General features: G+C 67.4%; 53 protein-coding genes (1 of these 53 only partly in view). 25 read left to right on the forward strand and 28 right to left on the reverse strand.

Translation table 11 applies throughout. The features are described 5' to 3' along the window. Positions 1-333: integrase core domain-containing protein (locus tag BR47_RS0126005; RefSeq protein WP_020100013.1), on the forward strand; the 333-nt coding region annotated here is incomplete at its 5' end. Here the strand turns inward: BR47_RS0126005 and BR47_RS0126010 are convergent. Both BR47_RS0126010 and BR47_RS31525 read right to left on the reverse strand, forming a co-directional pair. Next, positions 330-560, reverse strand: a complete 231-nt coding sequence (locus BR47_RS0126010; protein ID WP_020101592.1) for a DUF4190 domain-containing protein — start codon at positions 558-560, stop codon at positions 330-332. The two genes, BR47_RS0126005 and BR47_RS0126010, sit on opposite strands and share 4 nt — an antisense overlap. Continuing rightward, positions 557-1240: a DUF4190 domain-containing protein gene (locus BR47_RS31525; protein WP_036427806.1), complete on the reverse strand. Its 684-nt coding sequence runs from the start codon at positions 1238-1240 to the stop codon at positions 557-559. The genes BR47_RS0126010 and BR47_RS31525 overlap by 4 nt, the downstream gene beginning before the upstream one ends. 80 nt (positions 1241-1320) lie before the next feature. On the opposite strand from BR47_RS31525, the gene BR47_RS0126020 reads away from it, so the two are divergent. The 6 genes from BR47_RS0126020 (at position 1321) to BR47_RS0126045 (ending at position 6850) form a co-directional block, all read left to right on the forward strand. Continuing rightward, a complete protein-coding gene (locus BR47_RS0126020) occupies positions 1321-1821 on the forward strand; it encodes a YflT domain-containing protein (RefSeq protein ID WP_029121280.1) in 501 nt (166 codons plus the stop codon). Positions 1822-1937: 116 nt separating this feature from the next. Further along, positions 1938-3344, forward strand: coding sequence for an ABC transporter substrate-binding protein (locus BR47_RS0126025; protein ID WP_029121281.1), 1407 nt, complete (start codon positions 1938-1940; stop codon positions 3342-3344). After that, positions 3341-4240, forward strand: coding sequence for a carbohydrate ABC transporter permease (locus BR47_RS0126030; RefSeq protein WP_020101587.1), 900 nt, complete (start codon positions 3341-3343; stop codon positions 4238-4240). Before BR47_RS0126025 ends, BR47_RS0126030 begins: the two co-directional genes overlap by 4 nt. A 1-nt stretch (position 4241) precedes the next feature. Next, positions 4242-5078: a carbohydrate ABC transporter permease gene (locus BR47_RS0126035; protein WP_029105253.1), complete on the forward strand. Its 837-nt coding sequence runs from the start codon at positions 4242-4244 to the stop codon at positions 5076-5078. A gap of 3 nt (positions 5079-5081) precedes the next feature. Continuing rightward, entirely contained in the window at positions 5082-6257 is a 1176-nt protein-coding gene (locus tag BR47_RS0126040; protein WP_020101585.1) for an ABC transporter ATP-binding protein, read from the forward strand. Beyond that, positions 6254-6850, forward strand: coding sequence for a suppressor of fused domain protein (locus BR47_RS0126045; protein WP_020101584.1), 597 nt, complete (start codon positions 6254-6256; stop codon positions 6848-6850). The genes BR47_RS0126040 and BR47_RS0126045 overlap by 4 nt, the downstream gene beginning before the upstream one ends. On the opposite strand, the gene BR47_RS0126050 is transcribed toward BR47_RS0126045, so the two are convergent. Then, positions 6847-7125 carry a hypothetical protein gene (locus tag BR47_RS0126050; protein ID WP_036420522.1) on the reverse strand — a complete coding sequence of 93 codons (279 nt, stop codon included), beginning with the start codon at positions 7123-7125 and terminating at the stop codon, positions 6847-6849. The two genes, BR47_RS0126045 and BR47_RS0126050, sit on opposite strands and share 4 nt — an antisense overlap. 24 nt (positions 7126-7149) lie before the next feature. Beyond that, entirely contained in the window at positions 7150-8553 is a 1404-nt protein-coding gene (locus BR47_RS0126055) for a flavin monoamine oxidase family protein (protein ID WP_020101582.1), read from the reverse strand. Positions 8554-8727: 174 nt separating this feature from the next. On the opposite strand from BR47_RS0126055, the gene BR47_RS0126060 reads away from it, so the two are divergent. The 3 genes from BR47_RS0126060 to BR47_RS0126070 are packed head-to-tail and all read left to right on the forward strand — an operon-like array spanning position 8728 to position 11327. After that, a complete protein-coding gene (locus BR47_RS0126060; RefSeq protein WP_020101581.1) occupies positions 8728-9981 on the forward strand; it encodes a saccharopine dehydrogenase family protein in 1254 nt (417 codons plus the stop codon). Between the two features lie 14 nt (positions 9982-9995). Further along, a complete protein-coding gene (locus BR47_RS0126065; protein ID WP_020101580.1) occupies positions 9996-10679 on the forward strand; it encodes a hypothetical protein in 684 nt (227 codons plus the stop codon). Positions 10680-10688: 9 nt separating this feature from the next. After that, the gene (locus BR47_RS0126070) at positions 10689-11327 is read left to right on the forward strand and encodes a TetR/AcrR family transcriptional regulator (protein ID WP_020101579.1); all 639 of its coding nucleotides are present in this window, start codon (positions 10689-10691) and stop codon (positions 11325-11327) included. A 1-nt stretch (position 11328) separates the two neighbouring features. On the opposite strand, the gene corA is transcribed toward BR47_RS0126070, so the two are convergent. Continuing rightward, positions 11329-12435 carry a magnesium/cobalt transporter CorA gene (gene corA, locus BR47_RS0126075; protein ID WP_029121282.1) on the reverse strand — a complete coding sequence of 369 codons (1107 nt, stop codon included), beginning with the start codon at positions 12433-12435 and terminating at the stop codon, positions 11329-11331. Positions 12436-12571: 136 nt separating this feature from the next. On the opposite strand from corA, the gene BR47_RS0126080 reads away from it, so the two are divergent. Together BR47_RS0126080 and BR47_RS0126085 are read left to right on the forward strand one after the other, a co-directional pair. After that, positions 12572-13714, forward strand: a complete 1143-nt coding sequence (locus BR47_RS0126080; RefSeq protein WP_029105252.1) for an NAD(P)-dependent malic enzyme — start codon at positions 12572-12574, stop codon at positions 13712-13714. Between the two features lie 5 nt (positions 13715-13719). Beyond that, positions 13720-14580, forward strand: coding sequence for a glycine betaine ABC transporter substrate-binding protein (locus BR47_RS0126085; RefSeq protein WP_029121283.1), 861 nt, complete (start codon positions 13720-13722; stop codon positions 14578-14580). On the opposite strand, the gene BR47_RS0126090 is transcribed toward BR47_RS0126085, so the two are convergent. Both BR47_RS0126090 and BR47_RS0126095 read right to left on the reverse strand, forming a co-directional pair. Further along, entirely contained in the window at positions 14577-15407 is an 831-nt protein-coding gene (locus tag BR47_RS0126090; protein WP_029121284.1) for an SDR family NAD(P)-dependent oxidoreductase, read from the reverse strand. The two genes, BR47_RS0126085 and BR47_RS0126090, sit on opposite strands and share 4 nt — an antisense overlap. Positions 15408-15436: 29 nt before the next feature. Then, complete coding sequence (locus BR47_RS0126095) at positions 15437-16273, reverse strand: SDR family NAD(P)-dependent oxidoreductase (protein WP_029105251.1); 837 nt, start codon at positions 16271-16273, stop codon at positions 15437-15439. Between the two features lie 240 nt (positions 16274-16513). Here BR47_RS0126095 and BR47_RS0126100 point away from each other — a divergent pair, with 240 nt between their 5' ends. Further along, positions 16514-17401 (forward strand): TIGR04222 domain-containing membrane protein, encoded by an 888-nt coding sequence (locus tag BR47_RS0126100; RefSeq protein WP_029121285.1) that lies wholly within the window; start codon positions 16514-16516, stop codon positions 17399-17401. Then, positions 17398-18513 carry an MbnB/TglH/ChrH family RiPP precursor modification enzyme gene (locus tag BR47_RS0126105; protein WP_231506785.1) on the forward strand — a complete coding sequence of 372 codons (1116 nt, stop codon included), beginning with the start codon at positions 17398-17400 and terminating at the stop codon, positions 18511-18513. Before BR47_RS0126100 ends, BR47_RS0126105 begins: the two co-directional genes overlap by 4 nt. On the opposite strand, the gene BR47_RS0126110 is transcribed toward BR47_RS0126105, so the two are convergent. After that, positions 18488-22156, reverse strand: a complete 3669-nt coding sequence (locus BR47_RS0126110; protein ID WP_020101571.1) for a multifunctional oxoglutarate decarboxylase/oxoglutarate dehydrogenase thiamine pyrophosphate-binding subunit/dihydrolipoyllysine-residue succinyltransferase subunit — start codon at positions 22154-22156, stop codon at positions 18488-18490. The two genes, BR47_RS0126105 and BR47_RS0126110, sit on opposite strands and share 26 nt — an antisense overlap. Before the next feature lie 226 nt (positions 22157-22382). Next, positions 22383-23135 carry a hypothetical protein gene (locus BR47_RS0126115; RefSeq protein ID WP_029105249.1) on the reverse strand — a complete coding sequence of 251 codons (753 nt, stop codon included), beginning with the start codon at positions 23133-23135 and terminating at the stop codon, positions 22383-22385. A 159-nt stretch (positions 23136-23294) separates the two neighbouring features. Here BR47_RS0126115 and BR47_RS31530 point away from each other — a divergent pair, with 159 nt between their 5' ends. Both BR47_RS31530 and BR47_RS31535 read left to right on the forward strand, forming a co-directional pair. Continuing rightward, positions 23295-24581 (forward strand): Bcr/CflA family efflux MFS transporter, encoded by a 1287-nt coding sequence (locus BR47_RS31530; protein WP_051128485.1) that lies wholly within the window; start codon positions 23295-23297, stop codon positions 24579-24581. 185 nt (positions 24582-24766) lie between these two features. Continuing rightward, the gene (locus BR47_RS31535; RefSeq protein WP_051635012.1) at positions 24767-26518 is read left to right on the forward strand and encodes an MFS transporter; all 1752 of its coding nucleotides are present in this window, start codon (positions 24767-24769) and stop codon (positions 26516-26518) included. Positions 26519-26612: 94 nt separating this feature from the next. Here the strand turns inward: BR47_RS31535 and BR47_RS0126130 are convergent, their stop codons facing one another. Genes BR47_RS0126130 through BR47_RS0126145 form a run of 4 tightly spaced genes read right to left on the reverse strand, consistent with a single transcriptional unit; the run spans position 26613 to position 32535 of the window. Continuing rightward, positions 26613-27221, reverse strand: a complete 609-nt coding sequence (locus tag BR47_RS0126130; RefSeq protein WP_141772320.1) for a hypothetical protein — start codon at positions 27219-27221, stop codon at positions 26613-26615. Positions 27222-27254: 33 nt separating this feature from the next. Continuing rightward, positions 27255-28607, reverse strand: a complete 1353-nt coding sequence (locus BR47_RS0126135) for an FAD-binding oxidoreductase (protein WP_029121288.1) — start codon at positions 28605-28607, stop codon at positions 27255-27257. After that, positions 28604-29119, reverse strand: a complete 516-nt coding sequence (locus tag BR47_RS0126140) for a hypothetical protein (RefSeq protein ID WP_020101565.1) — start codon at positions 29117-29119, stop codon at positions 28604-28606. The genes BR47_RS0126135 and BR47_RS0126140 overlap by 4 nt, the downstream gene beginning before the upstream one ends. Then, entirely contained in the window at positions 29116-32535 is a 3420-nt protein-coding gene (locus BR47_RS0126145) for a TM0106 family RecB-like putative nuclease (protein ID WP_029121289.1), read from the reverse strand. Before BR47_RS0126145 ends, BR47_RS0126140 begins: the two co-directional genes overlap by 4 nt. Before the next feature lie 11 nt (positions 32536-32546). Here BR47_RS0126145 and BR47_RS0126150 point away from each other — a divergent pair, with 11 nt between their 5' ends. Then, positions 32547-32927 (forward strand): DUF2200 domain-containing protein, encoded by a 381-nt coding sequence (locus tag BR47_RS0126150; protein ID WP_197035070.1) that lies wholly within the window; start codon positions 32547-32549, stop codon positions 32925-32927. On the opposite strand, the gene BR47_RS0126155 is transcribed toward BR47_RS0126150, so the two are convergent. Next, positions 32924-33463 (reverse strand): LppP/LprE family lipoprotein, encoded by a 540-nt coding sequence (locus tag BR47_RS0126155; RefSeq protein ID WP_036427814.1) that lies wholly within the window; start codon positions 33461-33463, stop codon positions 32924-32926. The two genes, BR47_RS0126150 and BR47_RS0126155, sit on opposite strands and share 4 nt — an antisense overlap. A 111-nt stretch (positions 33464-33574) precedes the next feature. Between BR47_RS0126155 and BR47_RS0126160 the strand changes: the two genes are divergently transcribed. Then, positions 33575-35476 carry a DEAD/DEAH box helicase gene (locus BR47_RS0126160; protein WP_020101561.1) on the forward strand — a complete coding sequence of 634 codons (1902 nt, stop codon included), beginning with the start codon at positions 33575-33577 and terminating at the stop codon, positions 35474-35476. Further along, entirely contained in the window at positions 35473-36573 is a 1101-nt protein-coding gene (locus tag BR47_RS0126165; RefSeq protein WP_029121292.1) for an acyltransferase family protein, read from the forward strand. The genes BR47_RS0126160 and BR47_RS0126165 overlap by 4 nt, the downstream gene beginning before the upstream one ends. On the opposite strand, the gene BR47_RS0126170 is transcribed toward BR47_RS0126165, so the two are convergent. Next, complete coding sequence (locus BR47_RS0126170) at positions 36570-37673, reverse strand: DUF5685 family protein (protein ID WP_029121293.1); 1104 nt, start codon at positions 37671-37673, stop codon at positions 36570-36572. The genes BR47_RS0126165 and BR47_RS0126170 overlap by 4 nt on opposite strands. Before the next feature lie 97 nt (positions 37674-37770). On the opposite strand from BR47_RS0126170, the gene BR47_RS0126175 reads away from it, so the two are divergent. Beyond that, positions 37771-38496 (forward strand): siderophore-interacting protein, encoded by a 726-nt coding sequence (locus tag BR47_RS0126175; protein WP_020101558.1) that lies wholly within the window; start codon positions 37771-37773, stop codon positions 38494-38496. Here BR47_RS0126175 and BR47_RS0126180 read toward each other — a convergent pair. From BR47_RS0126180 to BR47_RS0126220, 9 genes are all read right to left on the reverse strand, one after another. Then, entirely contained in the window at positions 38481-39065 is a 585-nt protein-coding gene (locus BR47_RS0126180; protein ID WP_020101557.1) for a TetR/AcrR family transcriptional regulator, read from the reverse strand. The two genes, BR47_RS0126175 and BR47_RS0126180, sit on opposite strands and share 16 nt — an antisense overlap. After that, positions 39065-40312: a cytochrome P450 gene (locus BR47_RS0126185; protein ID WP_029121294.1), complete on the reverse strand. Its 1248-nt coding sequence runs from the start codon at positions 40310-40312 to the stop codon at positions 39065-39067. Before BR47_RS0126185 ends, BR47_RS0126180 begins: the two co-directional genes overlap by 1 nt. Before the next feature lie 91 nt (positions 40313-40403). Continuing rightward, a complete protein-coding gene (locus BR47_RS0126190; RefSeq protein WP_231506787.1) occupies positions 40404-42635 on the reverse strand; it encodes a thiamine pyrophosphate-binding protein in 2232 nt (743 codons plus the stop codon). A gap of 101 nt (positions 42636-42736) precedes the next feature. Continuing rightward, positions 42737-44557 carry an FAD-dependent monooxygenase gene (locus tag BR47_RS0126195; protein WP_029121296.1) on the reverse strand — a complete coding sequence of 607 codons (1821 nt, stop codon included), beginning with the start codon at positions 44555-44557 and terminating at the stop codon, positions 42737-42739. 3 nt (positions 44558-44560) lie between these two features. Next, on the reverse strand, positions 44561-45244 hold the full coding sequence (locus BR47_RS0126200) for a VOC family protein (RefSeq protein WP_020101553.1): 684 nt from the start codon (positions 45242-45244) through the stop codon (positions 44561-44563). Between the two features lie 16 nt (positions 45245-45260). Next, the gene (locus BR47_RS0126205) at positions 45261-46220 is read right to left on the reverse strand and encodes a fumarylacetoacetate hydrolase family protein (protein ID WP_029121297.1); all 960 of its coding nucleotides are present in this window, start codon (positions 46218-46220) and stop codon (positions 45261-45263) included. A gap of 111 nt (positions 46221-46331) precedes the next feature. Beyond that, positions 46332-47630 carry a PucR family transcriptional regulator gene (locus tag BR47_RS0126210; RefSeq protein ID WP_029121298.1) on the reverse strand — a complete coding sequence of 433 codons (1299 nt, stop codon included), beginning with the start codon at positions 47628-47630 and terminating at the stop codon, positions 46332-46334. A gap of 187 nt (positions 47631-47817) precedes the next feature. Next, complete coding sequence (locus tag BR47_RS0126215) at positions 47818-48798, reverse strand: NmrA family NAD(P)-binding protein (protein WP_029121299.1); 981 nt, start codon at positions 48796-48798, stop codon at positions 47818-47820. Between the two features lie 58 nt (positions 48799-48856). Further along, a complete protein-coding gene (locus BR47_RS0126220) occupies positions 48857-49666 on the reverse strand; it encodes an SDR family NAD(P)-dependent oxidoreductase (RefSeq protein ID WP_029121300.1) in 810 nt (269 codons plus the stop codon). Between the two features lie 30 nt (positions 49667-49696). On the opposite strand from BR47_RS0126220, the gene BR47_RS0126225 reads away from it, so the two are divergent. Next, complete coding sequence (locus BR47_RS0126225) at positions 49697-50503, forward strand: TetR family transcriptional regulator (RefSeq protein ID WP_090563024.1); 807 nt, start codon at positions 49697-49699, stop codon at positions 50501-50503. 123 nt (positions 50504-50626) lie between these two features. Here the strand turns inward: BR47_RS0126225 and BR47_RS0126230 are convergent, their stop codons facing one another. Continuing rightward, complete coding sequence (locus BR47_RS0126230) at positions 50627-52039, reverse strand: FAD-binding oxidoreductase (protein ID WP_051635013.1); 1413 nt, start codon at positions 52037-52039, stop codon at positions 50627-50629. A 54-nt stretch (positions 52040-52093) separates the two neighbouring features. Here BR47_RS0126230 and BR47_RS0126235 point away from each other — a divergent pair, with 54 nt between their 5' ends. Next, positions 52094-52441, forward strand: coding sequence for a hypothetical protein (locus BR47_RS0126235; RefSeq protein ID WP_051635014.1), 348 nt, complete (start codon positions 52094-52096; stop codon positions 52439-52441). Here the strand turns inward: BR47_RS0126235 and BR47_RS0126240 are convergent. Beyond that, positions 52428-53039, reverse strand: a complete 612-nt coding sequence (locus BR47_RS0126240; protein ID WP_051635015.1) for a TetR/AcrR family transcriptional regulator — start codon at positions 53037-53039, stop codon at positions 52428-52430. The genes BR47_RS0126235 and BR47_RS0126240 overlap by 14 nt on opposite strands. Positions 53040-53146: 107 nt before the next feature. Here BR47_RS0126240 and BR47_RS0126245 point away from each other — a divergent pair, with 107 nt between their 5' ends. The 3 genes from BR47_RS0126245 to BR47_RS0126255 are packed head-to-tail and all read left to right on the forward strand — an operon-like array spanning position 53147 to position 56009. Continuing rightward, positions 53147-54094, forward strand: coding sequence for an oxygenase MpaB family protein (locus BR47_RS0126245; RefSeq protein WP_029121305.1), 948 nt, complete (start codon positions 53147-53149; stop codon positions 54092-54094). A 31-nt stretch (positions 54095-54125) separates the two neighbouring features. Then, the gene (locus tag BR47_RS0126250) at positions 54126-54953 is read left to right on the forward strand and encodes a uracil-DNA glycosylase (protein ID WP_502685833.1); all 828 of its coding nucleotides are present in this window, start codon (positions 54126-54128) and stop codon (positions 54951-54953) included. Positions 54954-54956: 3 nt separating this feature from the next. Then, complete coding sequence (locus tag BR47_RS0126255) at positions 54957-56009, forward strand: LLM class flavin-dependent oxidoreductase (RefSeq protein ID WP_020101542.1); 1053 nt, start codon at positions 54957-54959, stop codon at positions 56007-56009. Here BR47_RS0126255 and BR47_RS0126260 read toward each other — a convergent pair. After that, on the reverse strand, positions 56006-56452 hold the full coding sequence (locus BR47_RS0126260; RefSeq protein ID WP_020101541.1) for a nitroreductase family deazaflavin-dependent oxidoreductase: 447 nt from the start codon (positions 56450-56452) through the stop codon (positions 56006-56008). The genes BR47_RS0126255 and BR47_RS0126260 overlap by 4 nt on opposite strands. Then, positions 56449-56493 carry the 3' end of an HIT family protein gene (locus BR47_RS0126265; protein WP_020101540.1) on the reverse strand. The gene runs 402 nt beyond the window's last position, so the window shows 45 of its 447 coding nt (coding positions 403-447); its start codon lies off the right edge, out of view; its stop codon occupies positions 56449-56451. The genes BR47_RS0126260 and BR47_RS0126265 overlap by 4 nt, the downstream gene beginning before the upstream one ends.

A 56493-nucleotide genomic window follows, 5' to 3' on the forward strand; every position in this document is an offset into this window, starting at 1 on the left:
AACGCCTGGTTCAACGAGTGTGGTTTCACGGTACAAAATGTGTTGACCGACAACGGATCCTGCTACCGGTCACACAAATTTCGTGATGCTCTGGGTGACATCAAGCACCGACGAACCCGCCCCTACCGTCCACAGACAAACGGCAAGGTCGAGCGTTTCCACCGCACGCTTGCCGACGAATGGGCCTACGCCCGGCTCTACCGCAGCGACGCCGAACGCTGCGCCGAGTTCCCGCGGTGGCTACACACCTACAATCACCATCGCGGCCACACAGCACTCAAAGGTCAACCACCCGCCAGCCGCGTACCTAACCTCTCAGGTCAGTACAGCTAGCCGCCGAGGACCAGGACGACCAGAAACAGGTTGAGCAGGAACGCCAGCGCGCCGAACACGATGCCGGACAAGGCCAGCAGGCTGCCGCGGGTGCCGCTGCCGGGGATGCGCTCGTAGGCGACGACGCCGAGCCCGACGCCGATGAGTGCCAAGGGCCCGAACACCACACCGGCCAGCGCGCACGCGACCGAGCCGACCGCCAGCCGGTTCACCCGCGCGCCGATCACAAGGTCGGTTCTTGGCGTGAGGCCCAGTCGAACAGCAGCAGGAAGCCGACCAGGCCGACGACGAGCGTGACAGCACCGATGACGATGCCCGCGATGGCCATGGTTCTGCCGTTGGTGCGCGGTCGGCCTTTCGCCTGCGCCAGGGCCACGGTGCCGAGCACGATGCCCAGCACCGAGCCGGCCGGGCCGAACACGAAGCAGATGAAGTAGAGCGGCAAGGCGACCAGCGACGACACCAGCGACCCGATGGCCATGCCGTCGTTCGACCTCGGCGCCGGATACGACGAGTACAGCGGGGGCGGCAGGTAGCCGGACGGCGGCAGGTAGCCGGACGGCGGCAGGTATCCCGGCGGTGCCATCCCCGGCGGCGGGCCGTACGGCCCGGCAGGCGGCGCACCGTAGAAGCCGGGTGGCGGCGGGCCGGGAGGCATGGGTGGCGGCGGCCCGGAAGGCATGGGGAACGGACCCGTCGGGGGCTGCGGTGGGACCTGCGGCGCGGGCGCGGGCGGGCCCTGCTGCCATGGTGCGGAGGTGGGTCCAGGCTCTTCGAGCGCCGGGTACTCGTACACCGGGTAATCGCTGGTCGCTTCGGCATCGGTGCCGGTCGGCGGCGGCACGGACCCGGCCGGCATCGAGGGATCCCAGGAGGGTTGGCCCGACTGCCCGCCCGGACTTGTCATGCCGACCAACCTAGCGCACGAGTTCATGGCATCGTGGTAGCCGAAGCGCGTTCCGAGGCGAGTGACAGGAGACCAGGGGCATGACGAATCCGCTGCAGCCCGACCGGACCCCGGGCCCGGGTGGACAGCCCGGATTGCCGACTCCGCCCAAGGGCTGGCCCATCGGTTCGTACCCGACCTATGCCGAGGCGCAGCGCGCCGTCGATTACCTGTCAGACCAAGAGTTTCCGGTGCAGCACGTGACCATCGTGGGCGTCGACCTGATGCAGGTGGAGCGGGTCACCGGGCGGCTCACCTGGCCGCGCGTGCTGACCGGCGGGATCCTGACCGGGGCGTGGCTGGGCTTGTTCATCGGGCTGGTGCTCGGGCTTTTCGGTACCAACGCGTGGGGCTCGCTGTTCACCGGCCTGATCGCCGGCATCTTCTTCGGCCTGATCACCTCGGGCGTGCAGTACGCGATGTCCCGCGGCACAAGGGATTTCAGCTCCACCATGCAGCTCGTCGCGGGCCGCTACGACGTGTTGTGCGATCCGGTGTGTGCCGAACAGGGCCGCGATCTGCTGGGGCGGCTGTCGCTCTAGGGCCTTCCGGCCTCGGTCGCCATATCCGCCACCAGGTGGCGATATGTTGCATGGCACACCTGCCGCGCTCTACGGTTTGCGCGCGGGAGGTTCCCGTGAGACAGGAGGCGTCCGTGGTGCGCGCGGGAAAGCTGCGGGCTGCGCTGGTAGCGGGTGCGGCGGCGTGCACGGCCGCCACGTTGGTCTCCGCCTGCGGTTCCGGTGCGGGCGGCACCGTCGTCAGCGTGTACACGTCGGCCAATGAGAAGGCGACGTTCTCGGCCCTCGCCAGGCGGTGCAACGCCGAACTGGGCGGCCGTTTCAGCATCAAGCAGGTCAGTCTGCCCAAGGGCGCGGACGATCAGCGGCTGCAACTGGCGCGCCGGCTGACCGGCAACGACAAGAACCTCGACATCATGGGCCTGGACGTCGTGTGGACCGCCGAGTTCGCCGAGGCCGGCTGGGCCGTGCCGCTGTCCGACGACCCGGCCGGTAAAGCGGAAGCCGACGCCGCCGACGACACCTTGCCCGGACCGCTGAAGACCGCGCAGTGGCAGGGCCGGCTGTTCGCCGCGCCGATCACGACCAACACCCAAATGCTCTGGTACCGGGCCGATCTGATGTCCGAAGCGCCGGCCACCTGGGACGACATGGTCGCGCAGGCGACACGGCTGCATGCCGCCGGCGGACCGAGCTGGATCGCCGTGCAGGCCAAGCAGTACGAGGGCCTGGTGGTCTGGTTCAACACCTTGCTGACCAGTGCCGGCGGCAGCGTGCTGTCCGACGACGGCAAGACCGTCACCCTGACCGACACCCCTGAGCACCGCGCCGCGACCGTCAAGGCGCTGCAGGTCATCAAGTCGGTGGCCACCGCACCCGGCGCCGACCCGTCGATCACCCAGACCGACGAGGGGACGGCGCGGCTCGCGCTCGAGCAGGGCAAGGCCGCGCTCGAGGTGAACTGGCCGTTCGTGCTGCCGTCGCTGCTGGAGAACGCGGTCAAGGGTGGGGTGCCGTTCCTGCCGCTCGATCAGCACGCGGAGCTCAAGAGCGCCATCAACGACGTCGGCACCTTTGCGCCCGACGATGCGCAGTTCACCACCGCCTACGACGAGAGCAAGAAGGTGTTCGGCTTCGCGGATTACCCAGCGGTGCAGCCCGGGGTGCCGGCCAAGGTCACCATCGGCGGGCTGAATCTTGCTGTGAGCAAGACCAGTACGCACAAGGCCGAGGCCTTCGAGGCCATCCGGTGCATGCGCAGCGCGACCAACCAGCAGTTCACGTCGGTCGAGGGCGGGCTGCCCGCGGTCCGCGCGTCGCTGTATGACGATGCCAAGTTCCAGGCCAAGTATCCGCAGTACGCGGTGATCCGCCGCCAGCTCGCCGACGCCGCGGTCCGGCCGGCCACGCCGCAGTATCAGGCGGTGTCGACGCGGATTTCGGCGACGCTGGCCCCGATCACCAAGATCGACCCGGAGCGCACCGCCGACAAGCTGGCGTCCGAGGTACAGCAGGCGATTGACGGCAAGGGGCTGATTCCGTGAGCGACACCGGAGTTGCGAACACGGCAGCCAACCCCGAGCGCCGGCTCGCCTACCTCCTGATCGCCCCCGCCGTCCTGGTGATGCTGGCGGTGGCCGCGTATCCCGTCGCCTACGCGGTGTGGCTGAGCCTGCACAGGGACAACCTCGCGGCGCCGGCGGAAACCCGCTTCGTGGGCCTGGACAACTACACGACGATCCTCACCGACCACTACTGGTGGACGGCGTTCGTGGTCACGCTCGGCATCACGGTGGTGTCGGTGGCCATCGAGTTCGTGCTCGGTATGGCGCTGGCGGTGGTGATGCACCGGACCATGTTCGGCAGTGCCGTCGTGCGTACGGCCATCCTCATCCCGTACGGCATCGTGACCGTAGCCGCTTCCTACAGTTGGTATTACGCGTGGACGCCGGGCACCGGATACCTCGCGAACCTGCTGCCGACGGGCACCGCGCCGCTGACCGAACAATTGCCGTCGCTGGCCATCGTGGTGCTCGCCGAGGTGTGGAAGACGACGCCGTTCATGTCGCTGCTGCTGTTGGCCGGGCTGGTGCTGGTACCCCGGGAACTGCTCGACGCGGCGCAGATGGACGGCGCGGGCCGCTGGCAGCGATTCGCCAAAGTGACTCTGCCGCTGATGAAACCGGCCATCCTGGTGGCCCTGTTGTTCCGCACGCTGGACGCGTTCCGCATCTTCGACAACATCTATGTGCTCACGGGCGGCACCAACAACACCGGTTCGGTGTCGATCCTGGGTTACGACAACCTGTTCAAGGCGTTCAACATCGGCCTGGGCTCGGCGATCAGCGTGCTGATCTTCCTGACCGTCGCGATCATCGCCTTCATCTACATCAAGATCTTCGGTGCCGCGGCGCCCGGTGCGGAAGCCGAGGTGCGGTGACGTGAGCGGGCAGAGAAGTGGCGGCCGGTTGGCCGGCTGGGGCGTGGTCAACATCCTGGTGGTGATCTACGCGCTGCTGCCGGTGCTCTGGATCTTCTCGCTGTCCCTCAAGCCGACGTCAACGGTCAAGGACGGCAACCTGATTCCGCGTCAGATCACCTTCGACAACTACAAGGGCATCTTCACCGGCGGCGCCTTCGGCTCGGCACTGTTCAACTCGATCGGCATCGGGCTCATCACCACCGCCATCGCGGTGACGATCGGTGGCATGGCCGCCTACGCCGTGGCGCGGCTGGACTTTCCGGGTAAGCGGCTGCTGGTCGGCCTGGCATTGCTGATCTCGATGTTCCCCCAGATCTCGCTCGTGACACCGCTGTTCAACATCGAGCGCACCGTCGGGCTGTTCGACACCTGGCCGGGCCTGATCCTGCCGTACATCACCTTCGCGCTGCCGTTGGCGATCTACACCCTGTCGGCGTTCTTCCGGGAGATCCCTTGGGATTTGGAGAAGGCCGCCAAGATGGACGGCGCCTCGCCGGGGCAGGCCTTCCGGAAGGTCATCGCGCCGCTGGCCGCGCCCGGCATCGTCACGGCGGCCATCCTGGTGTTCATCTTCGCCTGGAACGACCTGCTGCTGGCGTTGTCGCTGACCGCCACCCAGCGGGCCATCACCGCACCGGTGGCGATCGCGAACTTCACGGGCAGTTCGCAATTCGAGGAGCCGACCGGGTCCATCGCCGCCGGCGCGATGGTCATCACGGTGCCCATCATCATCTTTGTTCTCATCTTCCAACGACGGATCGTCGCGGGCCTGACGTCCGGTGCGGTGAAGGGGTAGGTCATGGCCGAAATCGTTTTGGACCACGTCACCAAGAGTTACACCGGCGGGGCGACCGCAGTGCAGGACCTGTCGCTGACCATCGCCGACGGTGAGTTCCTGATCCTCGTGGGGCCGTCGGGGTGCGGAAAGTCGACGACGCTCAACATGATCGCCGGGCTCGAGGACATCAGCTCCGGCGAACTGCGCATCGGCGGGGAGCGGGTCAACGAGAAGGAGCCCCGCGACCGGGACATCGCGATGGTGTTCCAGTCCTACGCGCTCTACCCGCACATGACGGTGCGGCAGAACATCGCGTTCCCGCTCACGCTCGCGAAGATGCCGAAAGCCGAGATCGCGGCCAAGGTCGAGGAGACCGCGAAAATCCTTGACCTGACCGCACTTCTGGACCGCAAGCCGGCCCAGCTGTCCGGCGGCCAGCGGCAGCGCGTGGCGATGGGACGCGCCATCGTGCGCAGCCCCAAGGCCTTCCTGATGGACGAGCCGCTGTCCAACCTGGACGCCAAGCTGCGGGTGCAGATGCGCACCGAGATCGCCCGGCTGCAGGCCCGTCTCGGCACCACCACCGTCTACGTCACGCATGACCAGACCGAGGCGATGACGCTGGGGGACCGCGTCGTCGTGATGAGCGGCGGTGTGGCACAACAGGTCGGCACCCCAGACGAGCTGTACAACGCGCCGGCCAACCTGTTCGTCGCCGGCTTCATCGGTTCCCCGTCGATGAACTTCTTCCCGGCCACGCGGACGGACGTCGGGGTGCAGCTGCCCTTCGGCGAGGTCACCTTGAGCGACGACGCCCGCGCGGCGCTCGACCTGCAGCGGCCGTCGGCCGACCTGATCGCGGGTGTGCGTCCCGAGCAGTTCGACGACGCCTCGGTGATCGATGCGTACGCGCGCATCCAGTCGCTGACGTTCGAGGTCGACGCCGAGCTGGTGGAATCACTCGGCGCGGACAAGTACGTGCACTTCCGCCTCGAAGGTGCCGGCGCCCAGGCCGCGCAGCTGGAGCAGCTGGCCGACGACACCGCGGACGCCGGGTCGAGCGAAAACACCTATGTGGCACGGGTTTCGGCCAAGTCGTCCGCGACGGCGGGCAGTCGGGTCGAGCTGGCCCTGGACACTTCCAAACTGACCCTGTTCGACCCGGCCACGGGTCGCAACCTGTCACTACCGCAGTGACCGACGTCCTCGGCGCGGTTCGGGCCCGTCTGACAACGCATTTCGCCGACCGCGGCAGTACCGCCGAGCCGGTGGGTGCCAGCGTCACCTTCCTCGGCGCCGACCCCATCGAGGTGCTGCGCTACGGGCCGACCGACGGCGACGTGTATCACTATGCGTCCCTGGGCTGTTCGCGCTACCCGATGACGGACCCGATGGACATGGTGGCCGACGGGATCCGCGGCCCGCGGGCGGAGGCCGTACTGTCCCTGCGCGGCCCCACCCCGACGGCGCTGGCCCGCTCGATCGCGGTACTGGCGTCGGCGCCCGCCGTCGAAGGCCTGATCCTGGAGCCGGATGCGCTGATCGATCTGCAGCAGCCGGTCTGGCAGGGGGCGGCATTCACCGCATTCCTGTTGGGCGCCAGCGACATCGGCGAAGTCGAGCTGCCCGAGCCGTACCAGCCGGTGCGGATCCTGAGCGCCACCCCCATCACCGCCACCGAGGCCGCCTGGGTGCGGCTCAAAGGCGCCGGCGCCATGCGGGATGCGTGGCAGCAGGACGGCGTCGACGTCCTCGATCAGCGACGCCGGGCCGCCGAACCTCGGGCCTAGGACGTGTTGTTGGGACAGGCGACATCGGCCCACACGACATCACCCTCGGCGGGTTCGTCGGAGGACGGGTTGTTGACCCGGACCACGGTGCAACGGGGCAGGAGCACCGGCTTGTTGCCGTTGAGCCAGTTGATCCTGACGGTGTAGCCCTCGGCTTCGAGGTCTCTGATCACGGCGTCCGCGCCATTGGCGTGGGCGGCCGGCGCTGTGATGCCCGTGAGCACCCCACTGGCAACGACCAACGCGACTACGGTGGACTTGCTACCAATTTTCATTGGAAGATCATGCCCGAACAGTTGTCACCGGTGGCCCGTTTTGCTATGCACCGCGACGCTCAGCGCCGTACGGACCTCAGCAACCGCGCGTTCGGCGGCACGGACGGCACCTTCCAGGTAGCTCTCGAATTCCGGGGCGGTCTCCGTGCCGGCCCAATGCAGCCGACCCACCGGCGCGGTCGCGGCGTCGCTGTAGCCGGTGAGTATCCCCGGGGCACGGGTACCCACGCAACCGTTGATCCACGGCTCGTCGGCCCATGACTTCTCCACGACCTCAACCGGATTCGCCGCTTCGGGGCCGAACAACGTGACCAGGTCGCGCACGAACGCAGCATGGCGGGCGGACGGGTCATTCAGCACCTCGTCGGTCCAGGTGAAGCCCGGACCGGAACCGGCGGTGCCGACGAAAGCGAGAAGGACACCCACACTGGCGTCCAGGGGCGAGTTGTCGACGACGAAATGTGCGATCGGCAAATCGGTGATCGCCGATCCGTTGAACCCCTGCTCGCGCCAGAACGGCTTGTCGTAAACCGCGAACACCTTGCTCTCGGTGCCGTTGTGCCAGGCCTTTTGCAATGCGGCGCGACGGACCGGCAACGCGGGGGTGACACTGATCCGGCCCGTGTCCGCGGGAGTCATGGCCACGATGACCCGCTGGCAGTGGACGTCGATCCGCGCCGAGCGGACGGTGACGCCGTCGGCGTCCTGATGAATATCCCGGACGGGGGAATCGATGATCACGCGGTTGCCCAGCTTCTCCGCGAGTGTCGCGGACACCAGGTGCATGCCGCCGACCACCCGGGAGTCCTGCGCGCCGTCGCGGGTATTCACCATGAAGTTGATGCCGCCCGACGTCGTGATCTGGTGCAGCACCTTGAGCAGCGAAACCCGATGTGGGTCTTCGGCATACACCGTTGTGAAGCACAGCGTGAACACATGCCTGGCCTCGTCGGTGAGGCAGTTGGCATCCAGCCAGTGTCCCAGCGTGGTGCTGTCCCAGGCGGTGGCCTTCTTGGCGGTCCAGGGGGCCGTCGCAGGCACCTGCTTGGCCATGCGCTCGAGCCGGAACTGTGCTTGGGCGAAGTCGAGCATCGCCGCAGGGCTCAGCGGGGGAATCGTGCCCCGGTAGGTACGGCGCTTCCCGTGCTTCAGGTAGATGGATTTGCCTTCGGTATAGGTCTGGAACGTCGACAGACCCAGTTCGTCGATCAGTGCATACATCCGGGTGTGCAACGGGCCGATCCACTGGCCTCCGCCATCGGTGACCGCGCCGGCGCCGACGTCGACGTTGACGGTGCGCCCACCCACTCTGTCGCCGGCTTCGAGCACCAGTACCGAAACCCCTTGCTGGGCGAGCCGGTATGCGGCGGTGAGGCCCGACAATCCGGCTCCGACGACGACAACATCGACAGTCTTCGACTCGGTCATGTTCGCTGCTCCTGATATTCGACGGCAGAGCTCCGGTCGGGATAAACCAAAACTCGATTCGATATTGAGATTAAGGGCGGCTGATGCTAGCGTCAACATCGATATCGATTTCAGATCGAGTTTTGCATCACATCCGAATCAGACCGAAGTCCTCGACAGATATGGGGTATCGCCATGGGTGCCAAGCGAATTGTCTTCATCGGCGCGGCCGGCGAGATGTGTCGGCTCGCCATCCAGCGTTTCGCCGTCGCCGGCGGAGACTGGGAACTGGCGCTCTACGACATCCGACCCGAGCTTCTCGATCCACTGCTGCAACGGCTGCCGGCCGGCTTGGCCACCACGGCGCGCCTCGACCTCTATGACACCGAGGGGTTGCGGGCCGCGGTCGACGGCGCCGCGTTGGTGGTGCTCGGCGCCGGGCCTTACAACCGCACCGCCGGTCCGGTGATGGCGGCCTGCCTGGGGGCCAGAGTGCCCTATCTCGACTTCGACGACGACATCGAAAGCACTTTGCACGCCCTGTCATTGCACGACGAAGCCCGCGCGGCCGGGGTACCGATGTACATCGGTTGCGGCGCGTCGCCCGGCATCACCAACGTCTTCGCCGCCGATGCGGCCGCCGAACTCGACACCGTCGAGAACATCGACGTGTACTGGGTGGTCGGTGACGAGCGTGGGGCCGTCGGTCGTGCCGTGCTCGACCACATGCTGCGGGTCGCCGCCGGCCCGTGCATGACGTGGCAGAACGGCGGACCGGTCATGCATCAGTCGTGGCTCGAGACCCGCTGGACCGAATTGGGCGGCGGGCTGGGCCTGACGATGGTGCACGAAACCGCGCACCCGGAACCGGTGACGTTGCCGCGAAAATATCCGGACGCCAAGAACATTCGCTGCTTCGGCGGTCTGGACCCCGCGGGCTACAACGGCTTCGTTCGAGGTCTGGGCCTGGCGGTGCAAAAAGGCCAGATGCCGATGGAGCGGGCCATCGATTTCGCCGTGGCCGCGATGACCAACAAGTTCGGCAGCGTCGCTGGTTGGCGTTATGCGTTGTCCGGCATCGGCAAGCTCGTCTCTGACGGTGAGGCGACGCGCGCCGAACTGATCAAGTTCCTCGCCATGGCGGCGGTCGGCCACACGTTCCCGCATCGATCGGGCCTCAAGGTGGAGGCCACCGGGCTGCGAAACGGATTGCCGACGGCGGTGACCCGCCGTACCCCGGTGAGCGGAGCCGGTACCTATCTGTTCACGAACATGGCGGCGGCGACGGGCACGGCCTGTGCGGCCTTCATGGTGGCGGCGCTCGACGAGGAACCCGGAACGCGCGCAGGGGTTTTCGCCCCCGAAGAGTGGGTCGAGCCACAGCGGTTCTACAAGGCGCTGGAACAGGTCGGCACCCCGCGTGCCGAGATCCTCGACGACGCGCACTAGGGACGGGCCGCGCCATGGATCTCAAGACCGGGCTGTTCGCAGTCGCCGATCTCTTCATGATGTTCGCCGGATTCACCTACGGCCTCAAGTTCATTCGCAATTACCGGAACTACCTGCTCGGACTCGAATGGATCGTCGTCGCGACGTCGGGCACCAACTTCCTCATCTGGGGCCTGGTAGGCGCCGACGAATCCAGTCCGATGTACCACCTGGCGTACTTCTTCGATGCGTTCTCCCGCTCGATCGGCATCACCGTGATCCTCGTCCTGGGCCTGATGAAGGTCACGCACGGATACACGCCGTCAGTGGCCGTCGATGTCGGCGTTTTTGCGCTCGCCATCGTCGGCGGACTGGTGATGTCGAATTTCGCGGCCGAACTCGGCGTGGCCGGTGCGATCTTCTACGTGGTGATGAACGTGCTCACCAGCTTGTTCCTGCTGTATTTCGCCTGGCGGGTATGGCAGGTCGGCGCCCGCGGCATCGCGCTGGCCACTGTGGCCGCCACGGCGGCGGGCGCAGTGGTCGCCGCGATCTACGACTTCTATCGCATCCCCGGCGACGACGCCCACCGAACCATCTTCTACATCATCGCGCTCGCCACGTGGGGCATGCAGATGACGGTGTGCTACTTCGCATATCGCGCACTGCACGGCAGCAATGAACGCGCCGCGGCTGCGCAGGCCCCTGCGTTGATATGATGTCGAATCGTGTTCGATAACCAGGCGTCGGCATTGCCGACCGTGGTGCAGCGCCGCGGGATCGAACGAGTACAGGCCATCCTCGACGCGGCCTCCGCGTTGCTCGCGGAGCAGGGTTATGACGCCGCGACGCTCAAAGCGGTCGGCGAACGCGCCGGCATTCCGACGGCGTCGATGTATCACTACTTTCCCGATCGCCATCAGGTGGACGCGGCACTCGCGCAGCGTCATCTCCGCGACCTCGACGCGCAGATTTCGGCGTCGGTGCGCGCGTCGAAACTGCGGTCACTGGCTGACGCGGTGGACGCCGTCGTCGACCCGTACCTCACCTACTTCCGTGAGCACGCCGACTTCGTGCAGCTGTGGTTCGCGAGCCGGACTCCGACACTCAGTGAACTGGCCACCGAGTTCGACGAGTTCCAGGCGAGGCAGTACTGGCAGGTACTCATCGAGAAGGGGCTGATCCGTTCCGGCACCCCGGAATTGGTGGTGCAGCTGGCATTCGAGGCCGGCAACCGGTTGTTCGACTTCGCGTTCCGGCGGTCGCCCAGCGGTGACGACCTCGCCATCGACGAGGCGCGCCGCCTGCTGACCGCGTACCTCGGGACCTACGCGCCGAAGGTGACCAAGGCGCGCCGGGCGAAGTAGGTCACAGCCAATGGTTGTGGCGGAAGGTCCGGTACAACCCCGTGCAGACCAGCACCATCACCGTCAGCACGGCGAAATAGCCGTAATGCCAATGCAGTTCGGGCATGTTGTCGAAGTTCATGCCGTAGATGCCGGCGATCATCGTGGGCATCGCGGCGATCGCGACCCACGCCGAGATCTTGCGCATGTCCGCGTTCTGTTCCATCCCGACCTTGCCGAGCGCGGCCTGCACCAGCGAGCTCAGCAGGTCGTCGAACCCGGTGATCTGGTCGGCGGCCTGGCTGTTGTGGTCATGTACGTCGCGGATGTAGCGGCGGACTTCTTTGGAGATCAGGTCGTTGTGGTCGGACAGCAGTCGCTGCAGCGCCATCGTCAGCGGATTCACCGAATGCCGCAGCTCGACGACCTCCCGCTTGAGCAGGTAGATGCTCTCGATGTCGGTCTGCGTGTGCGACGAGAAGACGGTCTGCTCGATGGTGTCGATATCGGTCTCGACGAGCGAGGTGACTTCGAGGTAGCTGTCCACGACATGGTCGGCGATGGCGTGCATCACCGCGTACGGGCCCAGTGTGAGGATGGTCGGCGACTCGTCGAGTCGGTGCCGCACGCCGGCCAGTCCGCTGTGCTCGCCGTGCCGGACAGTGACGACGAAGTCGGGCCCGACGAACACCATGATCTCGCCGGTCTCGACGATCTCCCGGGCATTGGCCACGGACTCGTGCGCGACGTAGCTGACGGTCTTGAGCACCAGGAACAGCGTCTGGTCGTAGCGCTCCAGCTTGGGCCGCTGATGAGCGCAGACGGCGTCCTCGACGGCCAGTTCGTGCAACCCGAAGACGTCGGCGACAGCCTGCATCTGGTGCTGGTCGGGCTCGTGCAGCCCGATCCACACGAAGGCCTCCGCGCCGGCCGCGCGCAGTTCGCGCACCTTGGCCACCGCGGCACCGTGGGTGTACTTGCCGGGTAGCCGCGCGCCCATGGAGTAGACGCCGCAGTCGACGGTGGCGCGGGCGACCGGAACGTGGATCGAGCTGGCATCGGGGCCGGCTTGCGTCTTCTTCGGGACGGCACGGAAGTTCGATGGTTGGAGCGCGCGGAACGAGGGCATGCGGCTGACCTCCCGTGGGGCGGACTTCTCGGATCAATAGACCAGTCGCAAATGCTACGCGGAACCCGCGAGTAACAATTGAGTGAAGTAGCCTGACGCGGTGTCAGATAAGTCAGGTGCTGTGCGCACACCCCAGGTGGTCATCGATGATGCGGAAATTTTCGCCGCCCACGAAGGGGGCAAGCTCTCCGTAGCCCTCAATGAGCCGCTGGATACCCAGCGCGCGTTGTCGATCGCCTACACCCCGGGCGTCGCCCAGGTGAGCCGCGCCATCGCGGCCGATGCGACCCTGGCCAAGAAGTACACCTGGGCCAACCGCCTGGTCGCCGTCGTCAGTGACGGCAGCGCCGTGCTTGGCCTCGGCGACATCGGCCCCGCGGCGTCCCTGCCCGTCATGGAGGGCAAGAGCGCCCTGTTCAAGACCTTCGGCGGCCTCGACTCCATCCCGATCGTGCTGGACACCAAGGATCCCGACGAGATCGTCGAGACCCTGATCCGGCTGCGTCCGACGTTCGGCGCCGTCAACCTGGAGGACATCTCCGCGCCGCGATGTTTCGAGATCGAGCGCCGCGTCATCGAGGCGCTGGACTGCCCCGTCATGCATGACGACCAGCACGGCACCGCCATCGTGGTGCTGGCCGCGCTGCTGGGCGCCACCAAGGCCCTCGACCGCGACATCCACGACCTGAAGGTCGTCGTGTCGGGCGCCGGCGCCGCCGGCGTCGCCTGCACCAACATCATGCTGGCCAGCGGCATCCGCGACATCGTCGTGCTCGACAGCAAGGGCGTCGTGCACTCGGGCCGCACCGACCTCAACAGCTTCAAGGCCGAACTGGCGAACCGCACCAACCCGCGTGGGATCACCGGCGGTGCCGCCGAGGCACTGGCCGGCGCCGACATGTTCCTCGGCCTGTCGGCCGGTGTCATGCCGGAGGAGATCGTCGCCACGATGGCCCCCAACGGCATCGTGTTCGCGCTGTCCAACCCGGACCCGGAGATTCACCCGGACGCCGCCCGCAAGTACGCCGCCGTGGTGGCGACCGGCCGCAGCGACTTCCCGAACCAGATCAACAACGTGCTGGCCTTCCCCGGCGTCTTCCGGGGCGCCCTGGACGCCGGTGCCCGTCGCATCACCGAGGAGATGAAAGTGGCTGCCGCACATGCCATCTTCTCGGTCGTCGGTGACGATCTGACGGTCGACTACATCGTGCCCAGCGCGCTCGACCCGCGCGTGGGTCCGGCCGTGGCGGCTGCGGTGGCCGCCGCGTCGCAAGCCTGAACGCCATGAGCCGCCGGGTCGCGGCGAGCGGTGTGGCGCTGGCCGCACTGCTCACCGCGACGACGGCGGGCTGCAGCACCGGACAGTCGGTGCCGGGACCTCCGGCACTGACAGTCGGCGCGGCGCCGACCAGCGAGTCGAAACTGCTCGCTCACCTGTACTCGGCGGCGCTGGGCTATTTCGGTATCCCGACCCGTGTGCACCTGGTCCCGGATCCTGTTGCGGCCCTTGACTCCGCCGATGTGACGGTGGCGCCGGGGCTCACCGGCGAACTGCTCGCCAGGTTCGTCCCGCACGCCACGGCACGGGCCGACGAGCAGGTGTACCGGTCGATGATCTCGGCGTTACCCGAAGGCGTCGCCGCCGCCGACTACACGGCGTCGGCACAGGACAAGCCGGCTGTCGCGGTCACCGCCGCGACGGCGGACCGCTGGGGCAAGCGGGATGTCGCGGCGCTACCGGGGCATTGCGGCGGTTTGTCCGTCGGAGTGGTGGCGGGGGACGCGCACCCGGCTCGCGTGGGGGATTGCGTCCTACCGACCGCTCGTGAATTCAAGGACGCCGCAGGCCTTTTCGACGCGTTGAAGGCGGGCGCGGTGACGGTGGCCTGGACCTCGACCGCGGCGCCGGCCGTACCGGCGGGTGTGACGGTGCTGACCGACCGCACCGCGCTGATCCGCGCCGAGAACGTGGTGCCCTTGTACCGGCGCAACGTCCTCGCCGAACAACAGGTGTTGGCGCTCAACGGAATTGCCGGCGAGCTGGACACCGCGACGCTGACCGACATGATCGGTCAGGTCGACAAAGGCGCCGATCCGGCGGCGGTGGCGGGTGCGTGGCTGGCCCAGCACCCGCTGGACCACTAGCCGAGCCGCGGCAGCACCCGTCCGGCGATGGCGGCGAACAGGCCCTGGTAGGCACCTGACCCGGTGATCCGGACGATCACGTCGACGATCTTGGCGTCGGGCCCGACCAGCACCCGGGCGTGGCCCTTGCGGACGGCCTCGAGGATGATCTGCGCGGCCCGTTCCGGCGTGGTCAGGGCCGCCCGGTCGAACAGCTTGTTCAGGCCCGCGGAGTCGATGTCGGAGGCCGCGGTCGAGTTGCGCACGATGTTGGTCTTGATGCCGCCGGGGTGCACCGTGGTGACCTTCACCGGATGCCCGGCGAGCTTCATCTCCTGGCGCAGCGCCTCGGTGAAGCCGCGGACGGCGAATTTGGCTGCGTTGTAAGCGGATTGGCTGGGTACCGCGAACAAGCCGAAGATGCTCGAGACGTTGACGACGTGCCCGTCGCCCGAGGCGATCAGGTGCGGCAGGAAGACCTTGGTGCCGTTGACGACGCCCCAGAAGTCGACGTCCATGACGCGCTCGATGTCCTTGAACTGGCTGACCTCGAGATCGCCGGTGAAGGCGATACCGGCGTTGTTGTAGACCTGGTTGACCTTGCCGAAGTGCTTGACCACGTCGTCGGCGTACAGCTCGAAGGCCTCCCGCTCGGCGACATTGAGCCGGTCGGCTTTCACCGGAGCGCCGATGGCCTTGACCTGTTCCTCGGTCTTGGCCAGGCCCTCGGTGTCGATGTCGCTGATCGCGAGCGACGCACCCGAGCGCGCCAGTTCGATGGCCAGCGCCTGACCGATACCCGATCCGGCTCCGGTGATCACACAGACCTTGCCGGCGAATCCCTCCATGACCGCTCCTTTGCGTTGGGTGGTGGGTGTCAGTGCGAGCGCGACGGCATCACGCGGGACGTGACGCGGGAGAACAGGTCCTGGTACGCGCCCGAGCCGGTGGCCCGGATGATGACGTCCAGCAGCTTGGCGTCCGGCCCGACGAGCACGCGGGCGTGGCCCTTGCGGACGGCCTCCAGGATGATCTTGGCGGCGCGTTCGGGCGTGGTCTTGGCCAGCTTCGCGTCGAAGGTCTTGGCCAGTTCCTTCGGGTCGATGCCTTCGACCGCGGTGGAGTTGCGGGCGATACCGGTCTTCACGCCGCCGGGGTGCACCGTGGTGACCTTGACGGGGTGGCCGGCGAGCTTCATCTCCTGGCGCAGCGCCTCGGTGAAGCCGCGGACGGCGAACTTCGAGGCGTTGTAGGCGGCCTGGCCGGGGACAGCGAACAGGCCGAAGACGCTGGAGACGTTGACGACGTGGCCGTCGCCCGAGGCGATGAGGTGCGGCAGGAATTCCTTGGTGCCGTTGACGACGCCCCAGAAGTTGACGTCCATGACCCGTTCGATGTCCTTGAACTGGCTGACCTCGATGTCGCCGGTGAAGGCGATGCCGGCGTTGTTGTAGATCTGGTTGACCTTGCCGAAGTGCTCGGCGACGGCGTCGGCGTAGAGGGCGAAGGCCTCGCGCTCGGTGACGTTGAGGCGGTCTGTCTTGACGGGGGCGCCGATGGCCTTGATGCGCTCTTCGGTCTCGGCGAGGCCCTCGGTGTTGACGTCGCTGATCGCCAGCTTGGCGCCCGAGCGGGCGAGCTCGATGGCGAGGGCCTGACCGATACCCGATCCGGCTCCGGTGACGACACAGACTTTCCCGGCGAAGCCCTCCATGAACACTCCCTTGTGGTCGATGCGCGTGCTGCTAGCGACAGTATCCGGTACCGCCGGTGTCGGATGGCACCGGGTGTGCTGCAAGAGTGGCGGTACCCAACGGTACCAAACCGTCCTCAACCTGTGAATCATGCAAGGAAACGGCCGCCGCAAGCGCATTTTGTCGCTTCTCGCCGACGTTACGGAGACGCTCGCTGCACTGCTCCGCTTCTTCGACCCGACGGCAAGGAGTTGATTCCGATGACAGCATCATGGGGCCTGACCGGACCGCAGTTTCTGGGGATCTATCTCGTCACGTATCTGCTTGCGCTGGCATTGATGTACGCCTTCCGAGCGGTGTTGATCCACTCGGAAACTGCGGAAACCGATGCCGCGACTCCGCGGCCGCTGCTGGATCCGTACGAGACCGCTTACCTGGCCGGCGGCTCGGACCGTGCTGTCAGCGCGGCGATCGCGAACCTGGCCCTCAGCGACCGGCTTCTGGTTTCTCGCGGCGGCACGCTCACCGTTGCCGCCGACGTCACGCTGACCGACGATGTGGACGCCGCCGTCGCCGACTGCGTGTCCGCGGCGCCCCGCCGGAAGGTCGCGATCAAGCGTCTGCGCGAGCACCCGCGCATCGTGGCGATCGGTGACCGGTTGCGCGCCCGCGGTCTGCTTCTCGACAGCGCTTCGACCGCCGCTCTGCGCGCCTGCGTGCTGCTGCCGTGCGCGGTGTGGGTTGTCGGTGTGATCCGGTTGATCAACGGCATCGAGCTGCACCACAAGGTCCTTCTGCTGTTCGTTTTCCTGGTGGCCACCGGCTTGTCGACGCTCGTCCTGGTGCGCGGATTTCTTGCCGATGCGGCACACCAACCGTCCGCGGCAGGACAACTCGCACTGCAGGGCATGCGCAACCGGTATGAGTCCGGGGCGGCCCTGACCGAGCCTGCGACGGAGGCCGGGCGCACCGATGCCGCCCGCCTGGCACAGGTGGTCGGCGTCGCGCTGCTCGGATTCGCCGCGCTGACCGACGACGATCTGCGCACCTCGTTGCTCGGCAGCGGCGGCGTCGCAGATGGCGGTGGTTGTGGCGGCAGTGGGGGATGTGGCGGCGGCTGCGGCGGGTGTGGCGGGTGCGGCGGATGACCGCCGGTGCCTCCGGTCCCGCCGTCGGTATCGGCTGGCGGCCCGAGATCGACCTCACCATCGAGCGACTGCCAGGTGTCGAGTTCATGGAGGTGATCGCCGAAGGCATCCAGCCTGGCGCCCTGCCGGAGTCGTTGGAGGCGATCCGTAGTCGCGGAATTCCCGTTGTGCCACACGGAATTTCGCTTTCGCTGGGTGGCGCGGAGCGGCCTGAATCCGCCCGGCTGAAGCACCTCGGCGAGTGTGCGGCGGCCCTCGGCGCCCCGTTGGTGAGCGAGCACATCGCTTTCGTGCGCGCCGGAAACCGCGAAGCCGGGCATCTGCTGCCGGTGCCGCGCAGCCGCGCCGCGCTCGACGTCGTCGTGGCCAACGTCCGGATCGCCCAGGATGCGCTGGCCGTTCCGCTGGCCCTCGAACACGTGGCGTCCGTTGTGTCCTGGCCCGACGACGAGCTCACCGAAGCGCAGTTTCTGTGCGAGATCATCGAGCGCACCGGCGCGCTCCTGCTGCTGGACGTGGCCAACCTGTACACGTCCGCCGTCAACTTCGGCGCCGATCCACTCGAGGCACTCGACACGTTGCCGTTGGATCGGATCGCCTACGTCCACGTCGCCGGCGGTGCCTTGCGCGACGGCGTCTGGCACGACACCCACACCGCCGACGTCGCCGAGCCGATCCTGGACCTGCTCGCCGAGCTCGCGGGCAGAACCGCGTTGCCGGCCGTCATGCTGGAACGCGACGGCGCCTATCCGGCACCGAGCGTGCTGGCCCGGGAGTTGGCCGCCATCCGGTCGGCTGCCGGGCGAGCCGGTGACGACGTGGTCCGGCCCTGGGCCGCGGGACTGCGGTGTGCATCCGGTCGAGTGGCGCCCGGGGAGACCGACATCGCGCGCCGGGAGTTGGCCGACGCCGAGGACGCACTGCTACAGGCACTGCTGGGACTGTCCGGCCCGCCGCCGGGATTCGACGCCGACCGGGTTGCGGTGGCCGGCACCGCATTGGCGCACAAGCGAGCCCATACTCACGCGAAAATGAGCTTGGGTGCGAAGTTCCGCCGGAACTTCGCACCCAAGCTCAGGTTCGACGCTACGGGGCGAACGCCTCGTCGATGATGGCCTGCTGCTCGATGGCGTGCACCTTCGAGCTGCCCGACGACGGCGCGCTCATGGCCCGGCGCGAGATGCGCTTGATGCCGGTCAGGCGGTCGGGCAGCAGCTCCGGCAGGCTCAGGCCGAACGTCGGCCAGGCACCCTGGTTGGCCGGCTCCTCCTGCACCCAGAAGTACTGCTGCACGTTCGGGTACTGGGCCAGCGTCGCCTCGAGCCGGCGCTTGGGCAGCGGGTACAGCTGCTCGATGCGCACGATCGCGATGTCCTCGCGCTTGTCCTTGGCCTTGCGGGCCACCAGCTCGTAGTACAGCTTGCCGCTGGTGAGCAGCACCCGGGTGACCTTCGACCGGTCGCCGACGCCGTCTTCGTAGGTCGGCTCTTCGAGCACCGAGCGGAACTTGATCTCGGTGAAGTCCTTGATGTCGCTGACCGCGGCCTTGTTGCGCAGCATCGACTTCGGGGTGAAGACGATGAGCGGCCGGTGGATGCCGTCGAGGCCGTGCCGGCGCAGCAGGTGGAAGTAGTTGGCCGGGGTCGACGGCATCGCGACCGTCATCGAACCTTCGGCGCACACCTGCAGGAACCGCTCGATGCGGCCCGATGTGTGGTCCGGGCCCTGGCCCTCGTGACCGTGCGGCAGCAGGAGCACCACGTCGGAGAGCTGGCCCCACTTGGCCTCACCGGAGCTGATGAACTCGTCGATGATCGACTGCGCGCCGTTGACGAAGTCACCGAACTGGGCTTCCCACAGCACCATGGCGTCGGGGTTGCCCACCGAGTAGCCGTACTCGAAGCCGACCGCGGCGAACTCCGACAGCGCCGAGTTGTAGATCAGCAGCTTGCCGCCGGTCGGGGTGCCGTCGGTGTTGGTGGCCAGCAGCTGCAGCGGGGTGAACTCCTCACCGGTGACGCGGTCGATGAGGACCGCGTGCCGCTGCGTGAAGGTGCCGCGCTGCGTGTCCTGACCGGAGAACCGGATGAGCCGGCCTTCGGCGACCATCGAGCCCAGGGCCAGCAGCTCGGCGAACGCCCAGTCGACCTTGCCTTCGTAGGCCATCTCGCGGCGCTTCTCCAGCACGGGCTTGACGCGTGGGTGCACGTTGAAGCCCTCGGGCACCGCGAGGTGTGCGTCACCGATGCGGGCCAGCAGCGACTTGTCGACCGCGGTCAGCAGGCGCTGCGGGATGGTCTGGTCGGACTCCACCGACTCACTGGGCGCGAGCTCGTGCTTCTCGAGCTCACGGACCTCGTTGAAGACCCGTTCGAGCTGGCCCTGGTAGTCGCGCAGGGCGTCCTCGGCCTCTTTGAGGGAGATGTCACCGCGGCCGATGAGGGCTTCGGTGTAGGTCTTGCGGACGCCGCGCTTGGTGTCGATGACGTCGTACATGTACGGCTGGGTCATCGACGGGTCGTCGCCTTCGTTGTGGCCGCGGCGGCGGTAGCACAGCATGTCGATGACGACGTCCTTCTTGAACGCCTCGCGGAAGTCCACGGCGAGGCGGGCCACCCAGGCGCAGGCCTCGGGGTCGTCGCCGTTGACGTGGAAGATCGGCGCGCCGATCATCTTGGCCACGTCGGTGCAGTACTCACTGGAGCGCGAATCCGTTGGCGCCGTGGTGAATCCGATCTGGTTGTTCACGACGATGTGGATGGTGCCGCCGGTGCGGTAGCCCTTGAGCAGCGCGAGGTTCAGCGTCTCGGCCACGACGCCCTGGCCGGCGAACGCGGCGTCGCCGTGCAGCATCATCGGCACGATCGAGAAGCGGCCGTGCGCGTCGCTGTCGTCGTGTTCGTCGCCGACCAGCAGGTCCTGCTTGGCCCGGACCAGGCCCTCGAGGACCGGGTCGACGGCTTCGAGGTGACTGGGGTTGGCCACGAGCGACACGTCGATCTCGTTGTCGCCGAACATCTGCAGGTAGTGGCCGGTGGCACCGAGGTGGTACTTCACGTCGCCGGAACCGTGCGCCAGCGCCGGGTTCAGGTTGCCCTCGAACTCGCTGAAGATCTTCGAGTACGGCTTGCCGACGATGTTGGCCAGCACGTTGAGACGGCCGCGGTGCGGCATGCCGATGACGACTTCGTCGAGGTTGTGTTCGGCCGCCTGGTCGATGGCGGCGTCCATCATCGGGATGACGGCTTCCGCGCCTTCCAGCGAGAAGCGTTTCTGCCCAACGTATTTGGTGTGCAGGAAGGTCTCGAAGGCCTCGGCGGCGTTGAGCTTGGACAGGATGTACTTCTGCTCACCGACCGTGGGCTTGTCGTGCTTGACCTCGACGCGCTCCTGCAGCCATTTCTGCTGCTCGGGTTCGAGGATGTGGGTGTACTCGACACCGACGTGGCGGCAGTAGGCGTCGCGCAGCACCGACAGCACGTCGCGCAGCTTCATGAACTGCTTGCCGGCGAAACCGTCGACCTTGAACTCGCGGTCCAGGTCCCACAGCGTCAGGCCGTGGGTGTTGACGTCGAGGTCGGGGTGGCTGCGGAAGCGGGTCTTGTCGAGACGCAGCGGGTCGATGTCGGCCATCAGGTGGCCGCGGTTGCGGTAGGCCGCGATCAACTCGATGATGCGGGCGTTCTTGTGGGCGATCGAGTCCGGGTTGTCGATCCGCCAGCGCACCGGCTCGTAGGGGATGCCCAGCTCGCGGAAGATCTCGTCGAAGAAGGCGTCGTCGAGCAGCAGGTGGTGCACGGTGCGCAGGAAGTCGCCGGACTCGGCGCCCTGGATGATGCGGTGGTCGTAGGTCGACGTCAGTGTGATGAGCTTGCCGACGCCGAGCTCGGCGATGCGCTCTTCGCTGGCGCCCTGGAACTCGGCCGGGTACTCCATGGCACCGGCGCCGATGATGGCACCCTGACCGCGCATCAGGCGCGGCACCGAGTGCACGGTGCCGATGGTGCCCGGGTTGGTCAGCGAGATGGTGACGCCGCTGAAGTCCTCGGCGGTCAGTTTGCCGTCGCGGGCGCGCCGGACGATGTCCTCGTAGGCGGCGATGAACTGGCCGAATTGCATTGTCTCGCAACGCTTGATGGCTGCGACGACGAGCTGGCGCGAACCGTCCTTGTTCTGCAGGTCGATGGCCAGGCCGAGGTTGGTGTGCGCCGGCGTGACGGCCGTCGGCTTGCCGTCGACCTCGGCGAAGTAGCGGTTCATGTTGGGGAACTGCTTGACCGCCTGGACGATCGCGTAGCCCAGCAGATGGGTGAAGCTGATCTTGCCGCCGCGGGTGCGCTTGAGGTGGTTGTTGATGACGACGCGGTTGTCGATCATCAGCTTCGCGGGGATGGCGCGCACGCTCGTGGCGGTCGGCACGTCCAGCGACGCGTTCATGTTCTTGACGACGGCGGCAGCGGCGCCGCGCAGCGTCTGCGTCTCGGCGTCCTCGGCGGGCGCGGGTCCGGCAGCGGCCTTGGCGGGGGCGGCCTTGGCAGGCGCGGCGGGGGCCGGGGCAGCCGGTGCGGCAGGGGCCGCGGCGGGAGCCGGTGCGGTCGGCGCAGCAGCCGGGGCTGCGGGTGCGGCGGCGGGCGCCGGGGTCGCCGCGGCTACGGAATCTGTTGTGTCCGTGACGGGTTCGGGGTTGTAGTCACGCAGGAAGTCGTGCCAACTCGGGTCCACCGAGGACGGGTCCTCACGGAATTTGCGATACATCTCTTCGACCAGCCACTCGTTCTGACCGAATGGTGAAGGTGATGTGCTCACGGCCGCTATTCGCCTCGTTTCCTTCTGTCCGGCGAGTGCCGGACCTCAGCCCGGCGTACGCGCCCTCTGTTGTGTTGGCGGTCGCCCGCCCCCGTGCCGACTAAGGCTAACCCGTCGGTCGAATCCTCGGACGGCGGAAGCCTACGTATTGGTTCATCAATCTGCGGAGGGTTTGCTAATCCCGTGCCTCGGGCAGCACGTGCAGCGTCTGGCGCCACCGCGCCGGGGCGGGCCCGAAGGCCGCGCGGGCGTTCTCGATGATCTTCTTGCTCATCAACCGGTTGCCGACACCGCCGATCACCGCGCCGACGCCGACCGGCAGCAGCTTGCCGAACGCGATGGCGCCGCGCTTGAGCGTGTACTTCTTCACGAAGAACTTCAGCAGTCGCGAATTCAATTGCGAGACAGCCGGTAGCGGAACGGTCGCGGCGCCGTCGGCCAGCCACGCGCCGCTGGTGCGGCCGGTGCCGAGCAGGTCCCCGATGGCGTGCTTTCCTTCGTCGCCGACGAGTACGGCGAGCACCAGCGCGCGACGACGCTCCCGCTGGTCGACCGGGATGCCGTGCACCTCGGCCACCGCCAGGGCGAACACCGCGGTCGCTTCGAGGAACACCACGGTCTCGCCGGCGACCGCGGACATCGCGACGAGCGTGCCGATGCCGGGGAAGGCCGCGGCCGATCCGACTGCGGCGCCGCTGGCCATGGTCGCGGCCAGGTAGTGCTTCTCGAGTTTGGTGACGATCTCGGCCGGGGTGGCACCGGGGTTGTGTTCACGTAACCGGTTCACGTAGGCGGCCACTGCCGGCGCCTGCACTCGGGCTCCGCCTTCGAGGATGTGCGAGAGCGCCTTGGCGGCAGCGCCAGGGTTCTCGGCGTGGGCGTCATGCTTCACAGGCAACTGCCCCTTCATGCTGGAGCGAGCACTCATCGGCCGGCCTCTCCATCTCCGTCTCAGGAATTCAGGCTAACGCGTGGTCAACGATCGGGGTGGCATCTGAGTGCCCGGCACCGGCTGAGCCGGTGATCACATCTGAACACTGCGGGTTTGCCGGGAAGAAAAAACCGGTATGCATTGCTAACCATATTCATGGCAGCATCGCCCCTTGTGGATCTGACAGCGGTAGGCGACGCCACCGATAGTGGCGTGCCCGCCGAGGCCCCGGAAGTACGTCCGGCGCCGAGCCGTACCCGGATGATCGTGGTGCTCGGCCTGCTGGTCGCACTGGGCCCGCTGACCATCGACATGTACCTGCCGGCACTGCCCCGGATTGCCTCTGAGCTGGGGTTGTCGTCGTCGGTCGCGCAGCTGACGCTGACCGGGACGCTGGGCGGCCTGGCCCTCGGCCAGCTGATCGTCGGCCCGCTGTCGGACGCGCTGGGCCGTCGGCGGCCGCTGGTCGCCGGCATCCTGCTGCACATGGCGGCGTCGCTGCTGTGCCTGTTCGCGCCGAACATCGAGGTGCTGGGCATCGCCCGCGCGCTGCAGGGTGTGGGTGCCGCCGCGGCTTCTGTCGTGGCCGTCGCTGTCGTGAGTGACCTCTTCGAAGAGTCGGTCGCGGCCGTCGTGATGTCGCGGTTGATCCTGGTCCTGGGCGTGGCGCCGGTGTTGGCGCCGTCGCTCGGCGCGGCCGTGCTGCTGCGCGGTTCGTGGCACTGGGTTTTCGCCGCGCTCGCCGTCCTGGGCGGCGCGATCCTGGCGGTGGCGGTGCTGGCCCTGCCCGAGACCCTCGCCGTCGCCGACCGGCGCCCGCTACAACTGCGGGCGATCTTGCGGACGTACGTCGAGGTGCTGAGCGATGTCCGCTTCGTGGTGCTGGTCCTCGTCGGTGCCCTCGGCATGTCGGGCCTGTTCGCGTACATCGCCGGTGCCGCCTTCGTGCTGCAGGGGCGGTACGGCCTCGACCAGCAGTCCTTCGCGCTGGTGTTCGCCGCCGGGGCGATCGCGCTCATCGGCTCCACCCAATTCAACGTCGTACTGCTGCGCCGGTTCGAGCCGCAGAAGATCGCGGTGGTCGCGCTGATCGCCGCGTCGGTGTTCGGCCTCGTGTTCGTCGCGCTGGCCGCACTGCACGTGGGCGGGCTGGCCGGTTTCCTCATCCCGGTATGGGCGATGCTGGCCGCGATGGGCCTCGTGATTCCGAACACACCCGCCGTCGCACTGGCCCGTCACCCCGATGCCGCCGGCACCGCGGCGGCCGCGCTGGGCGCCGCCCAGTTCGGGCTCGGCGCGGCGGTGGCGCCACTCGTCGGCGCGCTGGGCAACGGTGAGTTGGCGCTCGCGGGCGTGATGACGACGGGCGTCGTGGTCGCCCTGTTCGCGCTGCTGGCTGTCGGCGACAAGGGTGAGTCGGGACACGAACGCCACCGCCATTAGGTCTGTGGTGGCGGCGCCGAACTGCTGACTTGTTCGGATCCGCGACTGTCCGTAGCGTCGAAGTGGAGACCGGCACATCGGCCGGCCACCAGACTTGATACCCACTGCATGCATACGTTGATTTCCGCCGGAGTTCGTCGGTGAGCGCTGCGCAAGTGAGTCGGCCGTGGCATGCCCTCTGGGCCATGATGTTCGGCTTCTTCATGATCCTGGTGGACTCCACGATCGTCGCCGTCGCCAACGTCGTCATCATGCAGAAGCTCGGCACCGACTACGACGGTGTCATCTGGGTGACCAGTGCCTATCTGCTGGCGTATGCGGTACCGCTGCTGGTCGCGGGCCGGCTCGGTGACCGCTTCGGGCCGCGCAACCTGTATCTGACGGGCCTGGCCGTGTTCACGCTGGCGTCGTTGTGGTGCGGCTTGTCCGGCAGCATCGGGATGCTGATCGCCGCGCGCGTCGTACAGGGGCTGGGCGCGGCGCTGCTGACGCCGCAGACCCTGTCAACGATCACGCGAATCTTCCCGCCCGAGCGCCGGGGCGCGGCCATGAGCGTGTGGGGCGCCACGGCCGGGGTGGCGACGCTGGTCGGTCCGCTGGCCGGTGGCGTGCTGGTCGACCATCTCGGCTGGCAGTGGATCTTCTTCGTCAACGTGCCGATCGGCATCGTCGGCCTGGCGCTGGCCTGGGTGCTGGTGCCGCAGCTGCCGACCGAGCGGCACCGGTTCGACGTCCTCGGCGTGGTGCTGTCGGGTGTCGGCATGTTCGGCATCGTGTTCGGCCTGCAGGAGGGGCAGACGCACGGCTGGGCCTGGTGGATCTGGCTGGTGATCCTCGCCGGCGTGGGCTTCATGGCCGCCTTCGTGTACTGGCAGGCGGTCAACCCGGACGAGCCGCTGATCCCGCTGACGGTGTTCCACGACAACGACTTCTGCCTGTCCAACGTGGCCGTGGCCACCATCGGCTTCTGCGTCACCGCGATGATCCTGCCGGTGATGTTCCACGCCCAGGCCGTCCTCGGCCTGAGCGCCACGGAGTCGGCGCTGCTCACCGCGCCCATGGCGGTGGTGTCCGGGATGCTGGCGCCGCTCGTCGGCAAGCTGATCGACCGCTACCCGCCGCAACCGATCGTGGGGTCGGGATTCTCAGCGCTGGCGATCGGGCTGACCTGGTTGTCGTTCGGGCTGACTCCCGACACGCCGCTGTGGCAGCTGGTACTGCCGTTCATCGTCATGGGCATCGGCATGGCGTTCATCTGGTCGCCGCTGGCGGCGACCGCGACCCGCAATCTGCCGCCGCGGCTGGCCGGCGCCGGGTCCGGCGTCTACAACGCGACGCGGCTGGTCGGCTCGGTGCTGGGCAGCGCCGGCATGGCCGCCTACATGACGTCCCGGATCAGCGCCGAGATGCCAACCGGCGGCCGTCCCGTTGCCGGCGAAGGCACACCGGTGACGCTGCCGCCGTTCCTGCACGAGCCGTTCGCGACCGCGATGTCGCAATCGCTGCTACTGCCGGCGTTCGTCGCGTTGTTCGGCATCGTCGCCGCGCTGTTCCTGCGGGGCCAGGCGACCGCCGCGCCGTTGGTTCGACCCCGGACCTCTGTCCCGGAACCGCCCGAACCCAACTACTTTCCCGATGACGACGACTACGTCGAGTACACCGTCGACCGCGCCGCGTTCGACGCCGTGGCTGACTCCGAGCAGTGGGACCGGTACGCCGTGCCCGCCGAATCTGATGAGGACTACGCGCACTTCGAGTCCGAAGACCCCGACGAGCCGCGCACCTCACCTATTCCGATGCGCGTCGACCACTGGCACAGTCCGCGTCGCCCGGAGGTCGTGGCGGCTGAAGCGCCTCCGACGCCGCGGCGCGGCCGGCACTATCGGGAAGACGACGAGGCCGACGATCCCGGCATCTACGGTTTGCATTCGATGTAGTGCCGCACGGGTTCGCACCGGCTCGCGAACGTAACCGCAGGGCGATTTCCGGCGACCATTCGCGCCGTGGCGTTACGGCCGCGACCGGCGGTGCTCAGTAGACGCGGCTGCCCTGCGCCGACAGCACGAAACCGTGGGTCTTCCGGTCCTGGCCCCAGGCTTCGCCGGGATTCTGGATTTCACACGTGAGGGCACCGTCGCCCGCGGTCGCGCACACTTCGTCGTTCTCGTCGACGGCCCCCTTGGCGCCGGGGACGACGATCTTCTGGCCGGGGGCCAGCTCCCGGTAACTGGCCGGGTCGACGGGCACGCCGCCGTCCTGCGTTTCCTTCTGCTTCACATCCGCCTGGCCGAAACTCGCCACGCTGCCGGCCGCGACCTCCACCTGGGTGACGCCCGCCGGTACGCCGGGCAGCGTCCCCCAGCACGTGATGCTGGAGTAGTACTGCCACGAGTTCGGCCCGTCGTACAGCTCGCAGTGCACGCCGCCGGCGGTCTTGAACCGGTACGACGACCAGCCGTAGTGCTTGGGCCCGGCGTAGTCGCAGACGTTCACCGCGCTGTAGCCGTCGAACCCGGTGATGACGGCGGGCGCGCGGCTCGGGTCGGTGGTGCCGCAGGCCGGGGCGGCGTGGCTGTCGGGCGCTACCGCGGTGAGCGCGAGCACGGGGAGCGTGGCTACAACCAGGGCGTATCGGCGCACGATATTGACGCTACCGGAGCCTCTGGAACCGGATCAGCGGAACAGCACCGCGGGATTGAGGTACCCCGTCGGGTCGAACGCTGCCTTCACCGTGCGCATGGCTGCGACGTCGGCGTCGGTGCGTGACATGGTCAGGTAGTCGCGCTTGCGGGAGCCGACGCCGTGTTCGGAGCTGACGTTGCCTCCGCATTCGGCGATCAGATTCATCATCGCGGTGTAGAGGGCGCGTTCGCTTTCGCCGGAGACGTTGCAGCGCACCAGGTTCAGATGCAGGTTGCCCTCGCCGATGTGACCGAACAGCACGGGAATGGCCTCGGGCGCGTGCTCGGCGGTGACCGCGGTCGCGGCATCAGCGAACCGTGCCACGGCTGAAAGTGGCAGCGACACATCGAATTTCAGTGGAGGGCCGTACCAGCCCAGCACTTCGCCGATCGATTCGCGAACCTGCCACAGCCGCTGGCTGGCGCCGGCATCGACGCCCACCGCGGGTTCGCCCGTCAGCTCGGCGTCGCCCAACACGTCGGCCAGCAGGTCGGTTTGGTCTGCCTCGCCGGCCATTTCGACCAGCAGCTGCCACGCGCCGCCGACGGCCGCGTGCACGCCGAGGTGCTCCGCGGTCAGGGCGCTGGCGCGCGCGTCGACCAGTTCCAGTGCCGCGATGCCTTCGGTGTCCCGGAGCCGTCGCCCGGTGGCGATCAAGGCGTCGAGGTCGTCGAACCCGGCCACCGCGGTCACCCGATGCGGCGGTACGGGGTGCAGCCGTAGGTCCACGCCGGTGATGACCCCGAGCGTGCCCTCGGCGCCGACGAACAACGAGGTCAGGTCGTAACCGGTGTTGTCGCTACGCACTTGGCTGTGCCGCCGCACCACCGTGCCGTCGGGCAACGCCACCTCGAGGCCCAGAATCTGTTCGCGCATGTTGCCGTAGCGCACCGTCCGCAGGCCGCCGGCGTTGGTCGACGCCATGCCGCCGACGGTCGCCGAATCACGGGACGCGAGGTCGACGCCGAACACCAGCCCCGCGGCGGCGGCGGCGTGCTGCACGGCGGCGCAGGTCGCTCCGGCCCCGGCTCGGACCCGGCGCTCCGCGGTGTCCACGGCGTCGATGGCCGACAGCCGTTCGGTGGACAGCAGGATGTCGTCGTGCTCGGGGACGGTGCCTGCCACCAGTGACGTCCGGCCGCCCTGCACCGTGACGCAGGCGCCGGCGTCGCGGCACGCGCGCAGTACTGCCGCGACCTCGGTCTCGCTGCCCGGGCGGACCAGCGCTTGGGCGTGGCCGCGGTAGCGGCCGGTCTGGTCGACGACGCGTCCGGCGAGGACATCGGGATCGGTGGTGACGTACCCGGCGCCGACGATGGATGCGAGCTGATCCAAGAGAGTCATGGCCGTGAGACCGCCTGTTGACGGGCAATCTGGCCGGCGGCGTATGCGACCGCCGGTGGCGGGACGAGTGGCGCCGGGATGCCGATGCGGCCGGTCTTGGTCTGGAGGGTCACCAGCTCGGCGGAGGGCCGGATCGCGGTGACGGTGCCCCAGTCGAACGTCAGCGTGCCGGTCGGGCTGGCCAGCATGAACCCGTGATCGTTGAATCCTGTCGCCCACTGTGCGCCGGGAAACATGGTGCGGCCCAGCGCCCGATGGCTGCTGAACCAGGTGAGCGCCACGATCACGCCGACCAGGAGCGGCAACAAGAAGATCGCAATTCCGATGCCGGCTCCGATGGACGACGCGCGGCTCGCGGTGAACCCGACAACGACGACGATGATCAACCACAGCTGCCACCGGGTCAGGGCTTGCCGGGTGGAGAGCCACGTGAAATGCCCACGATCGGACGGCCCCGCGGTCCAGACGTGGTGAACGGGTGGCACTGGTATCCCCGGCGGCGGCATGGTCATGCGGTCACCGACAGGAACGCGCCGAGTTCGATCATCCCGTCCGGCGTCGAGGGGAGATAGTCGGTCAACAGCGCCGAACGCACCACGTAGGCGGCGTATTTGGCGCGGCTGATCGCCACGTTGAGGCGGTTGCGATTGAGCAGGAAGCCCATGCCGCGGGGTACTTCGGCGATGGACGACGCCGTCATCGAGACGAACACCACGGGCGCTTGCCGCCCCTGGAACTTGTCGACGGTGCCCACCTGGACGTCGCCGTAGCCCGACGCGTCCATCCGCTCGCGCAGCAGTACCACCTGCGCGTTGTACGGTGCCACGATCAGGACATCCTCGGGACCAAGGGTTTTCGTGCCGTCCTCGTCGGTCCACTGCCTGCCCACCAGGCCGCCGATGGCGGCGATGATCGCCTCGGCCTCCTCGGGGCTGTCGGTCGCATTGCCCTCGTGCTCGACGGTCATCAGGTGCACACCTGGCTCGATACCAGCCAATCGCCGTGCGCCGCTGACGCTTTCGGCCGCCAGTAGCCGGTTGTCGTAAGACAGCGCCGACACCGGGGCGCACACCGCCGGGTGCATCCGGTACGACACGTCGAGGAAATAGCCGCGTTCGGCGGGCAGGGTATGACTGCCCTCGACGAGCCAGCTCAGGGCCGACTCGTCGACCGGCTCGGGGTGGGTGCCCTGGCTGACCTGCGGCAGCTGCTGCGGGTCACCGAGCAGCAGCAGATTGCTCGCCGCCGGTGCGACGGCGATGGTGTTGGCCAGGCTGAACTGGCCGGCCTCCTCGATGACGAGCAGATCCAGGCTGCCGCGCGGGACACGGCCGTCGTTGGCGAAATCCCAAGCGGTGCCGCCGATCACGCAGCCGTTGCTGTCCTCGATGAAGCGCGCGTACTGGTTGTCCGGCACGTCGGTGAACGGCGCGTCCTCGGGCGCACGCTTCTTGCCGACGACCCGGCCGTCGACCCCGGCCTTGACCACGCTGCTGAGCACGTTCTCCACGACGGCATGGGCCTGCGCCACCACGCCGATGCGCCAGTGGTCGCGGTTGACGAGGTCGGCGATGACCTTCGAGGCGGTGTAGGTCTTTCCGGTACCCGGCGGGCCGTGCACCGCAAGGTACGACGAGTCCAAATCCCGCAGGGCCGCAACGATATCCCGCGCGGTGTCGCCGGTGCGGGGGAGCGGGCCGGTGGACAGCGTGCGCGGGGCGGACCGCAGCAGGATGTCGAGCGCCGCGTGGGGCGGCAACGACGGCAATCCGGCAGCGAGCTCGGCAGCCGTCGTCTCGATCGAGGTCCGCAGTGGTTTGGTGTTCGGCGGCGGCCCCGGCGTCAGGGCGAAGGGCAGCTGGCCGAACTCATCGCCGTCCTTGCCGGTCCGGTGCACGATGAGCACCTCGGTGCCGTCCTCGTTGCAGTCCACCACCGTGGCGGTACCGGCGGCGCGGACATCGGGATCGTCGGAAAGTCCTGCCGGAGAAGGTGGTTCGTAGAGCGCGAACACCTCGGCGCCGGGCCGGATCGAGCCGGCGGCGATCTCACCCCGCAGCAGTACCTGGCGCTGCGGCTTGCGGGCCTTGGGCGGGATGTTCCAGTCGACGGCGACGTGCGGGGTTGCCGTCGACACGAAAACGTCTGTGCTGTCGGCCCATTCGTCGACCGGGTTGTTGATGCGGTCGAAATGCTCCCACCAGAACGGCTTTTCCTCGCGCTGGTGGTACCCGCGGGCGGCCGCGATCATGGCGACGGCCTGCTGCGTGTCCGAGCGTGCCGTGGTGCCGTCGCCCGCGTACTTCGCCAGCGCGCGTTGGGTGGCATCGTCGGCCGGCGGGGCCGTCTCCGGTTGCGCGGGGCCGCCGACCGCCGGCCCGCGCGGCGCGATGCCCTCGGCCCATGCCACCCCGAGCAGCCATTCGCGCAGCCGCAGCGTGGAGCGGCAGTCGTAGTGGTTGTAGTCCTCGATCTCCTTGAGGACCGTCGCGGCTTCCTCGTGTTCGCCGGCCGCTGCGAGTTCGGTGTACCGCGCGTACTGCGTGATCGAGTCGGTGGCCTTGGTGACCTCGCCGACGCGCAACTCGCCGCCCATGTACAGCGGCTCCAGGTACTTGATGCTGTAGCTCTCGGTCCCGACCCGAATGCTCTTGCGCACCAATGGAAGCAGGTCGACCAGCACACCGCTGCGCAGCAACTCGTCCACCTCGGCCTCGCCGACGCCGTAGCGCCCGGACAGCCGCAGCAGCGTGCTCTTCTCGTAGGCCGCGTAGTGGTAGATGTGCATGTTCGGGTACCGCTTGCGCTGCTTGCGAACCAGCGCCAGGAAATCGATGAGCGCCTGCCGTTCACTGGTCCGGTCATGCGCCCACAGCGGGTGGAACTGCCCCGTCGCAGTCAGGGTGCCCCACAGATACTCCAGGCCCCAGTCCCGGCCGTTCTCCGTCCACAGCGGGTCGCCCTCGTAGTCGAAGAACAGGTCGCCGCGGTCGGGTTCGGGCAGCCCCGTGAGCGGCTGTGCGTCGATGACCTCGAACTGCGGCTTGTCGTCGACCGGGGGAGCGACCTGCAGCCGCGCCTGCCCGACGAGATTCGCCACGATGCGCGACGAGAGCCCCGGCACCGCGCCGCGGTGTTCGGCCAGCTGGTGCATGGTGGTGATCCCGGCGTCGAGCAGCCGGGCCCGCTGGCTGACCCGCATGCCGGCCACCAGCAGCAGGTCATCCCGCTCGCGGACCTCGACTTCGCAGTCCTCGCATTGGTGGCAGGCGCGCAGCGTCGGCGTCTCCCAGGACACCTGCGCTCCGCCGGCCCGGTGTTCGTCGAGCAGCTGCTGCAGTGCCGCGCGCCGCGGCAGGTAGACCGGAAGCAGCTCGGCCACCGGATAACTGGCGATGGTGCCGTCGCCGAGCACCAGGTCGACCTCGGGCGCCACCGGTATGCTGGCCTGATCCAGCGCGTCGGCGTAGGCCGCCAACTGCAGGAGCGCCTCGACTTTCACCGACCGGGCCAGCTTCGTGTCGCGCAGGCGGTAGCGGCCGTCCTCCAAGATCAGGAAGTCGGCGAAACCCAGGAAGCGGCCGTCGAACATCGCGGCCTGGTAGATGACCGGCGCTCGGCGGTCGACGGCGGCGCGGGTCGCTTCGGCCGCGGCCAGCAGCCCGGCCACGGTGTAGGGCCGCGGCCGGCCGATCATCGTGACGTTGTCCCCGGATGTCTCCCGCAGCTGCTCCAGATGCCGCTGCTCATGGGCGTCGCCCAATTCGGCGGTGCGGGCCAGCAGGTCGTCGTCGACGACGGCCTTCGGTCCCCAGCCCAGCAGCCCGTCGAACCGGCGCAGCAGCGCGTACTCGCAGCGCGCCGCAGCCGCGAGATCCGATGCGCTGTATATGACCGGCGCAGCGTGATCGGTCGGACTGAGGAACACGTCGCCACCATATGGCAGCCCGCCGACAGACCGGGGTTACCTTGGCTGGAGTGAGCAGGATTTTCACCACGAGTGTCGCGTCGGTCTATCCCCACTACGTCAACAAGGTGGAGAAGAAGGGCCGCACGACCGCCGAACTCGATCAGGTCATCTGCTGGCTGACCGGCTTCGACCAGGCCACTCTGGCCGAGCACCTGAAAGCGGAGACGACCTTCGAGGACTTCTTCGCCGTCGCGACGCTGAATCCGAATGCCACCCTGATCACCGGCTTGGTGTGCGGTGTCCGCGTCGAGAACGTCGAGGACCCGTTGATGCAGAAGATCCGCTACCTCGACAAGCTGGTCGACGAGCTGGCCAAGGGCAAGGCCATGGACAAGGTGCTCCGCAGTTAGCGCGTGTTGCCGATCAGCTCGACGCCGTTGCCGTTCCAGTGGAACCGCACGATGCTCTTGAGCCCGCTGGCCGGGTTGGTGTAGCTCAGGGCGACGGTGTCGCCGGTGGTCTGGGCCAGGTCGATGCCGTTGAACCCATAGGTGTCGGGCACGCCGGTCGGGATCAACTGGCCCAGGTGGAACATCACGGCGCGGGTGTTCGGCTGTTCGGCGTTGGTGTTCGCTTTCACAATCACCACCGACAGTGGCGCGCACTGGTTGTAGTTTCCGGCCAGCGGTTCGGGGCTCCAGCCCTGCTTGCTGCGGGGATCGGCCGGCAGCGTCGACACCGCTTTCGCGATATCGGGCGCCGTGAGACTGACGGCACAGGGGTCCGCCGGGGCCGCGCTGGTCTTCGGACCTGCGACGACGGTCGGCGCGGCGGGTTTCTTGGTGGCGGCCGGCGCGGTCGGCTCGGGGGTCTTGGAGGCGGTGGAGTCGCCCGACCCACAGGCGGACAGGCTTGCCGCCGCGAGTGCGGCCACCGCGATCGTCATCAGTTTCGGTTCGGCGCAGCGCACCCGGCCACCCTATAAGGCAGACCAGGGGGAGTCCGGTCAGCCATGCTGGGCGTACCTGGCCTGATAACCCTCTAGACTCCTTGCATAATGACGACGTCTTCGCCCGAGGCCGACCCGGATTCGGGCGGCCCCAACACCACCGCTGATCCCGCTTCAGAAACCTCCGCTGACACCGGCGCCGAGGTCACGTTCGCCGACCTGAACATCCGGCCGGAGGTGCTGCGGGCACTGACCGATGTCGGATACGAATCTCCGTCGCCCATCCAGGCCGCGACGATCCCCGCGATCCTGAACGGGTCCGACGTCGTCGGCCTCGCCCAGACCGGTACCGGTAAGACGGCCGCCTTCGCGGTTCCGGTGCTGTCCAAGATCGACCCCACCAGCCGCAACACCCAGTGTCTGGTGCTGGCGCCGACCCGGGAGCTGGCGCTGCAGGTGGCCGAGGCGTTCGGCAAGTACGGCGTGCACCTGAACGTCAACGTGCTGGCGATCTACGGCGGGTCGTCGTACACACCGCAGCTGGCCGGCCTCAAGCGCGGCGCCCAGGTCGTGGTGGGCACCCCGGGCCGCGTTATCGATCACTTGTCGAAGGGCAGCCTGAACCTCTCGCACCTGGACTACCTGGTGCTCGACGAGGCCGACGAGATGCTGCAGATGGGTTTCGCCGAGGATGTCGAGCGCATTTTGGCCGACACCCCGGAGTACAAGCAGGTCGCGTTGTTCTCGGCGACCATGCCGCCGGCCATCAAGAAGATCACCTCGAAGTACCTGCACGACCCGGTCGAGGTGACCATCAAGGCCAAGGCCCAGACCGCCGAGAACATCACGCAGCGCTACATCCAGGTGGCCGGCGCCCGCAAGATGGACGCCATCACCCGGCTGCTCGAGGTCGAGCCGTTCGAAGCCATGATCGTCTTCGTCCGCACCAAGCAGGCCACCGAGGAAGTTGCCGAAAAGCTCAGGGCCCGTGGCTTTTCCGCGGCCGCGATCAACGGTGATATTCCGCAGGCGGTCCGCGAGCGCACCATCAACGGGCTCAAGGACGGTTCGATCGACATCCTGATCGCCACCGATGTGGCGGCGCGCGGCCTGGACGTCGAACGTATCTCGCACGTGCTGAACTACGACATTCCGCACGACCCCGAGTCGTACGTGCACCGCATCGGCCGCACCGGCCGGGCCGGTCGCTCGGGCACCGCGCTGCTGTTCGTCACTCCGCGGGAACGGCACCTGCTCAACTCGATCGAGCGCGTCACGCGCAAGAAGCTCATCGAGTCCCAACTGCCTTCGGTCGACGACGTCAACGCCCAGCGCGTGGCCAAGTTCCGCGACTCGATCACCGACTCGCTGAACGCACCGAGCGTCGAGCTGTTCCGCCGGCTGATCGAGGACTACGAGCGCGACAACAACGTGCCGTTGGCCGAGATCGCGGCGGCGCTGGCGGTGCAGACCCAAGGCGGTGAAGAGTTCCTCATGAAGGAGCCGCCGCCGGAGAAGCGGCGCGAGCGTCCGGACCGGGACGACCGCGGGGACCGTGGCGATCGCGAGCGCAAGCCCCGCTCCACGCGTGACGACCTGGCCACCTACCGCATCGCGGTGGGCAAGCGGCACAAGGTGATTCCGGGTGCCATCGTCGGCGCCATTGCCAACGAGGGCGGTCTGAACCGCAGCGACTTCGGGCACATCAGCATCCGGGTGGACCACTCGCTGGTGGAGCTGCCCGCCAAGCTGAGCAAGGACACGCTCAAAAAGCTGGAGAACACCCGCATTTCGGGCCAGCTGATTCACCTGGAACTCGACAAGGGCGGGCATTCGGGCGGTTACCAGGACCGCGGCGGACGTCCGGACCGCGGCTCGGACCGGGGTTCGTACTCCGACCGCGGCGGCCGTCAGGATCGTGGGCCGTACAAAGGCCGTGGCGGCCGCGACGACGACCGACGCGGCGGCCACAGCGAAGGTCGAGGCGAGGGCAAGCGCAAGTACAAGTGACCCGGGTCGACTCACTCACCGGGGTCCGTGCGGTTGCCGCACTGCTCGTTGTACTGACCCACGCCGCATTCACGACGGGTAAGTACACCCAGGACTACGTCGGGCTGATGTACTCGCGCGCCGAGATCGGCGTACCGATCTTCTTCGTGCTGTCCGGCTTCCTGCTGTTCACCCCGTGGGTCAAGGCACTGGCTCGTGCCGATGCCGAAAAGCCTTACGACGCACCGTCGGTGCGGCGCTACGCCTGGCACCGGGTACGACGGATCATGCCCGCCTACGTGGTGACGGTGCTGGCGGCCTACGCGCTGTATCACTTCCGGACAGCCGGCCCCAACCCCGGACACACCTGGCTGGGGCTGCTCCGCAACCTCACGCTGACCCAGATCTACACCGACAACTACCTGTTCTCCTGGCTGCATCAGGGCCTCACCCAGATGTGGAGCCTGGCGGTGGAAGTTGCTTTCTACGTTGCCCTTCCGGTGCTGGCCTACCTGCTGATGGTGGTGCTGTGCCGGCGGCAGTGGCGGCCGGGCCGGCTGCTGGGTGCGCTGGCGGCGCTGGCCGCATCGAGCCTGGCGTGGCTGACGCTGGTGCACACCACCGATTTCCTGCCCGACGGTGCCCGGCTGTGGTTGCCGACCTACCTGATCTGGTTCGTCGGCGGGATGCTGCTCTCGGTGTTGTCCGTGATGGGTGTGCGGGCCTACGGATTCCTGTGCATCCCACTGGCATTGGTCTGCTACCTCATCGCGTCGACGCCCATCGCCGGCGCGCCGACGACCTCGCCCGCGACACTGCCGCAGAGCCTGTGGAAGGCGGTGCTCTACGCCGCCATCGCCACACTGGTCGTCGCGCCGCTGGGGTTGGGGAACCGCGGTTGGTACGCGCGGCTGCTGGGGAGCCGGCCGATGGTCTTCCTCGGCGAGATCTCCTACGAGATCTTCCTGGTGCACCTGGTCATCATGGAACTGGTCATGGTCGAAGTGATGCACCAGCACATCTGGACCGGATCGACCTTCGCGTTGTTCACCTGGACGATGCTGTTCACCATCCCGGCGTCGTGGTTACTGCACCGCTTCACGCGGGTCCGGAACTAGGAACAGTCGCAGCAGTCGCAGCAGCCGTCGCAACAGCAGCCGTCGCATTCGCAGCAGCCATCGCAATCGCAGCAGCAGTCGCCACAATCGCAGGCAAAGCAGCCGTCGAACCAGCCGGCCTTGCGCTCGGCCTTCTGCTCGGGATTCTCTTCGCCCGTTTCGATCCCGACCACGTCGTCCAACGGCAGCTCACCGAACGACGCGACCGGTGGCTCTGCCTCGGGCGGCACATCCGTCGCCTGGTATCCCGCTTGGCTGAAGGTCCGGGTCACAGCCCGCCGCAACTCGCGCGTCAGCAGCCGGTGCACCAACCGCCCGTCAGTGAATGCCACATCGGCCAGGGCCAGTTCGATGCCGAGCACCGCGTCGTCGCACATGGTCCGGACATCGCCGATCGATGTTGCGGTGGCGGCGACCGGATTCCACTTCCCGTGCACCCGATCGTCGTGCAGATCCTCGACCGCGTCGAGCAGGTGCGCGACCCGCCCGAACAGTTGGCCGACCTCGCGCAGCGGCTCGACATTTGCCGGCCGCCCGGCCAGCACCGCGGTATGGCCGAACGCCGCGGCCACGGATGTCTCGGTGGGTTCGGTGACCGCGAGCAACGAACTACCCGGTGCCGCAGCGGCTTCCAGCGCCGCCTGCCGACCGATCGCGTCCATCAGGACGCCGGTGTCGAAGCCCAGCGCGGTACCGACGTTCGTGCCTTGGCGTTCCCACCGTTCGGCGATCCGGCGGGCCGCGGGCCGCACGCCCGCCGCGGCGAACACCCCGTCGCCGTCGTCGACGTGATCGCGCACCCGGGCCGCCGCGAGCACCAGGGAGACCACGGCCGCCAGCCGGACCGATTCACCGATCGCGACGTCGGCCTTGCGCATGCCGCGCAGTGGGCAGCGACCGGCTTCCCGACGTCCGGGCGTCGCCGCGGACTGCGCCTCCACCAATGCGGACACTACGAGCCCGTCGTAGTTGGTGGCGACTCGGCCGCCCTGACCGTAGTCATCGCGAAGCGCGAGGCACAGGCCGCACAACTGGGCGGTCCAAACGGCCGCGAGTTCCTTGCCGAGCCGATGCCGGCAGGGCCGGAGGATGCCGAACACGGCTCGAAGATAGCTGTGGCCAGTGCAAATCGCAGGCAATCAACCAACACAGCGAATTAGGTTATGCTGCCCTAAGAGTCCAATCGGAGGGTGCAATATGACCGAGTCGAAGCCGTCGCGCGGAATCCAGGGCGCGCTGGTCAAACTGTGGCGGGGCGGCGATTACCAGCTGACCGTCACCGGCCGCACCCAGATCACCCCGAACTACCTGCGGCTGCATTTCACCACCGGCAACCTGCTGGCTGAACGGCCGGTGCACCCGACCATGTGGGTCCGTGGCTGGTTCCCCGACGGTGACAAGGCACACCAGCGCGGCTACACGCTGGTCAACCCCGATCCGGCGGCCGGCACCACGGATATCGACTTCGCGCTGCACGACGGTCTGGCCACCCGCTGGGCGCAGGAGGCCAAGCCCGGTGACACCCTCGAGGTGACGCTGCTCGGCAGCAGCTTCGAGCTGCCCGAGCCCGCCCCGGCCGGATATGTCCTCGTCGGTGACACCGCATCGCTGCCGGCGATCAACTCGCTGCTGCAGGCCATCGGCGAAGCGCCCATCCAGGTGTACCTGGAGGCGGGCCATGACGACGACCGCGATCTTCAGGTGGGCACCGGTGCTCCGGGTCTGACCGTCACCTGGGTCGACCGCAAGAACAACGGCGAGGCGCTGGTCGAGACCGTGCGGGCGTCGGCGTTCGACGCGTCCGATCACTTCGGCTGGGTGGCGTGCGACAACCGGACCACCCGGTCGGTGGCCAAGGTGCTGCGCGAGGATTACCAGATTCCGAAGAAGGCCATCAAGGCTCGCGCCTACTGGGAAGCCTGATCGCTCGGAACCAGCTGGGACACCACGAATTCGTCGATCATCGCGCGTTCGTCGTCTTCGTCGGCGCCGGGGAACATCAACAGCGACACCAGGATCCGGACCAGCCAGCCGGCCCGGCGGTGCGCGGCCTCGGTCGCCAGCTCGGGCCACGACGCCGACAGGAACGCCGCCACCAGTCCGGTGATGACGTCGGACTGCGCGGCGACCTCGCCACCGATGGGCCGCTGGGTGGCGACGAACCACGATGACAGGGCAGGACTTTCCCGCACACTGCGCAGCGCGATCGCCACGCCGTCGAGCAGCCGGGTGCGCGGGTCGGTGATGTCGGCGATCTGCTCGCCGACGTGACCGAACACCCGGAACGCCTCGCGATGCACGTAGGCCAGGTGTAGCACGTCGCGGTTCTCGTAGTACCGGTACAACGTCGCGCGGGAACACCCTGCCGCCCTGGCGATTTCGAGCATCCCGACGGTCGCGGCGTCCTGCTCGGCGAACAGGCGGTCGGCGGCGTCCAGGATGGCTTCGGCCGCGACCTCGGTGCGTCGGCCGGCGAGCCAGTCGTTTGCCATCAGCCGATCGTAAACGGCACCGAAAGCGGGCGGCGCACGTAGCTGCCTCCGGCCCACTCGATGTTGTCCTCGTCGACGGTGAACTCCGGTATCCGTGCGAGCAGCTCGGTCAGTGCGACGCGGGACTGCATCCGCGCGGCTGCCGCGCCCAGACAGTGGTGCGCACCGTGGCTGAACGTCAGGATGTTGCGCGGGGCGCGGGTGACATCCAATTCGCCTGCGCCCGGGCCGTATTGGCGTTCGTCCCGGTTGCCCGAGCCGTAGAGCAGCAGGGCCTTGCGGCCCGCCGGGATGGTGGTGTCGCCGATGGTCACGTCGCGTGTGGCGGTGCGGGCCAGGCCCTGGACCGGCGAGGTGAGCCGGAGCAGCTCGTCGACGGATTCAGTGATGAGGTCCGGGTTTTCGACGAGCAGCCGGCGCTGGTCGGGGCGCCGGTGCAGCAGCTGCACGCTGCCGCCCAGCATCCCGGTGGTGGTGTCGTTGCCGCCGGTGACCATGGTGAACGTGAACGCGAGGATCGACAGCACGCCGCTGATGTCGCCGTCGGCGCCGATGCCCGCGGCGACCAGGTGCGACACCGTGTCGTCCTCGGGCTCCTTGCGGCGGCGCTCGATCAGCGCGGTGAAGTAGCCCATCATGTTTCCGAGCGCGCTGCCCAGCGTCTCGAGCGCGCCGCCGAGGCCGCCTTCGGCGGTATTGGCGGCGACGATGGCCTCGGTCCAGCCGTCGAACTGGTCGCGGTCGGCTTCGGGAACGCCCAGGTAGTGCGCGACGACCATCGACGGCAGCGGCTTGAACAGCTCGGCCACGATGTCACCGCCACCGGCGGCCTTGAGCTTCTCCAGCCGCTGCACGACGAACTCGCGCACCTTGGGCTCGACGGCCTCCACCTGGCGCGGCGTGAAGCCGCGTGACACCAGCTTGCGGAATTCGGTATGGACGGGCGGGTCTGTCATCACCATCGGCGGGTTGTCCTGCAGCCCAATGAGTTCCAGCTCGCCGTAGTTGACGGTCAGGCCCTGCGCCGAGGAGTACGTCTGGTGATCGCGCGCCGCGGTCCAGATGTCGGCGTGCCGGGACAGCACGTAGTAGTCGGCGGCGGGATTGTCGGCGGGCACCACATGGTGAACGGGATCGTGGTCGCGCAGCGCGCGGTACATCGGCCAGGGGTCGACCCACCCGGCTGCATCGGCAAGCTGGAAAGCCACGGGGGAGTCCGATGTCTCGTGAGACAAAATCGCCGTCATGTCTTATGTGTACGGCGGCGAGACTGTTGTGTCAATCCCTTTCCAGCTACTGCCACCACAACCACCGCGCTTGAATCGACGACTCACCGCACTACGTATGGATGTCGAGTGCTGCGCGCATGATGCTGTCGGTGTCGATGCCGTGGTAGCGATAGACCGATTCGAGGTCTCCCGCCTGTCCGAACCTGCTGACGCCCAACGATTTACAGCGCACCTGGTTGACGGTCGCCAAGAAGGTCAGCGTATGGGGATGCCCGTCGAGAACTGTGACCATCGGTGCGGCACGCTCAGCGGGGAATACTTGATCGAGGATCCAACTGGGCGCGTCGTCGAGTCCGTCCCGGCTCTGCAGGGCTCGATGGAGCAGGTCGGGGCTCGTCACGCACACGACTTCAGCGTCGACACCTATGCCGGCGAGCCGCTCGGCAGCCGCAATCGCCTCGGTGGCCAAGGCGCCTAGCGTCACGATGCATACCGCGGGCCTGGCGACCGGCCGCAACGTGTACGCGCCGCCTATCACCTGCCGGCGACGCCGTTCGCGGGAGGCGGGGTCGGTAGGGATACCGGCCAGCTCCTGACGAACGGGTCGCGTGGACAACCGAAGGTAGGACGATGTTCCGTCAGGGCGACCCAACCGGCTGATGCAATGCAGCAGGATCCATTCGACTTCGGTCGCGAACGCCGGTTCATAACTGACGCATCCGGGTTGCTCGAGCCCGATCGACGGGGTCTTGATCGACTGATGCGCGCCGCCTTCGGCGGCCAGCGTGACCCCAGACGGCGTTCCAACCAGAATGGACTGGCCGCCGGCGTAGATTCCGAACGACCACGGCTCCAACGCGCGTTCGACGAACGGGTCGTAGAGGACGCCGATAGGAAACAATGGCTGACCCCACCGGCTCCAGGTCGTGCCCAACTCACCAAGCAGGCCAACCAGATTCACCTCAGCGATGCCGAGCTCCATATGCTGCCCCGTCGGGTGTTCGCGCCAGTGCATGATGGTCTCGGTGTCGTCGGCGAACCAGTCGGGTCGCTCGGTCGGCGACCACACGCCCACTTTGTTGAGCCATCCGGCGAGGTTGGTGCTTGAACTGACGTCGGGGCTGACGGTCACGACGCGCTGCGCAACCTCGGGGGCCTCTCGGGTCAGATCGAGCAAGGTGCGTCCGAGGGCACTCTGGGTGTTCGAGACCGCCGGCGCGGTGCGTCCGATATCTATTGGCACCGAAGGTGGTTGGCGGCCAGGAACATCGACTCGACGCAGTCGTTCGGCGACCTGCCGGCACAACTGCCCAGCAGGCGATTGGGGATCGAAACGCCTGAACGGCCGGCGCGGATCCTCGCCCAGATTCTGGGCCAGCGCAGTGAACTGTTGGTCGGTCAGCAGCGACGAGTGATTCTGTGGATGCCCCTGGATCGGCAGGCCGTATCCCTTGACGGTGTATGCGAGGATGACCGTCGGTCTGGAGTCGTCGATCTGCGCGTAGGCCTCCTGCAACGCGGTGATGTCGTGCCCACCGAGGTTGCCGATTGCCTGCAGCAGGGTGGCGTCATCTAGATCCGCGATCACGGCGCTCACCCCGGCGGCGTGAATTCCGTTTCCGGGCAGCCGATCCCGCAATTCCATACCCGAACAACGCAGTAGGCGTTGGTATTCGGGGTTCGGCATGGTGAGGATCCGGTTGCGCATGGCGTCGCCGCCGGGGCGGGCGAACAGCTGCTCCAGCAGCATGCCGAATTTGACGGTCAGCACCTGCCAGCCTGCGGCGGCGAACATGTCGTGCAGCCGCCCTGCCGCGATGTGGGGCACGACCCGGTCCAGGGATTGGCGGTTCATGTCCACGATCCACACGATTTCCCCCAGCTCCTGCACCGTGGGGTCCATCACCGCTTCCCAAACCGCCCCTTCATCCAGTTCGGCGTCACCGATGAGGGAGTACTGGCGTCCCGATCCGGCGTCACCGAATACCGTGTCGACATAGCGACGGGCGAGACCCGCCCAGATCGGTGCGGTCGCGCCTATCCCGACCGACCCCGTGGAATAGTCAACCGGGTCGGGGTCCTTGGTACGACTCGGATAACTTTGCACACCGCCGAACTCCCGCAGGGTCGTCATGTATCTCTCGTCGAGAGCACCGAGGAGATAATTGATGCTGTGCAGCACCGGAGAGGCATGCGGTTTCACGGACACTCTGTCGCCCGCTCGTAACTGACTGAAGTACAGCGAGGTCATGATGTGCACCATCGATGCCGAAGATGCCTGGTGCCCGCCGACTTTCAAGCCGCTTGGGTTTGCCCGTACGCGATTGGCGTGGTGCACCATGGCGGTCGCCAACCACAGGACGCGCGACGCGATGGCATCGAGATCGGCTGTGGCTGTTCGGTAGTCCGCGCCGGAGGGCGATGCCGGCGACTGTGTGTACGTCACGATGTCTCGAGTCTCCTTCGCTCACCCGGACCGTTGGCCGGCGTCGGCACGGGCACGGGATACACGTCGCTCCACGCCCGCTCGATGAACGTTCGTAACTGCTCTACCGTTTGCGGACCGGCGTCGGTGCGCCATACCACGTGGCCGTCCGGCCGTACCACGACGGCGCCACGGTCCCCGACCTCGAACAGAGCGGTGGCGGTTCGGTCACCGTCGCTGTTGCTGATCAGCGCAACGACGGTGAGAGGTAAGGAGATTGACGTGCTTGCCAGCGCGTCGGCCCACCCGCTTGCGTCGGCGGTGAAAACCGTGAGTCCTCTGCGCGCGATCACATCATGGGTGGACACCGCCGAACCATCGGATCGACGGATGAACGTATGCGGTAACCGTGCACCGGGATGGGTGGTAGGGCGATAGAACGCGACATCCCCTGCCGGGCAAGGTCCTTCATCGGTGTCGATCAACGAACTGGCGTAGGCGTAGCCGAACTCCAACCCGCTGGCCACGAAATGTTCTTCTTGCCCCGGAATGGCGGCGGCCATCCGCTCGCGCAGGCGACGGCTGCGGGTACTGCTGCGCAGCAGGCGTCGCGTGCGCGATGTCTGAGCCGTGGTCAGTGCGTCCGCAACGCGAGCGATCGCCGAATCGGGGACGCGATCCAAGGGCAGCTTGCCGATGAGTTCGGTCGCTTGGTTGAGCGAGCGGTTCGTCACGCCGAGCGGTGCGGTGACGTCGTCGAGCTTGAAGTGGTTCTGGGTGCTCTGTTCGGCGAACCGTGCGACAACGGGACGCCGCTCGATCTCGTAACTGTCCAGCAGTGCATCGGAGGCTCCGTCCTGCAGAACTGCGGCGAGCTTCCAGGCCAGGTTGTGGGCATCCTGCACACCGCTGTTGAGGCCGAAGCCACCGGTATGCGGGAATCGGTGAGCCGCATCTCCGATGAGCAGCAGTGATCCGGACCGGAAGCGGTCGGCGATCTGTTTGGTCATGGTCCAGGTTCCGGTTGACCGAATCCGATACTCGGAGGATCCGATTACGTTGGGCAGCATACGGTTCCAGAAACGACGAGCGTCGCCGGCGATTGACTGAGCCGCATGCAGATAGGGCGTCATCAGGACGTAGTCGTCGTCGGCGTGGGCGATCATCACCCCGCTGAAACGCGGGTGGTAGATCCAACTGAGCAGCGGCCGGGGAGCGCCGTCGGGATAAAGCCCGGGCGCGTGGAAGAAGACGCTGCCCATGTTGGCCAGCACCGGGCCGGTCATCGCGATGCCGGCGGCGCCCCGCAACGCGCTGTTTGCGCCATCCGCAGCGATGATGAATCGAGGTGAGACGGTCACCGGATCGCTGCCCTGCCTTCGCAAGGTCAGTGCCTTGCCATCGTGGCCGGCACGCCACCCCCTCCTGAAGTCGATGAGGGGGTCGTCCTCGAGAGCTTTCCAGAGCTCGGGCATCAGCAGGTGTTGACCGATGTGGGAGATGAGATAGGGACTGTGCGTACGTACTTCGGCGAGCCGATCCGGTTGGGAGAGCAGGTCGATCTCGCCGATGGGCTCGGATCGCACATCGGTGCACCACCGGATGACATTCACGGTGTCGATGGGCGGCGTAATCGACGCCAACGCGCGCCCCAGCATAGGTGAGGCTTGGTTCCATATCTCCAGGGTGCGGGCGTTGATGACGTGTGCCGCCGGATGTAGGCGCGTTTCCGCGCGCTCCTCGATGACGACGGTCGGAATGTCGTATCGTGCCAGCAACAGGGCAAGAGTCGATCCCGAAGCGCCGGCACCGACGATGACGATCGATTCATCGGCCATGTCTCACAACGTCTTCCATGTGATGGCGCGCTTGTTCGATCGTGGTTTGGTGCCCGGGCGGGTACCGGCTCCACGCTTGAGCAGCTGTTCTCGATGCACCCCCGCGCGTAGCTGTTCGAGTAGATAGTCGGGGTCGATGTTCATGCCGATCGGGTCCTGGTCGAAGTCGGTGCTGTTGAAGTAGTCAGCGGTCTGCTGTGCCGTGGGGAAGTTCTCGGTCTGGAACTCCAGTCGGATGCCCTCTGGATCCTCGTAGTAGAGGCTCGTCGTGGGACCGTGGTTGATGGACCAGACCGGTGTGATGCCAACCTGCTTGAGCCGTTCGTAGGTCAGCAGCAACCCCTCCACCGAGGCGAAGGTGAAGGCGAGGTGGTCGATGCCGTAGGTCTTTCGACGCCATCGCGACAGCGGGAACGCGTACCGCAGCGGCGGCGGCAGCTTGACCAACGCCAGCCGATGACTCTCGTGATCCCATGCGAGGAAGGCGATTTGGGCGTCTTCGTGGACGACGCGGGCCCCGAAGACCTGCCCGTACCACTCGATCATCTCGGCGCTGCGCGCGGTCTTGACGACCCAGTGCGCGATGAAGTCGGGTACCAGTCGGTCGGGAAGTTGGTCCAGATCCGGTGCGGAGGTGGGGCTGCTTTCCTGGTCTGGCGGTTGCGATGGGCTCGGTGTGGTGCTCACGAGTTGTCCTCTGTTGTCAGCGTATTGGGGCGACGATGGTGTTTCGTTGGGTGCCCAGGTCGAGCGTTCCGGCCGCGTTCCGGATGGAGGCGGTCACGACATCGCCGGGCCCGAGGTAGGGCTTGCGCTGGTTGACCTTGACAAATGCCGCCCATAGCTTGTCCTCGGGGAGCAGAGCCGTGGCCAGGCGTCGGACGAGGGGAGGCGGCGCGCCCGCCACGATGCCGTGGGGTGTCCCGGTCAGCAGTACGTCACCGGGATTCCAGTTGCAGAACTCGCTCAGTTCGGTGAGTGTCTCGGCGGGCCGGTAGAGCATGTTCACGGTGTTGTCCGCTTGCCGCAGCGATCCGTTGACCTCCAGGCGCAGCTCGAGATCGTCGAGCAGCCCCAGATCCTCGGCTTCGAGAACCGCCAGCACGGGACCCAGCGGGCAGAACCCGCGGTAGCTTTTGCCTTTCAGAAACTGTCCCTGAGGCAGCTGCACGTCTCGGGCGGACAGGTCGTTGCCGATGGTGACGCCGAAGACGTAGTCGTGCAGATTCTCGGTGGTGACCGTCGTGGGCGCGTGCACCGTTCCGCGCAGAACCAGCGCGAGCTCGATCTCGTAGTCGAGCAAGGTGACATGAGCCGGCCGGGTGACCGGGTCGCACGGACCGGTGACCGCAGCGTCGGTCTTGTCGAAGAACAGGTTGAAGGTGCGCCGGCCGGGGTCCATCCCGGACTCGATCGCATGTTGGCGGTAGTTGGCACCTTGGCACATCACCCGACACGGTGTGGTTATCGGTGACAGCAGTTGGACTTCGGCCGGCTTCACATTGCCGGGCGTTGTCGCCGCCGCCGTCCAGTCGGACCTACCGCCGTCGATGAGGTCGGCGGTGCTGGGGTAATCGCCGGAGAGCGGCGAAATGACATCACCGGCGAGCACACCCCACGAGATTCGCTCGTTGTGCTCGTATCGGACGAGGTGGACGACCATCGACAACTCCCGTGTCTGCCCGTCGTTTGACGCGCTCTGTGACAAGTCAACTGCCCGACGGCAACGCCACACCTGGTCCTGAGTCCAGAATTCGTTGGTCGCGGCTGGACTTCAGTCCGACTTCGGGTTCGCTGCTCCCAGAACGGCATCGCCGAGTTCCTCTGCGAGGGTGAGTGCGGCGTGTAGTTGCAGGCGGCGAACTGTCGCGGGATGGCCTCGAAGCTGCTCGGCGCGTTGCACGCGATAGGCGACGGTGTTGCGGGCGATGAGGAGGTCGGCAGCGGTGCCGGCCAGACTTCTGTCGAGGTCGAGGTAGCGCTTGAGGGTGCGACGTACCGTGGCGACGGACTCGTTGGTGTCGACCAAGCCGCCGAGTTCGCGGGCGACGAATGCACGGGCTGCGGGCAAGTCAGTGCTGAGCATCGCGACGATATCGAGATCCTGGTACGAGAACGACGACGTGTCGCGGGTCGACATCGCGCCGACTCGCGCCGCCTCGGCGGCTTCCCGATGGCTGCGGCGGAACCCATCGACGCCGGCTCCCGCCGTCCCGATGGCGATACGAACGCCGGAAATCGGAGGCTCCGTCGGGACGGCCGGCTCCGGTGCGTGCGACGTCCGCGAACCCCACGCCCAAACGCGTTGGGCCCCAACGGGAAGTGTGAGTGTCGCGGTGCACCCGGCAGCGGCGAGGGCCTCGGAGGCCGCGGTCCTGAGATGAAGCGGCTCGCTCGGCACGGTCGGGGAGGTCCAGGCGATCACCGCCACATGCCAGCGGTTCAGGTCGTAACCCAGGATCCGGATTGCCCGGTCCATCGGTACGGCGGTGCCCTGCAGAATGTCTTCCACGACTTCTGTGCGTCGGGCCACCGAACTGGTCACCCAGGCCTCGCGGGCGCGGGCGTACTCGTCGGCCATCCCTTTGGTCAAAACCTCGACGATGCCGAACAACGTGTCGCTGATTCGCCGCATTTCGCTGAAGCGTTGTGATTCCGGCACGACGTGTTCGGCGGCGTCGAGCATCACCTGCGCGGCGGTGGCGTGGGCGACGTGGATGCTGCGGAGCACATGCTCGACGCCGATGCCGCGCGCCACCACCTCCATCGGGCCGGCCAATAGTTCCGGCATCGTCGTGACCGTCACGTCGTCGTCGAGGGCAAGTGCCGACAGCGCGCCCAATGCCACGGCCTCGCAGCCTTTGGCAATCTCGTCGGCCACTGCATCCACCGCCAGCTCAGGGATCGCGGCGGTGATGTTGGCCGTCATCAACGCGGCCAGTTCGACAGCCCAACCCACCGGACCGGGCCCCAACTGCTCGGCGACGACCTGCGCGCGGTCAGGCAGGACGGAGACGTCGGGGACGGCGCGATGCGCGGAGGGTTCCAGCTTGGCGAACCAGGGCCGTTTCATCTGTAGAGACGACCTCCCGCCGGTGGGTGGGTTCTGGTCCGGCTTTCGACCGTCAGATGCCGCTGAGGCGTGGGGCGTTGCGTCGGTGGACGACGAAGCCGAGGCTGGGGCATTGGCGATGCCTTGCGACCGTGGTCGTTCATCGGGTTCTGATCGTCACGAATGTCGTAGGCGGAGCGGAAGCGTCTCATGCCGTGGCGACCCCGTGCTCTGCGGCGACACGGCGCGCGAACTGTTCGTAGCTGGTGGCCGGCCGCGGCAACACCTTTGCCAGATCATCGAAGTTGCCGGCGGGTAATCCATGGACGTCGTAATACGTCATCATCCGCACGTAGGTGTCCTGGGCGTCGGCCGGCCAACTACGGAAACCGCGGGCATTCGGTGCGGCCCGCAGCCCACGAATGATGTCGGGGACGGAACGGAATCCGGTCGACGCCAGTGATCGCACGATTGCACCGCCGAACGGCCCGACGGCCAGCAGTGGATTCGTCAACGACCCCGGCGGAATCCGAACGCCAGTCATGGGGTGGCCGAGCACTCGGCTCCAGATCCGGGCCATCTCATGACGATTGAGTTCGACGGTGGACAGGTCATACGTCTGGCCGATGTGCCCCTCGGGATGCGTCAACACGTGGGCCGCTGCGGCAGCGATGTCTACGACGTCGATCACTCCCATCCGGCTCTCCGGTGAGGTGGGATACGGCAGCAGGCCCGCGCCGAAGAAGTCCCAGAAATCCAGGACGTTCTGCATGTAATGCGAGGGGCGAAGGACCGTCACGGGCAGACCCGAGTCTCGTAACTTGTTTTCCGCCAACAGCTTTTGGTGATGATGGGGCAATTCGGCGATATCGGGATGGATGACCGAGTGGAAGACGATGTGGTCCAGCCGCTCGGCCCGGGCCGCCGCGATCAGTCTTTCGACCACCGGCAGCTCGTCGATGAGCTGGGTCGGAGCGGCGTGATAGATCTGGCTCACTCCATGCAGTGCCGATTCGAGGTCGCCGGGTCGTCGGAGATCTCCGATCACGACTTCGGTCGCGCCGTCGGCCTTCGATCGTCGTGCTTGGTCTTCGTTCTTGACGAAAGCCCGTACGGTGCGATCGTCGGCCACGAGACCCCGAACCAGCGGACGTCCGACACCGCCTGCTGCGCTGGTAACCAGAATCATGGTCTGCTCCTATCGTGGGGCGTGAATAGTGGTGCGCTGAAGTCCATTTGGGGCATGTCTAGCAATGGTTGGCATCATTCAGATGCTGTGGCGGACGCAACGAGCGAGCCAGGGCCGGCATGAGTACGCGCCGGGGAACCAACCGGGCCAGTGCTGCTGACGCCGTATTGCCGGCTCCCGAGACCACCGACGGGGGAGTGCGGCGGCGATCGAGTGCCCTCAGGCCGGCTGCAGCGACCTGGTCCGCGGTCTGCATTCGGCCCACCACCGTGGCGGTTTCGCCAATCACGTCGAAGAACTCGGTGTGAGTAGGGCCCGGAGCGAACGAAAACACCTTGACTCCGTGCCGTTTTGCTTCGTACCACAAGGATTGGCTGAAGCTGAGCACGAAAGACTTCGATGCCGCATACACGGACAGAGAAGGCACCGGTTGATAGGCGGTGGTGCTGCAGATGTTCATGATGGCGCCGCGCCGACACGCGACCATCGCGGGCAGAAACGCATGACAGATGTCGACGACCGCCCTGATGTCGACCGCGAGCACCCGCGCGTAGTCACTCGCGTCGCCGTCAAGGAACGGACCTTGAGTGGCGAAGCCGGCGTTGTTGATGACCAGGTCGATATCGCCGTTGACGAGGTCGCGCAATCGGCTGCCCGGCGCTTCCCCGGCCAGGTCGAAAGCGATTCGGGCGCAGGTGATTCCATACTCCGCCTCGAGCTGGGCTGCGAGCGCGTCGAGCCGATCCCGCCGGCGCGCCACCAATACGAGGTCGCAACCGCGCTTCGCGAGCGCCCGGGCGAAGGCTTCGCCGATTCCCGAACTGGCACCGGTGATGAGCGCGCGCGAAGCGCGGAACGGCTTGGCCATCGACCCCTCCATCGGTCTGGGTTGCTGTTTGTGCTCACCGTCGCGGCGGGGCACATGCAACAAATGCGACTATTGCATACGAAATGCAAACAATGCAACACCACGTACGATCGGCGGATGGGTTCCAAGGCGCACCGAAGCGACCCCGAGCGTCGCGCCGCCGTAGAACGTGTCCTCGGGGGGCAGCGCGCATCGGTCGTCGCCCGGGAGTTGGGGGTGCACCCGGCCACGCTGTACCGATGGGTGCACGACGCATCGGACGGTGTTGCCGAGACCCCCCTCACCGACGTCCGCTTGATGCACGCCACGCAGTCATTGCTGCGAGATCACGACTACAGCCAGATCACGGTCGAACAAGTGGCCCGGTATTCCGGCGTCGCGCTGCGTACCGCTTTCCATCATTTCGAGAGCAAACGTGAACTCTTTCGGGCCGCGATCGACAACGCGGCCACGGTCTTGATCGACGCCATGGGCCAGCGGTACCGAGACGCCGAATGGCCATCCGAGCCATTACTGCAGTTGAGCTTGTTCCTTCGACTGTCGGCCGAAGCCATTTACGCCACGCCGGCTGCGCACGTCCTGTTTCGCGACCTCGGCGTTCCGCGGTCGGATAGCTTCGCTCTGCGCTGGCACGACACGTTCGAGCAGTCGGTTGCGCAACTGCTCAGTAGGGCGGCAGACGCCGAAGCGATCGACAGCGACACCGACATCGCGGCAGCGGCCCACACGATCACCGGCGCGATGCGCGGCATACATGCCGCAGTATTCGACGGCGGCGACCCGGCGCAGGCACTGAGAATCGTCGCTCGGCTCCACCTCACCGTGTTACCTGGCTGAATTCCCTGCGGCGTGTCTGCTCAAGGTGAACGATGTTGTGCCTGATGTCATTCAGATCATTCGGGCCGCTGCGATCTCTGTGATTTGTGGTCGTTGACCGAGCCGCAATCTACAGCCCGAAAATCAGATCCCCGCCCCCGGATTCAGGATGTTGTCGGGATCCAGTGCCGCTTTGATCCGGCGGTTCAGTTCCATGACCTCCGGGCCGAGTTGCCCGGCCAGCCAGGGCCGCTTGAGCCGGCCGACGCCGTGCTCGCCGGTGATGGTGCCGCCGAGCGACACGGCCAGGTCCATGATCTCGCCGAACGCGATGTTGGCGCGCCGGGTGTTCTCGGCGTCGTTGGGGTCGTGGACGATCAGCGGGTGGGTGTTGCCGTCCCCGGCGTGCGCGATCACCGAGATCAGCAGGTCGTGCTTGCGGGCGATCTCACCCACGCCGTCGACCAGGTCCGCCAGTGCGGGCAGCGGCACCCCGACGTCTTCCAGGAGCAGCGGGCCCTTGGCCTCCACGGCCGGGATGGCGAACCGCCGGGCCGCCACGAAGGCCTCGCCCTCGTCGGGGTCGTCGGTCAAAAACACCTCTGTCGCACCGGCTTCGGTGAACACGCGGGCCATGAACTCGGTGTCCTCGACGCCCGCCGGGCCGCGGTCGTCGGAGGCCGCGACCAGCATGGCCTTGGCGCTGCGGTCCAGGCCCATCTTGAGCTTGTCCTCGACGGCGTTGATCGCGACGTCGTCCATGAACTCCAGCATCGACGGGCGAATCCGGCCGGTGACGGTCACGACGGCGTCGGCGGCCGCGCGCACCGAGTCGAAGCTCGCCACCACGGTGCAGCCGCGGTGCTGTGGCGGCAGCAGGCGCAGGGTCGCCTCGGTGACGATGCCGAGGGTGCCCTCGCTGCCGACGAACAGTTTGGTGAGGCTCAGTCCCGCAACGTCTTTCAGTCGCGGACCACCGAGCCGCACCGCGGTGCCGTCGGCCAGCACCACCTGCAGGCCCAGGATGTAGTCGGTGGTGACGCCGTACTTCACGCAGCACAGGCCGCCGGCATTGGTGGCGACGTTGCCGCCGATGCTGCAGATCTCGAACGATGACGGATCGGGCGGGTACCAGAGGCCATGGGCCGCAACGGCTTTCTTCACCTCGGCGTTGAGCAGGCCGGGCTGCACCACGGCGGTGCGGGTCGCCGTGTCGACGACGATGTCGCGCATCCGTTCGGTGGTGAGCACGATGCCGCCGTCGACGGCCGTCGCCCCGCCGGACAGGCTGGTGCCGGCGCCGCGCGGCACCACCGCGATCTTGTGCGCGCTGGCCCACCGCAGGACCGTCTGCACCTCCTCGGTGCTGCGCGGTCGCACCACCGCGATGGGGGTGCCGGCGTCGGGATCCAGCGCGCGGTCCTGTCGGTAGGACGCGACGATGTCGGGATCGGTGACGACGGCGTCGGCGGGCAGGTCGGCGATGAGGCTCGGCAGCGCGGTATGCACGCGGGCAAGTCTAGGAGCCGGGTGGCGACCAGCGAACACTCGCGTCATGTGCCGTAAGCATTAATCCCATGTAACGCCCGTGTTACGGGTATCGTCAGCTATGTGTACAGCAAGGCCTTGTTGGCCGAGATGGGAGCGCTGCGCGACAGCCGTCGCGGAGCGCACGTGTCTGCGACCGCGATCGAGCTCCATGTGCGTGCCGTGAGCCATAGCGTGCGCACGCGCCGACCGGCTTTCGTGGCCGATGCAGCGCTTGACCTGATCGCGTCAGGGTCGGTGACAACCGTTGCCGCACTGGAGCTTTGGATGGTGGGTCTGTGGCAGCGGGTGCCCGGGGGCTACCTGATCGACGACCGTGAACTGATCGCCCACCTGTCGTCGGGTCCGGTGCGGCGCTGGGTGCGCCGGGTGTGGCTGAAGCTCAACAGCGAGTCGGTCATCCCGTTCTGACGGCACCGGCAGTTGTGCGGACTCCGCGTAATGCGGCAAACAACAGGTCGTTCAGCATGTCGATCAGGTCGTCCCGGTCGACGGTGATCGCCCCGACGAGGACTGCGGTGAGCGTTTCACCGACACCGCCGATGACGAACTGCGCCGCCAGTTGCAGATCGAGTGGTCGCAGTTCGGAGCCGGTTTCATTCAGTCCGGCGACAATGCCCGCGAACCGCTGAGCTTCGGCGAGGCGGCGTGGGCCGAGGACTGGTGAGGAGCCGGACTCGATCAGGACCACGCGGCCCTTGCGCGCATCGGTCAGCAGGAGATCGGCCAGTGCCCTGAGTGCTGCGCGTGAGCGAGCGCGCGGACCGCCGTCGGTATCGGCGATCGCGGCGAGTCCGAGCTCTTCCAGTTCGGCCACGATTTCGTCGAATACGGCGATGTGCAGGTCTTCGATCGTTGGAAACGACTCGGCGAAGTAGCGCGCCGCTAGGCCGGCCTGCTCCGCCACGCCACGCAGGGTGGTCGCGGGGATGCCTTTGGTGCCCATCAGCTCCAGGCCTGCCGCAATGAAGCGACGCCGCCGGTCGGCGACGCGGTCGGCGCCGCTCATGCCGCCGTAGTGCCGTGCCCCACTCACGCCACCAATCTTGACACACGCGTTGACAGATGGTTGCCTCATCTCATCTATCAACGCTTGATGACAGATTGGATGCGCACATGACCATGACTGCATCGCCCGTGGGGGCCGGGGTGGAGCCGTGGCACCCGAGCCAGCTGCATGCGGACCTGGCGGCCGACGTCCGGTGGTGGTTGGGCTCGCCGCTGAGCCTCGGGCTCTTCGGGCGCCTCGCGCTCGACCAGGTGGCGTACCGCCCGATCGCGGCCGCGGTCGATTGGTCCGGACGATTTCAGGAGAACTTCACCGACCGCGGCATCAGGTCGCTCGCCTTCGGCATGCTCATGCTGTTCGGCGACGAGGCCGACCGGCGCGGGGACACCGAGGAACTCAAACGGCTGCATGCCGGCGTGCGGGGAACCGGCAACGGTGAGTTCGCCGACACGCGGTTCAGCGCGCTCGACCCCGAACTCTGGAATTGGATCGCCGTCAGCTCGCTGAATCTGTTCTACCGGGGCTACGTCGCGGTCCGCGGTGAAGACCTCGATGCCGAGCAGCGCGAGGCCGTGTATCGGACCCTCCGGTGGATGATGAGCTATCTGGAGCTGCCCAGCGCTCGGGCCAAACTGCCCGAGACCCTGGCCGACATGGAGGCGTACTACGACCGCGTCGCCGAACAGCACTTGGCGGACAACGCATTTCTGCAATATGCCGACGAAAGCTTCGACACGTTGCCCGTGCCGGCCTTGCTTCCCAAGCAACTGCTGGTGCTCCTGCTGCCGCTGTGGAACGTGGTGACACCGATTGCGTTGCGGGTCCCGAAGGTGCTTGGCCGGCGCCACGCCCACCCGAAGATGCGGGAGCTGCTCGGCATTCGGTCGACGCCCCTGAACCGGCTCGAATATGCCCTGTACCTGAAGGCCTCACAGATGGCCTGGCGGTACCTGCCGCGCGCTGTCGTCCTCGATCCCTTGGCGTACAACCGCTACCGCTACGAACGGCTGCGGTCGGCCTACCACCGCGTGCAATTGGACAGCTTCGCCGCTTAGCCGCGGCGCGTAGGGGCAGAATCTGGGGGTGCTGCCACATCCCCGAACCGGAGTGCTGTTCCCGTCCCCGGTCCCGGCCGGGGCGGGTTGGCCCGGGGACCCGGCCGACGCCGACACCCCGGTTGCCCGCACCGCCGCACAGATCCGGGCCAGGGCCCGTCGCTGTACCGAACTGACCGACCTCGATGCTCAGGTGTCGGTGTGCCGCGGTTGCCGTCGCCTGGTCACCTGGCGCGAGGACGTCGCCACGCGGACGCTGGCCAAGCGCAAGGCCTACGCGGCGGAGCCGTACTGGGGCCGGCCGGTGCCGGGGCTCGGGGTGGACCGGCCGCGCATCTGGGTGCTCGGGCTCGCGCCCGCCGCCCACGGTGCCAACCGGACCGGCCGGGTGTTCACGGGCGACCGGTCGGGCGACTTTCTCTTTGCTTCGTTGCACCGCGTCGGCCTGGCCAGCAGCGCCGCGAGCATCGATGCGGCAGATGGATTGACCCTCAAGGATATTCGGGTGGTGGCCGCGGTCCGGTGCGCTCCGCCGGACAACGCGCCGACGCCGGAGGAACGTCTCACCTGCGCGCCGTGGCTGAGCGCGGAGTGGCGGTTGACAGGCCAGGACGTCCGGGTCGTCGTCGCACTCGGTGGCTTCGCCTGGAAGGCCGCGCTGGAGCTGACGGGAGCGGGGCGGCCGTATCCGAAGTTCGGTCACGGCGCGCTGGCGGCGCTTCCCGACGGGCGGAGCCTCCTTGGCTGCTACCACCCGAGCCAGCAGAACACCTTCACCGGCAGGCTCACCCCGGCCATGCTGGACGACGTGTTCAGCACGGCCAAGGGAATCGCATCCCGCCCTGACGGGTTGGAATAGATCGTGCAGTTGTCTGTTCTCGATCTCGTCCCGGTCCGTAGCGACCAGTCCACCGTGGACGCCTTCGCCGCCACCGTGCGCCTCGCCAAGGTCGCCGATGAGCTGGGCTACACGCGCTATTGGGTGGCCGAGCACCACAACATGCCCGCGGTCGCCGCGACCAGTCCGCCCGTCGTCCTGGGCTACCTGGCCGCGCAGACCGCGCGAATCCGGCTGGGCTCGGGCGGCGTGATGCTGCCCAACCACGCGCCGTTGGCGGTTGCCGAGCAGTTCGCGCTCCTGGAGGCGGCGGCCCCGGGCCGCATCGACCTCGGTGTCGGCCGTGCACCGGGGACCGACCCCGTCACCTCGATCGCGCTCCGCGGCCCGGCCGGACGCACCGATGAGGACATCCACCGCTTTCCCGAGTACCTCGACGACGTCGTCGCGCTGATGAGCCCCGGCGGCGTCAAGGTGTCCCTCGAGGGGCGAAACCTGTTGGACAAGAACTACATCTTGAAGGCCACACCGTCGGCGGTGAGCCCACCGAAACTGTGGCTGCTGGGCTCGTCGATGTATTCGGCGCACCTCGCCGCAGCCAAGGGGCTGCCGTACGTGTTCGCCCACCACTTCTCCGGCCAAGGCACCGAGGAAGCCCTGGCCACGTATCGCGAAGAGTTCCGGCCCAGCGAATTCGCCGACAAGCCAACCACGTTCATGACCGTCAACGCCTGCGTGGCCGAGACGCGCGACGAGGCCGAACAGCTGATCCGCCCCAACCTGCAGATGATGGCGTGGCTGCGCACCGGCGAGCCGCTACGTGCGCTGGACCTGGTCGAGGACTCGGAGCACAACGAGCTCACCGCGACGCAGCAGGCCATCGTCGCCGCGGGAATGGAGCGGGCCGTCGTCGGCGCACCGGCGGAGGCCGCGGACCAAATCCGGGAACTGGCATCGCATTTCGGTGTCGACGAGGTGATGGTCAGCCCCGTCGCCGCCGCTCGCCGGGGCTGCGATCCAGCCACCGCCCCGGCTCGCGAGACGACGCTACGGCTGCTCGCCGAGCAGCTGCTCTAGCGCGGCGTCAGCGCGACCACCGGAATGGGCCGGGTGGTTCGCTTCTGGTAGCCCGCGTACCGGTTGGCGTTGTTCTTGTTCACGACCTGCCACAGCCGCGCGTAGTCGGGGTCGTCCTTGCCGACAACGCGGGCGGTCACCGGGATTCGCTTTGTCCCGACGTTGATTTCGATCTCGGGCTTGGCCTTCAGGTTGAAGTACCAGCCGGGCGCCGTCGGCTCGCCGCCCTTGGACGCGACCACCAGGTAGGCGTCGCCGTCCTTCGCGTAGGTCAGCGACGTGGTGCGGGCCAGGCCCGTCTTGGCGCCGACGGTGTGCAGCAACAGGCTCGGCGGGACGCCGGGGAACTGGTGCCCGATCCGGCCTTCGGTCTTCTGGTAGATCCGGTCGTGCATCTTCAGCAACGGGAGGCCGAGGTATTTCTCCCACAGGGGCATGCTCATGGCTTCAAGTCTGCCTGCGGATCAGAGAGCCGCGCCACCGC

Source organism: Mycobacterium sp. UNC410CL29Cvi84 (assembly GCF_000686745.1).
Classification (GTDB): domain Bacteria; phylum Actinomycetota; class Actinomycetes; order Mycobacteriales; family Mycobacteriaceae; genus Mycobacterium; species Mycobacterium mucogenicum_B.

Excerpts from the sequence above, each read along its gene's own strand:
- BR47_RS31525 (WP_036427806.1), bottom strand. The coding sequence starts at position 1,240 with ATGACAAGTCCGGGCGGGCAGTCGGGCCAACCCTCCTGGGATCCCTCG.
- BR47_RS0126020 (WP_029121280.1), top strand. The coding sequence starts at position 1,321 with ATGACGAATCCGCTGCAGCCCGACCGGACCCCGGGCCCGGGTGGACAG.
- BR47_RS0126040 (WP_020101585.1), top strand. The coding sequence starts at position 5,082 with ATGGCCGAAATCGTTTTGGACCACGTCACCAAGAGTTACACCGGCGGG.
- BR47_RS0126050 (WP_036420522.1), bottom strand. The coding sequence starts at position 7,125 with ATGAAAATTGGTAGCAAGTCCACCGTAGTCGCGTTGGTCGTTGCCAGT.
- BR47_RS0126055 (WP_020101582.1), bottom strand. The coding sequence starts at position 8,553 with ATGACCGAGTCGAAGACTGTCGATGTTGTCGTCGTCGGAGCCGGATTG.
- BR47_RS0126060 (WP_020101581.1), top strand. The coding sequence starts at position 8,728 with ATGGGTGCCAAGCGAATTGTCTTCATCGGCGCGGCCGGCGAGATGTGT.
- BR47_RS0126065 (WP_020101580.1), top strand. The coding sequence starts at position 9,996 with ATGGATCTCAAGACCGGGCTGTTCGCAGTCGCCGATCTCTTCATGATG.
- corA (WP_029121282.1), bottom strand. The coding sequence starts at position 12,435 with ATGCCCTCGTTCCGCGCGCTCCAACCATCGAACTTCCGTGCCGTCCCG.
- BR47_RS0126085 (WP_029121283.1), top strand. The coding sequence starts at position 13,720 with ATGAGCCGCCGGGTCGCGGCGAGCGGTGTGGCGCTGGCCGCACTGCTC.
- BR47_RS0126090 (WP_029121284.1), bottom strand. The coding sequence starts at position 15,407 with ATGGAGGGATTCGCCGGCAAGGTCTGTGTGATCACCGGAGCCGGATCG.
- BR47_RS0126095 (WP_029105251.1), bottom strand. The coding sequence starts at position 16,273 with ATGGAGGGCTTCGCCGGGAAAGTCTGTGTCGTCACCGGAGCCGGATCG.
- BR47_RS0126100 (WP_029121285.1), top strand. The coding sequence starts at position 16,514 with ATGACAGCATCATGGGGCCTGACCGGACCGCAGTTTCTGGGGATCTAT.
- BR47_RS0126105 (WP_231506785.1), top strand. The coding sequence starts at position 17,398 with ATGACCGCCGGTGCCTCCGGTCCCGCCGTCGGTATCGGCTGGCGGCCC.
- BR47_RS0126110 (WP_020101571.1), bottom strand. The coding sequence starts at position 22,156 with ATGTATCGCAAATTCCGTGAGGACCCGTCCTCGGTGGACCCGAGTTGG.
- BR47_RS0126115 (WP_029105249.1), bottom strand. The coding sequence starts at position 23,135 with ATGAGTGCTCGCTCCAGCATGAAGGGGCAGTTGCCTGTGAAGCATGAC.
- BR47_RS31530 (WP_051128485.1), top strand. The coding sequence starts at position 23,295 with ATGGCAGCATCGCCCCTTGTGGATCTGACAGCGGTAGGCGACGCCACC.
- BR47_RS31535 (WP_051635012.1), top strand. The coding sequence starts at position 24,767 with ATGATGTTCGGCTTCTTCATGATCCTGGTGGACTCCACGATCGTCGCC.
- BR47_RS0126135 (WP_029121288.1), bottom strand. The coding sequence starts at position 28,607 with ATGACTCTCTTGGATCAGCTCGCATCCATCGTCGGCGCCGGGTACGTC.
- BR47_RS0126140 (WP_020101565.1), bottom strand. The coding sequence starts at position 29,119 with ATGACCATGCCGCCGCCGGGGATACCAGTGCCACCCGTTCACCACGTC.
- BR47_RS0126150 (WP_197035070.1), top strand. The coding sequence starts at position 32,547 with ATGGCAGCCCGCCGACAGACCGGGGTTACCTTGGCTGGAGTGAGCAGG.
- BR47_RS0126155 (WP_036427814.1), bottom strand. The coding sequence starts at position 33,463 with ATGACGATCGCGGTGGCCGCACTCGCGGCGGCAAGCCTGTCCGCCTGT.
- BR47_RS0126160 (WP_020101561.1), top strand. The coding sequence starts at position 33,575 with ATGACGACGTCTTCGCCCGAGGCCGACCCGGATTCGGGCGGCCCCAAC.
- BR47_RS0126175 (WP_020101558.1), top strand. The coding sequence starts at position 37,771 with ATGACCGAGTCGAAGCCGTCGCGCGGAATCCAGGGCGCGCTGGTCAAA.
- BR47_RS0126180 (WP_020101557.1), bottom strand. The coding sequence starts at position 39,065 with ATGGCAAACGACTGGCTCGCCGGCCGACGCACCGAGGTCGCGGCCGAA.
- BR47_RS0126185 (WP_029121294.1), bottom strand. The coding sequence starts at position 40,312 with ATGACGGCGATTTTGTCTCACGAGACATCGGACTCCCCCGTGGCTTTC.
- BR47_RS0126190 (WP_231506787.1), bottom strand. The coding sequence starts at position 42,635 with ATGGTGCACCACGCCAATCGCGTACGGGCAAACCCAAGCGGCTTGAAA.
- BR47_RS0126195 (WP_029121296.1), bottom strand. The coding sequence starts at position 44,557 with ATGGCCGATGAATCGATCGTCATCGTCGGTGCCGGCGCTTCGGGATCG.
- BR47_RS0126205 (WP_029121297.1), bottom strand. The coding sequence starts at position 46,220 with ATGGTCGTCCACCTCGTCCGATACGAGCACAACGAGCGAATCTCGTGG.
- BR47_RS0126210 (WP_029121298.1), bottom strand. The coding sequence starts at position 47,630 with ATGAAACGGCCCTGGTTCGCCAAGCTGGAACCCTCCGCGCATCGCGCC.
- BR47_RS0126215 (WP_029121299.1), bottom strand. The coding sequence starts at position 48,798 with ATGATTCTGGTTACCAGCGCAGCAGGCGGTGTCGGACGTCCGCTGGTT.
- BR47_RS0126220 (WP_029121300.1), bottom strand. The coding sequence starts at position 49,666 with ATGGCCAAGCCGTTCCGCGCTTCGCGCGCGCTCATCACCGGTGCCAGT.
- BR47_RS0126230 (WP_051635013.1), bottom strand. The coding sequence starts at position 52,039 with ATGACGCGAGTGTTCGCTGGTCGCCACCCGGCTCCTAGACTTGCCCGC.
- BR47_RS0126240 (WP_051635015.1), bottom strand. The coding sequence starts at position 53,039 with ATGAGCGGCGCCGACCGCGTCGCCGACCGGCGGCGTCGCTTCATTGCG.
- BR47_RS0126245 (WP_029121305.1), top strand. The coding sequence starts at position 53,147 with ATGACCATGACTGCATCGCCCGTGGGGGCCGGGGTGGAGCCGTGGCAC.
- BR47_RS0126260 (WP_020101541.1), bottom strand. The coding sequence starts at position 56,452 with ATGAGCATGCCCCTGTGGGAGAAATACCTCGGCCTCCCGTTGCTGAAG.